37 protein-coding genes and 2 pseudogenes are annotated in these 43,019 nt (G+C 59.9%); 28 read left to right on the forward strand and 11 right to left on the reverse strand.

Annotated features, from left to right (window positions below; translation table 11 throughout):
- The 5 genes from AO277_RS16285 to AO277_RS16305 form a co-directional block, all read right to left on the reverse strand.
- On the reverse strand, positions 1–390 hold a 390-nt coding region (locus AO277_RS16285), incomplete at its 3' end, for a DNA topoisomerase IB-related protein (protein WP_503434370.1).
- A gap of 88 nt (positions 391–478) precedes the next feature.
- A complete protein-coding gene (gene modC, locus AO277_RS16290; protein ID WP_002553424.1) occupies positions 479–1,567 on the reverse strand; it encodes a molybdenum ABC transporter ATP-binding protein in 1,089 nt (362 codons plus the stop codon).
- A gap of 3 nt (positions 1,568–1,570) precedes the next feature.
- The gene (gene modB, locus AO277_RS16295; RefSeq protein WP_004665281.1) at positions 1,571–2,251 is read right to left on the reverse strand and encodes a molybdate ABC transporter permease subunit; all 681 of its coding nucleotides are present in this window, start codon (positions 2,249–2,251) and stop codon (positions 1,571–1,573) included.
- Complete coding sequence (modA, locus tag AO277_RS16300; protein ID WP_004667651.1) at positions 2,252–3,019, reverse strand: molybdate ABC transporter substrate-binding protein; 768 nt, start codon at positions 3,017–3,019, stop codon at positions 2,252–2,254. It abuts the gene before it with no gap.
- A 101-nt stretch (positions 3,020–3,120) separates the two neighbouring features.
- Positions 3,121–4,200 carry an NAD(P)H-dependent flavin oxidoreductase gene (locus AO277_RS16305; protein WP_044318334.1) on the reverse strand — a complete coding sequence of 360 codons (1,080 nt, stop codon included), beginning with the start codon at positions 4,198–4,200 and terminating at the stop codon, positions 3,121–3,123.
- A gap of 142 nt (positions 4,201–4,342) precedes the next feature.
- Between AO277_RS16305 and acuR the strand changes: the two genes are divergently transcribed.
- Together acuR and acuI are read left to right on the forward strand one after the other, a co-directional pair.
- A complete protein-coding gene (gene acuR, locus AO277_RS16310) occupies positions 4,343–4,978 on the forward strand; it encodes an acrylate utilization transcriptional regulator AcuR (RefSeq protein ID WP_044318335.1) in 636 nt (211 codons plus the stop codon).
- Between the two features lie 50 nt (positions 4,979–5,028).
- Positions 5,029–6,012: an acrylyl-CoA reductase (NADPH) gene (acuI, locus tag AO277_RS16315; RefSeq protein WP_044318336.1), complete on the forward strand. Its 984-nt coding sequence runs from the start codon at positions 5,029–5,031 to the stop codon at positions 6,010–6,012.
- Between the two features lie 5 nt (positions 6,013–6,017).
- On the opposite strand, the gene AO277_RS16320 is transcribed toward acuI, so the two are convergent.
- Positions 6,018–6,491, reverse strand: coding sequence for an Xre family toxin-antitoxin system antitoxin (locus tag AO277_RS16320; RefSeq protein ID WP_044318337.1), 474 nt, complete (start codon positions 6,489–6,491; stop codon positions 6,018–6,020).
- A 232-nt stretch (positions 6,492–6,723) separates the two neighbouring features.
- On the opposite strand from AO277_RS16320, the gene AO277_RS16325 reads away from it, so the two are divergent.
- From AO277_RS16325 to AO277_RS16375, 11 genes are all read left to right on the forward strand, one after another.
- Positions 6,724–7,689 carry a site-specific integrase gene (locus AO277_RS16325; protein WP_044318353.1) on the forward strand — a complete coding sequence of 322 codons (966 nt, stop codon included), beginning with the start codon at positions 6,724–6,726 and terminating at the stop codon, positions 7,687–7,689.
- A 334-nt stretch (positions 7,690–8,023) separates the two neighbouring features.
- A complete protein-coding gene (locus tag AO277_RS16330) occupies positions 8,024–8,416 on the forward strand; it encodes a cupin domain-containing protein (RefSeq protein WP_044318338.1) in 393 nt (130 codons plus the stop codon).
- Positions 8,409–9,908: a methionine--tRNA ligase gene (locus AO277_RS16335; protein WP_016981568.1), complete on the forward strand. Its 1,500-nt coding sequence runs from the start codon at positions 8,409–8,411 to the stop codon at positions 9,906–9,908. The genes AO277_RS16330 and AO277_RS16335 overlap by 8 nt, the downstream gene beginning before the upstream one ends.
- A gap of 13 nt (positions 9,909–9,921) precedes the next feature.
- Positions 9,922–11,067 (forward strand): NAD(P)/FAD-dependent oxidoreductase, encoded by a 1,146-nt coding sequence (locus AO277_RS16340; protein ID WP_099259076.1) that lies wholly within the window; start codon positions 9,922–9,924, stop codon positions 11,065–11,067.
- A complete protein-coding gene (locus tag AO277_RS16345) occupies positions 11,064–12,041 on the forward strand; it encodes an ABC transporter substrate-binding protein (protein WP_044318339.1) in 978 nt (325 codons plus the stop codon). The genes AO277_RS16340 and AO277_RS16345 overlap by 4 nt, the downstream gene beginning before the upstream one ends.
- 54 nt (positions 12,042–12,095) lie before the next feature.
- Complete coding sequence (locus AO277_RS16350; protein WP_044318340.1) at positions 12,096–13,415, forward strand: lysine N(6)-hydroxylase/L-ornithine N(5)-oxygenase family protein; 1,320 nt, start codon at positions 12,096–12,098, stop codon at positions 13,413–13,415.
- Positions 13,416–13,420: 5 nt separating this feature from the next.
- Positions 13,421–15,604: a 2,3-diaminopropionate biosynthesis protein SbnB gene (sbnB, locus tag AO277_RS16355; protein WP_080899208.1), complete on the forward strand. Its 2,184-nt coding sequence runs from the start codon at positions 13,421–13,423 to the stop codon at positions 15,602–15,604.
- Positions 15,604–17,352 (forward strand): FAD/NAD(P)-binding protein, encoded by a 1,749-nt coding sequence (locus AO277_RS16360; RefSeq protein ID WP_031596890.1) that lies wholly within the window; start codon positions 15,604–15,606, stop codon positions 17,350–17,352. The genes sbnB and AO277_RS16360 overlap by 1 nt, the downstream gene beginning before the upstream one ends.
- Positions 17,353–17,379: 27 nt before the next feature.
- Positions 17,380–18,024, forward strand: coding sequence for a LysE family transporter (locus AO277_RS16365; protein ID WP_002553440.1), 645 nt, complete (start codon positions 17,380–17,382; stop codon positions 18,022–18,024).
- A 24-nt stretch (positions 18,025–18,048) separates the two neighbouring features.
- Positions 18,049–19,203 (forward strand): iron-containing alcohol dehydrogenase, encoded by a 1,155-nt coding sequence (locus tag AO277_RS16370; protein ID WP_044318341.1) that lies wholly within the window; start codon positions 18,049–18,051, stop codon positions 19,201–19,203.
- Between the two features lie 3 nt (positions 19,204–19,206).
- Entirely contained in the window at positions 19,207–20,400 is a 1,194-nt protein-coding gene (locus AO277_RS16375) for a serine hydrolase domain-containing protein (RefSeq protein WP_044318342.1), read from the forward strand.
- Here AO277_RS16375 and ftrA read toward each other — a convergent pair.
- On the reverse strand, positions 20,360–21,313 hold the full coding sequence (gene ftrA / locus AO277_RS16380) for a transcriptional regulator FtrA (protein WP_002553443.1): 954 nt from the start codon (positions 21,311–21,313) through the stop codon (positions 20,360–20,362). The two genes, AO277_RS16375 and ftrA, sit on opposite strands and share 41 nt — an antisense overlap.
- Before the next feature lie 142 nt (positions 21,314–21,455).
- Between ftrA and AO277_RS16385 the strand changes: the two genes are divergently transcribed.
- The 4 genes from AO277_RS16385 to treS all read left to right on the forward strand — a co-directional run bounded on the left by AO277_RS16385 (position 21,456) and on the right by treS (position 25,378).
- Complete coding sequence (locus AO277_RS16385) at positions 21,456–22,061, forward strand: DJ-1/PfpI family protein (protein WP_005734627.1); 606 nt, start codon at positions 21,456–21,458, stop codon at positions 22,059–22,061.
- Positions 22,062–22,290: 229 nt separating this feature from the next.
- Positions 22,291–22,551, forward strand: coding sequence for a LysR family transcriptional regulator (locus AO277_RS16390; RefSeq protein WP_002553444.1), 261 nt, complete (start codon positions 22,291–22,293; stop codon positions 22,549–22,551).
- Between the two features lie 35 nt (positions 22,552–22,586).
- Positions 22,587–23,156, forward strand: coding sequence for a LysR substrate-binding domain-containing protein (locus AO277_RS16395; protein ID WP_230848522.1), 570 nt, complete (start codon positions 22,587–22,589; stop codon positions 23,154–23,156).
- Positions 23,157–23,314: 158 nt separating this feature from the next.
- Positions 23,315–25,378: a maltose alpha-D-glucosyltransferase gene (gene treS / locus AO277_RS16400; protein ID WP_044318343.1), complete on the forward strand. Its 2,064-nt coding sequence runs from the start codon at positions 23,315–23,317 to the stop codon at positions 25,376–25,378.
- Here the strand turns inward: treS and AO277_RS16405 are convergent.
- Positions 25,320–27,146 (reverse strand): annotated as a pseudogene (locus AO277_RS16405) (sigma 54-interacting transcriptional regulator). The gene treS and the pseudogene AO277_RS16405 sit on opposite strands and share 59 nt — an antisense overlap.
- 279 nt (positions 27,147–27,425) lie before the next feature.
- Here AO277_RS16405 and AO277_RS16410 point away from each other — a divergent pair.
- The 3 genes from AO277_RS16410 (at position 27,426) to AO277_RS16420 (ending at position 30,793) form a co-directional block, all read left to right on the forward strand.
- Positions 27,426–28,907: a benzaldehyde dehydrogenase gene (locus AO277_RS16410; RefSeq protein WP_044318344.1), complete on the forward strand. Its 1,482-nt coding sequence runs from the start codon at positions 27,426–27,428 to the stop codon at positions 28,905–28,907.
- A gap of 86 nt (positions 28,908–28,993) precedes the next feature.
- A complete protein-coding gene (locus tag AO277_RS16415; RefSeq protein ID WP_044318345.1) occupies positions 28,994–29,761 on the forward strand; it encodes a coniferyl-alcohol dehydrogenase in 768 nt (255 codons plus the stop codon).
- A gap of 84 nt (positions 29,762–29,845) precedes the next feature.
- Complete coding sequence (locus AO277_RS16420; protein ID WP_044318346.1) at positions 29,846–30,793, forward strand: SphA family protein; 948 nt, start codon at positions 29,846–29,848, stop codon at positions 30,791–30,793.
- Between the two features lie 363 nt (positions 30,794–31,156).
- On the opposite strand, the gene mhpT is transcribed toward AO277_RS16420, so the two are convergent.
- Positions 31,157–32,377, reverse strand: a complete 1,221-nt coding sequence (gene mhpT, locus AO277_RS16430) for a 3-(3-hydroxy-phenyl)propionate transporter MhpT (RefSeq protein WP_044318347.1) — start codon at positions 32,375–32,377, stop codon at positions 31,157–31,159.
- 326 nt (positions 32,378–32,703) lie between these two features.
- Here mhpT and AO277_RS16435 point away from each other — a divergent pair, with 326 nt between their 5' ends.
- Positions 32,704–34,026, forward strand: coding sequence for an OprD family porin (locus AO277_RS16435; RefSeq protein ID WP_044318348.1), 1,323 nt, complete (start codon positions 32,704–32,706; stop codon positions 34,024–34,026).
- Positions 34,027–34,070: 44 nt separating this feature from the next.
- On the opposite strand, the gene AO277_RS16440 is transcribed toward AO277_RS16435, so the two are convergent.
- The gene (locus AO277_RS16440) at positions 34,071–34,559 is read right to left on the reverse strand and encodes a MarR family winged helix-turn-helix transcriptional regulator (protein ID WP_002553453.1); all 489 of its coding nucleotides are present in this window, start codon (positions 34,557–34,559) and stop codon (positions 34,071–34,073) included.
- Between the two features lie 211 nt (positions 34,560–34,770).
- Here AO277_RS16440 and AO277_RS16445 point away from each other — a divergent pair, with 211 nt between their 5' ends.
- The 5 genes from AO277_RS16445 to AO277_RS16465 all read left to right on the forward strand — a co-directional run bounded on the left by AO277_RS16445 (position 34,771) and on the right by AO277_RS16465 (position 40,904).
- Positions 34,771–35,601, forward strand: coding sequence for a p-hydroxycinnamoyl CoA hydratase/lyase (locus AO277_RS16445; protein WP_002553454.1), 831 nt, complete (start codon positions 34,771–34,773; stop codon positions 35,599–35,601).
- A 90-nt stretch (positions 35,602–35,691) separates the two neighbouring features.
- Positions 35,692–37,140 carry an aldehyde dehydrogenase gene (locus AO277_RS16450; protein ID WP_044318357.1) on the forward strand — a complete coding sequence of 483 codons (1,449 nt, stop codon included), beginning with the start codon at positions 35,692–35,694 and terminating at the stop codon, positions 37,138–37,140.
- Between the two features lie 152 nt (positions 37,141–37,292).
- Positions 37,293–39,179, forward strand: coding sequence for a feruloyl-CoA synthase (locus tag AO277_RS16455; RefSeq protein WP_044318349.1), 1,887 nt, complete (start codon positions 37,293–37,295; stop codon positions 39,177–39,179).
- Complete coding sequence (locus tag AO277_RS16460) at positions 39,176–40,420, forward strand: thiolase family protein (protein WP_044318350.1); 1,245 nt, start codon at positions 39,176–39,178, stop codon at positions 40,418–40,420. The genes AO277_RS16455 and AO277_RS16460 overlap by 4 nt, the downstream gene beginning before the upstream one ends.
- 139 nt (positions 40,421–40,559) lie before the next feature.
- On the forward strand, positions 40,560–40,904 hold the full coding sequence (locus AO277_RS16465; protein ID WP_002553457.1) for a hypothetical protein: 345 nt from the start codon (positions 40,560–40,562) through the stop codon (positions 40,902–40,904).
- Between the two features lie 14 nt (positions 40,905–40,918).
- Here AO277_RS16465 and AO277_RS16470 read toward each other — a convergent pair whose 3' ends face one another.
- On the reverse strand, positions 40,919–41,323 hold the full coding sequence (locus tag AO277_RS16470; protein WP_044318351.1) for a RidA family protein: 405 nt from the start codon (positions 41,321–41,323) through the stop codon (positions 40,919–40,921).
- Positions 41,324–41,477: 154 nt separating this feature from the next.
- On the opposite strand from AO277_RS16470, the gene AO277_RS16475 reads away from it, so the two are divergent.
- Complete coding sequence (locus AO277_RS16475; RefSeq protein ID WP_002553459.1) at positions 41,478–42,413, forward strand: LysR family transcriptional regulator; 936 nt, start codon at positions 41,478–41,480, stop codon at positions 42,411–42,413.
- 154 nt (positions 42,414–42,567) lie between these two features.
- Positions 42,568–42,948: pseudogene (locus AO277_RS16480) on the forward strand (AAA family ATPase); the annotation flags it as partial.
- Between the last annotated feature and the right edge of the window lie 71 nt (positions 42,949–43,019).

The following is a 43,019-nucleotide window of genomic DNA, read 5'->3' on the forward strand; positions in this document are numbered from 1 at the left end:
TTCGGTAGTTTTTTCATCGCTCCATCCTCTCAAAGGTTGGAGTCTCCGAGAAACCCGGGGCGGTTCAAACTCTATCAGGCGCGAGTATTTGTCCTGGTCGCGTATCTCGCGCCAGCGCGGGTGGTAGCGGTATTGTTTGCGGCCGCGTGCGTCACGTCCGGTAGCCTGCAGGTGGCCCATCGGGTCGGCACAGATCCACACATCGGTGTAGGCGGGCGGGACTGCCAGCGCGTTGATGCGCTTGATCTCCGACTCGTCCTTGATGCGTTTACCCTCGATGTTGAAGTAGGCGAATTTGCCGCGCAGTACCTTGCGCGTAAGGCCCTGCTGAGTGTCGTCTACATAATGCAGGTCACTGGCGGGCTGGCTGATGGCAGTCGAGTCAGGCATGGCTAATTTCCAAAGTCAGTTAAAAACACTGACCTCGGTCTTTTACCGTGGTGCCGTTTATTTGCTGACTGACCGGTTTTTCAGGGCATCAGGCCAGTACGGCAACCGCCTTGATCTGCGCCCAGAGCGACTGGCCTCTGTGCAGGTTCAACTGGTCACTGGAGTAGCGCGTGATGCGCGCGAGCAAAGGCGTGCCCCCGGCGTCCAGTTTCACCAGCACATGTGCCGAGTTGTCAGCCAGCGCTTCCTCCATCACCGTGACCGGCAAGCGGTTCAGAATGCTGCTTTGATCGTCGGGTTGCAGATTCAGGCTGACATCCCGGGCCTGAACCTTGACGCGCAGAAGGGTGCCGATCTGCATTTCGGCGTGTGCGACGCGCATGCACAATGTGCTGTCGGGCAGCGTCACACTCAGTAACTGGTAATGACGATCATAGGCGCTGACCGTGCCTTCAATGACCACGCCCGCATCGCCGCCCATGGCCAGTGGCAGGTCCAGCCGCGCCAGTGTTTCGCGAATCGGGCCGCTGGCCAGTACGTTGCCGGCTTCAAGCAGCACCAGATGATCTGCCAGGCGTGCAACCTCATCCTGAGCGTGGCTGACATACAGCATGGGGATGTCCAGCTCTCGATGCAGGCGTTCGAGGTACGGCAGGATTTCACTTTTGCGCCTGGCGTCCAGCGCTGCCAGAGGTTCATCGAGCAGCATCAGGCGCGGGCTGGTCAACAGTGCGCGTGCAATGCCCACGCGCTGACGCTCCCCACCGGACAGCTTGTCAGGACTGCGCTCCAGCAGATGGTCGATGCCGAGCAGTTCAGTGGCCTGCGGCAATTGAATGTTGCGCTGCTGACGCGGGATGCGTTTCATGCCGAATTCCAGATTGGCCCGCACGGACAGGTGCGGGAACAGGCTGGCTTCCTGAAATACATAGCCGATCGCCCGTTTGTGCGGAGCGAGGAAAGCGCCTTTTTCAGTGTCTTGCCAGACTTCATCATGAACACGAATGAAGCCCTGGCCAGCTTTTTCCAGCCCGGCAATGCAGCGCAGGCAGGTGGTCTTGCCCGAGCCCGAAGGCCCGAACAGTGCTGTGATGCCCGACCCCGGCAGGGTCAGGTCGGTACGCACGGTGAAATCCGGGTAGGTCATGTGCAGGCGGACTTCTATCGGTGAGGCCATGACTCAGCTCCATCCTGATTTGGATTTACCGCTGGAATACAGCGCCAACAGCACCAGGAAGGAGAACACCAGCATCGCTCCGGCCAGCCAGTGTGCTTGCAGGTACTCCATGGACTCGACGTGATCGAAAATCTGCACCGACACCACGCGGGTTTTCTCGGGAATGTTGCCGCCAATCATCAGCACCACGCCGAACTCGCCGACCGTGTGCGCGAATCCCAGAATCGCCCCAGTGATAAAGCCAGGCTTTGCCAGCGGCAGAATCACGCGGAAGAACGTGTCCCATGGACCCGCTCTCAACGTGGCTGCCACCTCCAGCGGACGGGTGCCAATGGCTGCAAACGCGTTCTGTAGCGGCTGGACGACGAAAGGCATCGAGTACAGGACCGAGCCGATCACCAGTCCGGCAAAGCTGAAAGTCAGCGTGCCCAGTCCCAGGCTCTGGGTGAGCTGGCCCACAGCTCCGTTGGGGCCAAGCAACAGCAGCAGATAAAAGCCGATGACTGTCGGCGGCAAAACCAGGGGCAGGGCGACGACCGCGCCAATCGGCCCCTTGAGCCATGAATCAGTGCGCGCCAGCCACAGCGCGATGGGCGTGCCGATGATCAACAGGATGACGGTGGTCAATGACGCCAGCTTCAGTGTCAGCCAGATCGCCGCGATGTCGGCACTTCCCAGTGGCATTTATAGCTGGTATCCGAAGGACTTGATGATGGCGGCGGCTTTCGGCCCTTTCAGGTACTCGACCAGCGCCTTGGCAGCGGCGTTGTCCTTGCCCTTGTTGAGGATGACGGCGTCTTGCTTGATCGGGTCATGCAGGGCGTCCGGCACGATCCAGGCCGACCCGCTGGTCAGTTTGCCGTCCTTGTAGATCTGCGACAGGGCCACAAAGCCAAGTTCCGCATTGCCGGTGGAAACGAACTGGTAGGCCTGAGTAATGCTCTGGCCCTCCACGATCTTGGCTTTGGTTGCGTCGGTCAGACCCAGTTTGCTCAGCACTTGCGTCGCTGCCAGACCATAAGGGGCAGCTTTTGGGTTGGCGATGGACAAGTGTTGATACTGATTGGCCTTGAGCACTTCGCCCTTGCTGTCTACATAACCGTCCTTGGCCGACCACAGCGCCAGGGTGCCCACCGCATACGTGAAACGCGAGCCCTTGACGGTGTCGCCTTCCTGCTCAAGCTTTGCCGGGGTGGTGTCGTCGGCCGACAGGAACACCTCGAAAGGGGCACCATTCTTGATCTGTGTGTAGAACTGACCGGTAGCGCCAAACGCGGCAACAAGCTTGTGGCCGGTGTCCTTCTCAAAGTCAGTGGCAATCGCCTGAATGGGCGCTGTGAAATTGGCTGCGACGGCGACCTGCACCTCGTCGGCAAACGCGTTGGCTGTAACTGATACGGCGAAGGCCAGGGCAGAGAACTTGAGAATGGCGCGCAGCGTGGTCGTTCGCATGGAACAGCTCCTTGATGATGAAAACGCACGCCGTCGAAATAAAGGCGTTTCGCTATATAGTTAAATATATAGCGATAGCCTGTTGTTCTGAAAGCACTGTTTTACCGGGGTGAGAGAATTTTCAGCGCGTTTTTAGCCAGTTGCCGAGTCAGTTCGGTCGCACCCAACTGATGTTTGATACCAACTGCCTGACCTGCCCAGAGGTTGGTAAAGTCACTGCTGCCCTGTTTTTCCGCTTGTGCGCGCAACGGCATCAAGGCACCGCCTGCCAGAGGGAACGCAGGGGCGAGTGAGCTGACGGGGCCAGCTTCGCGCATGATCCGGTTGACGATGCCGCGCGCCGGACGCCCGGTGAAGAGGTTGGTCAGCGCAGTCTGGCTGTCCGTTGCAGTGTGCAGCGCCTGGCGATGCAGTGCACTGACGCTGGCTTCAGGGCAGAACAGATACGCCGTACCTACCTGTACCGCCGAGGCACCCAGAACAAACGCCGCCGCAACCCCGCGACCATCTGCTATACCACCCGCAGCGATGACCGGAATGCGCACGGCGTCCACTATTTGCGGCACCAGCGCCAGAGTGCCGACCTGAGTGTGCAGTTGATCGCTGAGGAACAGGCCCCGATGACCACCGGCTTCGTAGCCCATGGCGATTACCGCATCGCAGCCATGCTGCTCCAGCCAGACGGCTTCCTCGACCGTGGTCGCCGATGAAATGATCTTTGCCCCGGTGGCTATGACCCGTTCCAGTAGCGCTCGCTCGGGAAGGCCGAAGTGGAAGCTCACCACCTCCGGCTTCAGGCGCTCGACCAGAGCACAGGTGGCGCTGTCGAAAGGGGCACGGTTGGAGACGGGCGTCGGTGCATCGAAATCGGCCCCCAACTCTTCGTAATAGGGTTTAAGTGCCTGTTTCCAATGCTCGGCGCGTTCGGCATCGTAGGCCGGAGCCTGATGGCAGAAGAAGTTCAGGTTCAGGGGCAGATTGCCGGTGTGTTGCCGAAAGGTGGTGACTTCCTGTTCGATTTGCTCAGGGGTCAGCATTGCGCAGGGCAGCGATGCCAGCCCGCCAGCCTTCGCGACAGCAATGGCCATTTGTGATCCGGTGGCTCCGGCCATAGGCGCTTGCAGCACCGGCAGCTCTATAGTTAACAGGTCAATAATGCGGGTGTCCGGCCATTGGCTCATGTGTTTCTCCGGCTTGTATTCGGGCAGTCATGCACAGGGCATTGAGCGCGAGAATAGCGTGAATGGCAAACGGCATTTCCGGCGCAACACATAGACCGCGCGGCGAGGTTGACATAAAAAACGATCGGTCTAATATTACTGCATGACACAAATACCTGTAAAAACCAGACGCCCCGGGCGGCCACCGAAAGTGGACCGCGACAACCTCGAAACCCGCGAGGCACTGTTGCGCCGCGGTCTGGAAGTGCTCACCGAGCAAAGCTTCTCGGCCACCGGGCTGGATTACATCCTCAAGGAAATCGGCATTCCCAAAGGCTCGTTCTATCACTACTTCACCAGCAAGGAAGCCTTCGGCCGGGCGGTACTGGATGAATACGCTCGCTATTTTGCACAGCGGTTGGACCACTGGCTGCTGGACGAAGCGCTTTCGCCACTGGAGCGACTGATGGGCTTTGTCCAAAGCGCCAAGAGCGGCATGGCGCGGCATGATTATCGACGCGGTTGCATGGTCGGCAATCTGGGCCAGGAAGTCGGTCTGTTGCCGGAGGGGTTTCGTGCCGTACTGGAGCAGACGCTGCTGGACTGGCAGTCAAAGCTGGCCTGCTGCCTCAGGGCCGCGCAGGCGCATGGTGAGTTGGCTAGAAGTGCAGATTGCGATGAATTGGCCGCGTTTTTCTGGATCGGCTGGGAAGGGGCGGTGCTCCGCGCCCGGCTGGTCAAAAGCGACACACCGCTGAACACGTTCATTGCCGGTTATCTTCGTGGTTTGCCGCAATGACTTTTTCTTCAGGGCTATTTAAAGACGATCAGTCTAAATTGGAGGCGCACATGTTCAAGGGCATTTTTATCGACAAGGACGATGCAGGTTATCGCGTCAATCTGACCGATATCGACGAAGCAAAGTTGCCTGCAGGTGACGTGACGATAAACGTGTCGCACAGCACGCTGAACTATAAGGATGCGCTGGCAATCACCGGCCAAAGCCCTATTGTGCGCAGCTTTCCAATGGTGCCGGGTATTGATCTGGCGGGTGCGGTGCAAGCCAGCGATACGCCTGAGTACAAGGTGGGCGACAAGGTTCTGCTCAATGGCTGGGGTGTTGGCGAAGGACACTGGGGCGGTCTGGCACAGAAGGCGCGGCTCAAGAGCGAATGGCTCATTCCATTGCCGGATGCTTTCACGCCCGCGCAGGCGATGGCCATTGGCACGGCGGGCTATACCGCAATGCTCAGCGTGCTGGCCCTTGAGAAGCACGGTTTGACACCCGACCACGGTGATGTGCTGGTGACCGGTGCCAATGGGGGAGTCGGCAGTTTAGCCATCGCTATTCTTGCCAGGCTTGGCTATCGGGTGATTGCCTCCACCGGGCGTGTTTCGGAAAGCGAATATTTGCATCAACTCGGCGCAGCGCAGGTCGTCGACCGGGCGACCCTGTCGCAGCCGGGGCGACCTTTGGTCAAGGAGCAATGGGCGGCGGCAATCGACTCTGTAGGTAGTCATACGCTGGCCAATGTGTGCGCCGGTATTCGTTATCGCGGCGTAGTCGCGGCCTGCGGTCTGGCGCAGGGTATGGAGTTTCCGGGCTCGGTTGCACCGTTCATTCTGCGCGGCGTCACTCTGGCTGGTATCGACAGCGTTACTCGCCCGCGCGCTGACCGGCTGGAAGCCTGGTCCAGGCTGGCGAGCGACCTGGATTTGGCGCTGCTGCCGCTGATCAGTCGTGAAGTTGGCTTGAGTGAAGTGATCGACATCGCGCCGCAATTGATCGCGGGTCAGATCCGTGGCCGGGTTGTGGTGGACACCGGGCGCTGAGTCGGTCAAAAAACGCTGGGTTCGCCCTTGTCACCTGACTGCGCATGTTCAAGTGCGCGATGCATCCGGGCGGTGCCGAGCCCGGTTTCGCATAATTGCAACGGGATGCAACCGCCAAGTGCTGCGTTGGGTGCCACCAGCCAGCGACCGGCGCGCTCGGGTGTTTCAAGCACGCGAAGGATGTGACTGGCGATCATTGCGAGGCGGTCCAGACGCTCCGAAGCCACGGGGTCCAATGGCTGTTTCTGGCGCTGGCGACGTTCCAGCGTTGAAATTGATGCATTGAACAGCGCCTCCATTTGCCGCGGGCCAAGGGCCAGCGCGTCGCGTACCGCGCGGATCCAGCCATGCGCAAGGCCTGCCTGAATGTTCGCCAGGCGTTCGGCCTCGCTGCGCTGACTGACCTGATGGGCCAGCAACCAGAAATGCGCAGCCGCGTCGCGACGGCCATGTGCTTTGCTAACGAGGGGCGGAATCAAGATACGTGCTTGCCTTGAGGGCCGGAAAAGTCGGCCAAGGCTATCTCAGACAGCGCGTCGTTCAAGCTGCAGGGTGTTACCGATGATTGCCGGCTGGGCTGAAGCTGCTGAGCTGAACGAGCCGCGCCAGAGGTGTCGCACCAGGGCCCTCGTGCTAAAGTCGGCTGCCTGAATATGAATGAAGAGCGCCGCAGCTGTTCGCGCGCTTGCACCAGAAAAGGCGTCGTTCCACATGCCGCAAGACCCTTGTACCGATCAGGACTCACGCATTGTCAGCCAGCCTTCGCTGCCCGACGTCAACAAGCCGCTGCGCCTCTATCTCGACCGCCTGGCACCCTCAAGCCGCCTGACCATGACTTACGTTTTGCAGGACGCGGCAGATCGTCTGGGCATGGCTGACGTCGATATTCATGACATTCCCTGGCACACCCTGCAGCCTGGCCACGTGACCGCACTGGTCGCGACGCTGCGTGAAGACGACTACGCGCCCAACACCACTTCGCTGTATGTGAACGCTATTCGCGGTGTGATGAACGAGGCCTGGCGGCACGACCTGATCAGCCACGAGCAATTATTGAAGATTCGCTCGATCAAACCGGTCAGCGGTACGCGTCTGGCCAAGGGCCGTAATATCCGCCGCACGCTGATTCGTGAATTGATGGAGGCCTGCGCTGCGGACCCCAGGCCGCAAGGGCGTCGCGACGCCGCAATCATTGCGATTCTGTACGGCTCTGGAATGCGCAAGTCCGAGTCGGTCAAGCTGGACCTGTCACAGATCGATTTCGCCGAACGCAGCCTGCGGGTGCTGGGCAAAGGCAACAAGCAGTTGATCAAATATGCCCCCGAGTGGGCGTTCAAGGCGCTGAACGACTGGCTGGAACTGCGCCGCTCGTGCCTGCAGCCGGGGCAGGGCGATGACCCTTTCCTGTTCAACCGGATTCGCCGCGGCAGCCATATCACTCGCGACAGAATCACCAAACACGCTATTTACTTCATCGCCAAGCAACGCGGGCGGCAGGTGGGGGTGAACATCATGCCCCACGATTTTCTGCGGTCGTTCATAACCAGGGTGATCGAAGAGTTCGATCTGTCGATTGCCCAGAAACTTGCGCACCACACGCATATTTCGACCACCGCGAGCTACGACATGCGCAGCGAGAACGAGCGCCGCAATGTGGTGGACGGGTTTGATCTTTAGGCAAAAAAAAGCCACCTCGCACAAGCGGGGTGGCTTAAAAGATCTAACCAAAGGAGTGATGAAGCAGAGCAGAGATTCACTGGCCTCGCGACGCGGATTCGCGAGGCCGGGAGATATGTTCGTTCATCGCCGACAACGGTAACACCGCCGCCCCTGATTCAATTATCAGCGTTATTGATACCCGTCATTGCCAAAAAACATATGACCCACACGTGTTTGCGTGGCCAGCCATCTGCAAAATCGATTTCTCACCTCCGAGCTATCCGGCAATTGGATAGCCAACAATTGGCAACAATTTCATGCTTTACCGGACTTGAAACGTACGGGACTGAGCATGGAAAAGTTCGATATACACCGTAAAACCCGCTTCGACTCATTGGTACACGAGTACGGGCTCGATGGCAGTCGTCTGTTGCCTTGGGAAGGCTACCCGATGCCGTTCGCTGGCGGCTGGTGCGTGGTCCGTCCGGGCACCAGCAGCGAAGCGCATACCCAGATCGATCAGGAAATCTTCATTGCCATCAAGGGCAGCGCCCGTCTGGTGGTCGGCGAAAAACAGATGGATTTCGCCGTGGGCGATATCGCCGCGATTCCGAAACACACCAATCATTACGTCATCAATGATTCCGCCGAGGACTTCCACTTCTATGTGGTGTGGTGGGACATGAACTACGTGAATGCTTTCGTGGCTCAGCACAGCGAAACCACGGGGTGCCTCGATGAGTAAGTACATCGTGACCATCACGCCGCCCACCCCGAATGGCGATTTGCACATAGGTCATATCGCCGGCCCGTTTCTGGCCGCTGACGTGTTCACCCGGGTCCAGCGCCAGCGCGGTCACGACTGTGTGCTGGTGTCCTATTCCGACGATTACCAGTCCTACATGCTGCGCAAAGGACTGGAGCAGGGCGTTGATCCGGTCGAGCTGGCCGGGCGTAATTCCGACCGCATCGAAGCGTCGCTGGCGGCGATCAACATCAAGCCCGACAACTGGATGCGTCCGCACAACAACCCATGGTTTGCCGAGGCGGTTGGCGAGGTGTTCAACGCGTTGCGTGAAGCGGGCTCGATCGAATTTCGCGATTCCAGCGAGCCGTACTGCCCTGATTGCGATGTGTGGGGCTACGAGGCATTTGCCCGAGGCAACTGCAATTACTGTGGGGCCGAGTCTGATGCCAGCCAGTGCGAGAACTGCGCTCAGGCCCCTGACGCCGAGTTGATGACCGGTCTGCACTGCAAATTGTGCAGGCAGCCGTCGCAATGGAAAAAGGCCCATCGTGCATTTCTGAAGCTGGCTGATTTCAAGCCGCACTTGCGTGATCGTCTGTTGGGCCAGCAATGGCGCAAGCCGCTCGACAACTGGTTGCGCGATACGCTGGAGCACTTGCATGACTGGGGCGTAACCCGTCCGGGCGACGGCGGGCTTGACCTGCAGGCCGACGGTTCGTGCCGGGTCCACACCTGGTTCATGGGGCTGGCGGGCTATATGGCGGCATTTCGTGAATATGCCGACAGTGTCGGGCGTCCGGAGCTGTTCCGTCAGTACTGGCAGTCGGGACAGGGCACGCTGGTGCATTTTCTTGGTTTTGACTGCGTGTTCAGCCACGCCATCGTCTACCCGGCGCAGCTGTCGGCGCTGCGCGATATCAAAGTTCGCCAGCGCTTCATGCCCAATCAGTTTCTGAAACTGGACGGCCTGAACCTGTCGACCAGCCGCAATCATGCGATCTGGGTCGGCGATCTGGCCCGTGAAGCCTGTGCCGACAGTGCGCGCCTGTATCTGGCAAGCATCGCACCCGAGCAAAGCGAAGGCGATTTTCGTCTGACGCATTTCCGCGCATGGCGGGAGCAGATATTCGACGAATTTTTTCCCGCGTTGCTGGACGCTGGAAAGCATCGAGATGACAACTGGTGGAGCGGTATCTGTGGGGCCGATGCCGGGCTGTTGGAAGCGTTACGCCTGCAATGGAGCAGGGCTGCAGAGCCTGCGCAGTTCTCTATGAAGGGCATGGCTCAGGTGCTGCTCGACGTCATCGCCATTGCTCGCGCACGTCTGGCCGAAGGTCGGCCCGTCAGCCATCTGGCGGCGTTCATCGCAGTGGCTGGCAAGGCGCTGATTCCGGAAATGTCAGCGCAGATCATGACCGCATTCGGACTGCCCGAAGCCCGGGTCAACGCCACGCTCATGAACGGCTCGGCCGCTGAATACTCCATCTGAACGGATGCACCACATGTTCATCGATTACGAGATAGCGGTCATCGGCGCCGGGATTACCGGCGCCAGTATCGCGGCGAAGCTGTGCAGCGCAGGTGTGTCGGTCGCTCTGATCGATAAGGGCGCAGCCGGCAGTCTGGGGGCGAGCGGTTATTCCGGCGGACTGGTTCGCCTGTACGACAGCGATCCATTGCTGATGGAGCTTGCGGCGTGGTCCATCAGCCTGATAGACGACGGCATTTTCGCGACCACTTACGCAAGCGCACTGCGACGTACCGGGGTGATCTACCGGACCGCCATGGACCAGCTGGATAATCTGTGCCGGGCTATCGAGCAGCACGGTAGCGAGCGCTACCCGATGCGTCTGCTGGCGGGCCGTGAACTCGATGGCGGTCGCTATCCGCACTGCCCGGCAGTTGAGCGGGTCAACCTGTTCGAACCTCGTGCCTGCGTCGGCAATGTACGTCAGGCTGTCGCTGCGCTGTGCCACGTGGTTCGTCAGCAAGGCTTGCTGCTGGAGCATCGCGAGATCAAAGCCATCGACTGTCGTGCTGCGGACCTCGTACACATCGACATGGGGGACGCTACATTGCGTTGTCGGGCCGTAGTGGTGGCTGCGGGTGCCTGGAGTCAGCATCTGGTGCCGCAGGCGGGGCTGGAAGCCCGTTCTATTCCCTTTGCCCGGGTACTGACTGACAGCGATTGGTCAATGCCGGTGATCGATGCGGTTACTCAGAGCTACGCTATACCGCTGACCCGCCATATCGTGCAGACCGGCTGCGGCAGTCGCGATAACAGCCTCTGGCCAGAGCATCTGGCACAGCCTGATGCGCGGCATGCCGAAGACGCCTGCAAGCGCATTGCCCGGCTGTGCGGTTCGGCAACCCACCCACGTGTGCTGGATGTGCTGCCGGGTTTCGACAGTTACAGCGCCGACGGTCGTCCGCTGCTGGGTTTCTGCGCCGAGTACAGCCCGGTTTATCTGGCCGCAGGCATGTCGGGACTGGGGTTCAAGTTTGCTCCTGGTGTTGCCGGTATCGCTTTCGAGCAACTGCGCAGTCATCTGGCAGGAAAGGACCGGCCGAGCCTCGGCTGGTNCTGGTCGGCATTGTCGCCACGCCGACACATGCCCGCTGCCAGTCTGGCGGGGATACAGCCATGACACCGCTCGCGTCACCTGTGCCGGGGCTGCGGGTCGGGGTCAGCGCACTGTTCGACCCCCACGACACGCCGCACGCGCGGACCTTCATGAGGGCGCTGGCCGTGGCGCGCAATTGCGTACCGGGGCTTGCGCGGGTGCAATGGCACTTTCTCGACGACGGAGCCAACGCCGTTCGCGGGGCCGAAGTGGCGCGGCAAATGATCGACTGGAAAGCCGATCTGGTCATCGGCCATTTCTCTTCGGACGCAGCCGTCAGCGCCGCCGCGCTGTATCGGCAAGCCGGTATCGCGCTGCTGACACCGGCAGCAACGATAGATTGCCTGACGCTTGCGCATCCCAACGTCTTTCGCTTTTGCCCTTCGGACCGGCAACTGGCGGGGGACCTGGTGAACTGGCTGGCGAGCCGTCAATGGCACCGCGTGCATGTCCAGTCTGATGACAGCGCTCACGGTCAGGCCTTGTGCGTTGCTATCTGCGAAGCGCTGGTACGCGCCGGATTGCTGCGCGTCGAAGAGCCTGAGCACGCCGATGTCGAGGTATTTGCCGGCCGCCTCAAGCCCAGTCGTGAACACTGGCAGGCGCGACGACAGGCCGGGAGTAACCGCCCGCTGGTGCTGACTGACGACGCTGCCTCGCCGTATCTGGGCTGCGCAGAGGACCAGCGTGGCAAGACGTTCGTCATCGGTTTCGGGACTCCTGACCACCCAGGAAATGGCTGCCATGCCAGCGCGCTGCACCAAACGTTTTTCGCTGCCGAGCCACACACCTACTTTCGCGAAAGCCTGCTGATGCTTTACGTGCTGGCCGAACTGGCCAACGGCCGTCTTTACGCCGGGCAACTGCTGAATGCGTTGCAGCACACCACCTTCAACACACCGCTGGGCGCAGTCAGCTTTGATCGGGGCGAGCTGCCAGGCGCGATGACCTGCGTCTGGACCCCGGGCCCCACAGGACTGACCCCCGTCACCCGATAGCCGCAAGAAAAACCAAGAACATCGCTTCACGCCAACTCTAAGGACAGGAACTTCATGGGTAACTCGACACCACACACGTTGCACTCGGACGCCGTCTGTATCGGCTTTGGTCCAGCCGGCATCGCGCTGGCCTGTGCTTTTGAAGACGCACGGGAGGCCAATGAACCGCTCGGCGCGCTGTCCATCCGCTATCTGGAAGCTGCGCAAGACAGCCAATGGCACCGCGAACTGTTGCTGGCCGGGACTGACATCAACCATCACGTATTTCGCGACCTGGTGACGCCGCGCAACCCGCGCAGCCGCTTTTCCTTCGCCATGTACCTCAAGGAACAGGGGCGGATGTTCGATTTCGGCCTGCTGGGCCGTCCCGCCAGTCGCCATGAATGGTCGGATTATCTGGCCTGGGTTTCCAGGCAAGTGGACAGCCAGACCTGCTTCAACACGCCGGTCACCGGGATTGACCCTGTGCTGCGCAACGGTCGTTTGCACGAAGTACGGGTCTGCACGCCGCAAACCTGCTTCACGACGCGCAATGTCGTGCTGTCCAGCGGCAGCGCACCGCGCATTCCACACGCGTTCGAGGCGCTGCTTGGCCCGACGCTGTTTCACACGTCGCAGTTTCTGACCCGCCTGCAAGCCTTTGGCGAACACTTGCCCAAGCGCTGGCTGGTGCTGGGCTCGGGGCAGAGCGCCAGTGAGTCGGTGCTGGAACTGGTCAGCCGCGATCCTGCTATCGAAGTGCAGTCAGTGCATCGCTCTGCCGGTTTCAAGCTCACTCAACTGGGGCAGTTCCCCAACCGGGTGTTTGCCCCGGATCACGTTGATTACTTCCATAGCCTGAGCTCCGCAGCGCGGCAGCGCTTTCTCAACTGGAGCCGTTCGACCAACTACGCCGGGATCGACCCGGATGAAAGTCAGAAGCTGTTTTCGCTGATCTACGAGGACTCCATCGCCGGACGCAAGCGTCTGCAGACCCATGCCTACAGCCTGATCAGTGCCATCGAGCACAGCGCCGAGGGCTACCGGATCGAGTTGACCGACACCTTCAGCCAGCGCACCCAGGTGCTGGAAGTCGATGCCGTTGTGCTCGGCACCGGTTATCAGCAGTACCTGATACCGCCGTTATTGAGTGGTTTGCAGCCATGGCTCAAGGCCGATCTGGATGGCGGCCTGCTGATTGATCGGGATTACCGCGTCGCCATGCAGGGCGAGTGCGACGTGAATATCTGGGTCAACGGTCTTTCCGAACGCAGTCACGGAATCAGCGACAGCCAGTCGTTCTCGCTGATGGCGCTACGCGCCGAGCGTATCGCCAATGCGCTTGAGCGGGCGGTAGAACCGGCAGCCGAACCTTTGCTGGCACAGTGGAAGTGACCCTTATGTACGACTCTATTTGCGACATCGTTCACGATCAGACCTTCCTCAAGGTGTCTGGCCTGGGCGCAGACTTTTTCCTGAAAATGGAATCACTCAACCCGGCTGGCTCGATCAAGCTCAAAACCGCCGTAGGCCTGATCAATGACCTTCAGAGTCGGGGTTTGCTGGGCCCTGACACGATTCTGATCGAATCTTCGTCGGGCAACCTTGGCGTGGCGCTGGCGATGATCTGCGCTGAGCGGGCGATACCCTTTACCTGCGTGGTTGACCCCAACAGCTCCAGCCATAACGTCCGCATGATGCGCAGCTATGGCGCCGAGGTGATTCAGGTTCAGGCCCCGGACGCCAACGGCGGGTTTCTGGGAACACGCATTGCGCTGATCCGGGAAAAGCTCGCCAGCGACCCGCGATACGTCTGGCTCAATCAATACGAGAATGCGGCCAACCCGCGTGCTCACGCCCGGACTACGGCACGCTCGATCAGCCAGCACTTTGGTCATGTCGACTATCTGTTCGTCGGTGCCGGGACCACCGGCACGCTGATGGGTTGTGTCCAGCATTTTCAGCGGCATCACCCGAGCACCAGAATCATTGCCGTCGACAGCGTCGGTTCGGTGACCTTTGGCACTCCGGCCAGCCGTCGCTTCATACCGGGGCTGGGTACCAGCCAGCATCCGCCGATCTTCAAGGCTGATGGTATTTACGCGCTGGAGATGGTTCCGGAATCCCGTACCGTCGCCATGTGTCGCATTCTGGCGCGCAGCAAGGGCTTGCTGGTTGGCGGGTCCACCGCGACGGTGATCGCCGCGGTACATGCCTGGCGCGAGCGCATCGAGCCGGGTTCGGTGGTCGTGGCATTGTCGCCAGACTGGGGCGAGCGCTATCTGGACACCCTCTACGATGACCAGTGGGTCGAGCAGCGTTTTGGCCGTGAAGTGCTGAACATGACCCTGGCGGATCTTTCCTCACCAGAGGCTGCAACATTTCCGGGAAGCGTGAAAACGCCTTCGCGAGCAAGCTCGCTCCCACAGGATGTGTGTGAATCTGTTGTATGCACGTGCGCAAGCCCTTGTGGGAGCGAGCTTGCTCGCGAAAGCGGTGGGTCGGCGACAGCGCCTTCGGGTGCAGGTGCGCTTGCGCAGGAGCAGTGTTCAACCTTCTGGCTGGCTGCCGAGCGCCTGAAGCAGGCGGCGTTTCATGTGGTCGATGGCGAAGTGGTCGCGCGCCTGCTGGCGGCTGATCCGCTGGCTTGCATCGAGGATGTGCAGGCAGCTTATCTGGCCCACGAGGCCGGGCGCACGATCAACCCCGACAGTTACTTTCTGCGTTTTCCCGAGGCACCGGCCAATCGGATCATTGCCTTGCCCGCCAGCCTGTCCGGCGAGCAGGCAGTCAGTGGCATCAAATGGATATCCAGTTTTCCGGGCAATATCGAAATGGGCCTGCAACGCGCCTCGGCTGTGCTGATCCTCAATGACCCGCTCACCGGCTATGCGTTTGCCTGTCTGGAAGCCTCACGCATCAGCGCCATGCGCACGGCGGCCTCGGCGGTGCTCGGTGCGCGCTGGATGAACCGCCATCAGCGCCACGTCGGACGAATGGCGTTCATCGGTGCCGGTTTCATCGCCCGAACCATCCTCGACATGTTCGTCAGCGATGGCTGGACGATGGACGCAATAACCGTCTTCGATCAACACGACGACTCGGCATTGGCGTTGGTCCGGCATGCCGCCAGTCGACATCAGTTGAACAGCCAGCCCAGCGACTTGCCGACCGCCTTGCAGGCTGATGTGGTGGTGTTCGCTACCACCGCGCCGCGCCCTTATGTGCTGGAACCACTGCTTCGGCCAGGGCAACTGCTGCTGAACATTTCGTTGCGTGACCTGGGCCCGGACGTCATTGCGCAGGCCAATAACATTCTTGATGACGTTGAGCACTGCCTCAAGGCTCAGACTTCTCCTGATCTCGCCGTGCAGCAGTATCAGGACCGATCGTTCATCACCGGGACGCTGGCGCAACTGATGACCGGGCAGGTGGAACTGAGCCCGGATCGAGCCTCGATCTTCTCGCCATTCGGTCTCGGCGTACTGGACCTTGCCGTAGGCCAGCGCGTGTATCGCCAGGCAGTAGCCGAAGGCAGTGCGTTGCCGGTGCCGACGTTCTTCTTTGAGTCGAAGCGCTGGTGATGGCCATGCAGACACATACCGTCGCGATTATCGGCCTGGGCTCGCGTGGTTTGAGCGTTCTGGAGCAGCTGATCGGCCTGAGTCGCCATGCCGGTCGGCCGTCGCTGAATATCGAAGTGTTCGACCCGCAACCGCCCGGCAGCGGGCTGCACCATGCGCAGCAGGCGGATTACCTGATGCTCAACACCATGGCCGGCCAGTTATCCGCGTTTTCTTCCGCATTCCCGGCGTGTGCGCCGCCGGGTCCGACCTTTCTGCAATGGTGCCTCAGCCAGGATGTGCGCCTTGACGAGCGCGGCCATGTCAGCACGGACGGGCAGGGCAGAGCGGTGGCGTTTGGCGACTTTTTGCCGCGTGCATTGCTCGGGCGCTACTTGCAGGACAGCTATCGCCTGCTCCTGCAGTGCTGCCCGGCGCATGTGCAGGTGCGCTATCACGCCGAGCAGGTCATGACCTGTGGGCCGCTATTGGAAGCCCCCGGCTTCAGGTTGCACACCCGAAGTCAGGAGATGGATGTCGATGCCGTGTTCCTCACCAGCGGGCATGCCTTTAAAACCGGCGTGCAACTGGAGGTCGGCGATACGGTGGCCATTGAGGGACTGGGACTGACCGCGATGGACACACTGGCCCGCCTGACTCAAGGGCGCGGCGGGCGCTACGTGCGGGATGGAGGCTTTGCAGGTTGGAGATATCTGCCGTCCGGCCGCGAGCCCAAGGTGTTCCTGTACTCGCGCACAGGGCTGCCGTTTCATGCACGGCCGCAATGGAATGCCTGCAGCCAGCCCCCCTTGCCGAGGCTGTTCTTCACCGCTGCCGCCATAGCCCGTTTGCGCGAGCAAAAGGAGGGCGGGCAACTCGACTTTCGGGCCGATGTGCTGCCGCTGATCAAGGATGAAATGCGCGCCGTATTTTATCAGGCCAGGGTCCGGCTCGATGCGCCAGCGCAGTTGGCATCGGTGCAGCGTCTGCTGAGCGAGTCAACCGCCACACCGGCAGCGTTTGAGCGGCTGGCCGAGCTGTGGGGTGAATTTGACCCTGAGCAATGGCTGTTGACCCAACGCTGGTCGGGTGCGCAAGGCGCGTATGGCCAATGGTTCGTCGACTGGATCAAACGGGACCTGGCGCTGAGTCGCCTGGGCACGGCAGGCAGTCCGATCTGCCAGGCACTGGAGGTCTGGCGAGATTATCGCGACCTGTTGCGCCTGATCGCAGATCGCAACGGCCTGACTGAATCGTCGACCCTGGAGTTTTATGGCACATGGGCCGGGTTGAGCAACCGGCTGGTCGGCGGGCCGCAAAAGGAGCGCCAGGAAGATCTGCTGGCGCTGATCGAGGCTGGCGTCGTGACGATCCTGCCGCCGATGGACGATGTGCAAAGGGCCGATTTTCGCCCCGACAGCATGATTGGCGCGCGGGTCGCCCACGGCGGTCTGTCGGGCAATGGCCCGGGGCTGATCAGTGATTTGTACGAGCAAGGGCTGATTCGCGCTGCGCACGCCTGGCCTGCCGACGGTATTGAAACCGATGAGTCTGCTCGTGCCATTGGCCGCGATGGTTCTGTGCAGCAGCGGCTCTGGGTTCTGGGGCCGGCCGTAGAAGGCTGCACCTTTTACAACCACTACGTGCCCACGCCTGACCCGACCTGCCATGCACTGATCGAAGCGCGCAGGGCGGTCGAGTCATGCCTGGAGACGCTGGGAAAGCACACTTCAAGTAGCATCACATTCAAGTTTAATAAAGCTGTTTAACTTATTAATTAAAAAGGAATTACTGATATGTATGAAGTCACTTTACTGACCGCGCTGGCGGGGGCGTTCATCGTGCTGATCATCAGTCCCGGCCCGAACTTCCTGGTAATCACCCAGCTCTCGTTCAGCCAGTCACGGCAGCAGGGCATTTGTGCCGGGCTGGGGGTCGCCTCGGGCAGCATTCTCTGGGCCTTGCTGGCAGCCACCGGGTTAGGGCTTGTGTTTCAGCAGTTGCCGTGGCTGCAGCCGGCGTTGCAATTGCTGGGCGGCGCTTACCTGACATGGCTCGGCGCCAAGAGCCTGCGCAGTGCTGGCAGCCAGCCCAAACCGAGGGACATCGGTGCGCTGGGCATCGGTAGCCTGAGCCGCGCCTATCGGTTTGGCCTGCTGACTAACCTGACCAATCCCAAGGCGTTGGCGTTCTACACCAGCGTGTTCACCACCGTGACCACGCCGGGCATGCCGATGTGGGTGCGCACTGCGGGTGTATCGATCATCGCGGTGCTGGCAATTTCCTGGTTCGTGCTGCTGGCCACGTTGTTTTCGATCCCTGCCGTGCAGGTGCGCTATCAACGGATGAAAAAGGCCATCGATATCGTCACCGGTCTTTTCATGATCGCCTTCGGTCTGCGCCTGCTGATCGGTTTGCTGCCCGCCAACTTCTTTTACTGAAATAACCTGCAAGGGACTACGTACATGCACAGCAACGACTGGCACTACCCGACTTCAATCCGTGCAGGCGCTGGACGCGTCAATGAACTGGTCGACGCCTGCCGGAAGACCGGCATAAAACGGCCGTTACTGATTACCGACAGCTTTCTCGGCAGCACCGATATGATCGCCAGCGCCGTGGAGGATTGCCGCAGCCAATTAGGCCATTGCGGCCTGTTTGACCGAGTCAAGGGTAACCCCACCGGCACCAACGTCGCCGAGGGCCTGCACGCCTACAGAACCGGTGGCTACGACGGCGTCATCGCGTTTGGCGGCGGCTCGGCGCTGGACGCTGCCAAAGCGGTGGCGCTGATGTCAGGCCAGACCCGCCCGTTGTGGGATTTCGAAGACATCGGCCAGAACCACCTGCGCGCCGATCCAGACGGTATTGCGCCAGTAGTTGCGCTGCCGACGACGGCTGGCACCGGCTCTGAAGTGGGGCGTGCGTCGGTGATTACCGATGAACAGGCACAGGTCAAGCGCACCATCCTGCACATTCGCATGATGCCGCGCATCGCGATTCTGGATGCCACGCTGCCCCTGAACCTGCCAACGCACCTGACTGCCGCGACGGGTGCGGACGCCTTGACTCACTGCATGGAATCCTGGTGTTCACCGGCCTGGCACCCGATGGCCGAAGCGGTGTCGGTCAAGGGCATGCAGATGATCAAGGGATATTTGCCTCGGGTTGTTGCTGATGGTCAGGACCTGGAGGCGCGGCAGCAGATGCTGGTGGCCTCCAGCCTGGGTGCCGCCGCGTTTCAGCGCGGTCTGGGCGGCGTACACGCGATTGCTCAGAGCCTTGGGGCGCTCTACGACCAGCATCATGGCTTACTGAACGCGATTCTGCTGCCCTACGTGCTGGAGGCCAATCGCTCGGTGCTGCTGAAGCAAATGGATGATCTGGCGGTTTACCTGCGGTTGCCCACGCCCGGTTTTACCGGGGTAATGGACTGGTTACTGGCGCTACGCGAGCAGATCGGCATTGCGCATACGCTGGGCGAAATAGGTATCGACGATCGCGACGCCGAGCGGGTCGGACGCATGGCATTTGCCGACGGCTGCTCGCACACCAATCCGATTCGTCATTCGGCCGAGGCGTATGCGCAGATCTTCAGCCGTGCAGTGAAGGGCCTGTGAGCGATGATTGCCTTGAATGAGCCCGCCGTGCAGCGTGTCGATAAGGTCTGGCAACGCTTCATCGACCAGCGTCGGATCGTTGGCGGGGTGCTGTTGCTGGCCCGGCAGGGACGCCTGGTTTACGCCAGCGCACTCGGCTGGGCAGATCGCGAGCAACAGATTCCGGTCACTCGCAGTACGCGCTTTCGTCTGGCGTCACTGACCAAGCTGTTGACCTCGGTGCTGGTGTTGCGGCTCTGCGAACTGGGCACCCTGAACCTGCAAGCCTCGGTAACGGACTGGCTGCCAGCCTTTCGCCCACGGCTGGTCAGCGGCCGTGAGCCTGTCATCACACTGCAGCATTTGCTGTCGCACACTTGCGGCTTGAGCTACGGCTTCGAACAAACGCCCGGTAATGCCTATGAGCGGGCAGGGGTGTCGGACGGGCTGGATTGGGTGCCGTTCGATCTACCGGAAAACCTGACCCGGTTGGCGCGCCTGCCACTGTTGTTTGAGCCGGGTAGCGCCTGGGGTTACTCGTTGGGCACTGATGTGCTGGGCGCAGTGATTGAACAGGCCACCGGCATGCCGTTGTCAGAGGCTGTTGCCAAGTGGGTCACCCTGCCTTTACGCATGGATGCGACTTCCTTCAGGCACGACCAGCAACTAACGCTGGCCAGCGCCTACAAGGACAGTGTCAACGGCCCGCAGCGTATCGGTGCCAATGATGTGTTGTTGCTCGACAGCGGACAGGCGCTGTTGTCGTCGGCTCGGGCTCGCGACGCTGGCGCATATGAATCTGGCGGGGCAGGCATGCTGGGCACGGCTGATGACTATCTTCGGCTGCTTGAGTGCCTGCGTCTGGGGGGCGCGCCGTTATTGAGCGCCGTCAGTACCGAGCGCTTGCTGAATAACGCGATTGGAAGCATAACCATTGCCAGTCGGGGGCCTGGCTGGAAGTTCGGCCTGGGGCCGATGATCCTTGCCGATCCCGCTGCGGTGCGGGGGCAGCAACAGGGTGTCGGGACCTGGTCGTGGTGCGGCTTGTATGGCAGTCATTACTGGGTTGATCCGGTTTCTGCGCTCAGCATGGTCGTCCTGACCAACACGGCTGTTGCGGGCGCGTGGGGTGAGTTTGCCGATACGCTTGTCGATGCGGTCTACGCCAGGCCCGAGGTCACGCCCGGGCAAACTGCTTGCGATAGCTGCTCGGGCTGATGCCCACCAGATTGCGGAAGTGTCGGCGAAAAGACTCTTCGGAGCCGAAACCGGCGCGGTCCACCACTTCGTTGAGACGCAGCTTCGAGGATTCCAGCAATTCCTTGGCGTAGGCAATGCGCTCGCCGAGCAGCCAGTCGTAAGGCGTAAGGCCGGTACTTTCCATAAAGCTGCGGTGCAAGGTGCGGGTACTGAGCGCCGCCCTTGAGGCCATTTCCTTGATGGTGTGAGGGCGCTGCAGATCGCTGCGGATCCAGTCCATCAGGTTGGAAATCGGCCCGTCGCTGGCCGACACCAGTTGCCGGGACGCATATTGCGATTGCCCGCCTTCGCGATGAGGCGGGATGACCATGCGCTGCGCCACCATGTTGGCAACGCGCGAGCCGTGATCGTTGCGCACCAGGTGCAGCATCATGTCCAGCCCTGCGGCCGAGCCCGCAGCTGTCACGATAGTGCCTTGGTCCACATACAGTTCGTTGGGTTGAATGGTCAGGCCCGGATACATGGTTGCCAGCAGGTCGGTGTAGCGCCAGTGGGTGGTGACCTTGTGCCCGTCGAGCAAACCGGCCGCGGCCAGAACGAAAGCGCCTGTACAGATCGAGCAGATCCGCGCGCCGCGTGCATGAGCAGCCTGGAGCTGTTCGATGAGCCGCTGCGGAACTGCGGACTCCACTCCGCGCCAGCCTGGCACGATGATTGTATCGGCATTCTCCAGCAGCACTTCGCCAGGCGTTGGCACGATGGTAATGCCCCCGGCGGCGGTGATCGGCCCATCGTCGACCGGGAAGGTCGCGAATTCGTACCAGTTGACCCCCAGTTCAGGTCTTTTCAGCGCAAATACTTCGACCGTGCAGCCAAATTCGAAGGTGCACAACTGGTTGTAGATGAGTGCGACAACGAGATGATTTTTCATGGCGCGATGTTACCGGATATTGGCATTTCAGCCAGTAGTTTGGCGTGATGCTACTGGGTAATCTGCACCCTGTCACCGCTTGAAACTGCTTAAACCTTAATATGATGCAAGTGGTCTGCCATGCAGGCCCTGGAGCCAACTCGTGCCACTCAATATCGGTATCTACGTTTATGACGACGTCGAGGTTCTCGACTTCGCTGGCCCCTACGAAGTGTTCACCACCGCAACACGCATGCATGCTCGCAACAGCCGCGATGACCGGCAGTTGTTCAATGTGTTCACCATCGGGCGCAGCACTGCACCAGTGCGTGCCCGCGCCGGGCTCAAGGTCGATCCGGACTTTTCGATCAACGACCATCCGGCCATCGACTGCCTGATCGTCCCGGGCGGGGTCGTGACTGCCGAACTGGAAAAACCCGACGTGATTCACTGGATCAGCGATCAGTCAGAACCCGGGCGCGTTGTGGCTGCCGTGTGCACCGGTGCTTTTCTGTTGGCCAGGACCGGCAAGCTGGCAGGCAAGCAAGTAACCACGCACTGGGAAGACATTGACGACCTCAAGGAAATGTTCCCTTCGGTAGACGTGCTCAGCACCCTGCGCTGGGTCGACGAGGGCTCATTTGTGACATCGGCAGGTATCTCCGCCGGTATCGACATGAGTCTTCACCTGGTAGAGCGCCTGCACAGTCGTGAATTGGCCGAACGCACGGCGCTGCAAATGGATTTCGACTGGACCGAGAACGACTGAGCCACTCAGTTCCGCTGCGGATACCCCTGAAGACGCCGTGCACCCGAAATGTGCATAGCCACGCCTTCAACCTGATAGCCAGCGTTCGCTTTACCCCCGCTTGAGACATTTATTCGAACGGCCGATATCCCGGCCAGTTCGGTGTTTCAGCGGGGGTTTCCTGTATTCCCGAGCCTTCGGCTCAGCGGCAGGGCCGCACCCACCTTTGCAAAACCAGAGTGCAGGACACATGAAAACCCATTTCTTCAAAGTCGTTCAAACCGTTGCCCAGCACGGTTCGTTCTCGGAGGCCGCAGCCATTCTGGGCTGCAGCCAGTCGAACATCAGCTATGCCATCAAGGAAGTCGAAGACTTCTTTGAAAAACGCCTGTTCATTCGCAGCCGTACGGGCTGCACCCTCACCCCTGAAGGCAAGGTCATCAACCAGACCCTCGGAAACATCATGGCCACACTCGAACAACTAAAAAAAATGGGGTCAGCGGCAGCGTAACCATTCATTACCACTCGCATATCCTCGAGACCAGCCTGAGCGCCTCGCTGGACTTTCTCGCCCATCACTACCCCGATATTCACTTGAACGTGCTGCACCGCTCCGAACAAAACCCATCGCTGGACGCGTTGATAAAGGAAGTAGCCGACATCCTCATCCTGCCCGGTACTGTCCTGAATGAGCATTATCTCGAGCATCATTGCTGGTCGGACCATTACGTGCTGGTGGCGGCGCGCAGCAAACAGGCAACGCCGCAAAGCTTCGCCGAGCTTTCGCAGGTGTCACGTTACGTGGCCTGGCGGCATCCCGGGGTCGAGCGTTTGCACCAGCAGCTGGCATCGGCGCAGGTGCGGCTCAGTCAACGCGGCGAACTGACCTGTCTGGACACACTTCTGGATCTGGTCGCCAAGCGCCATTGCATTTCGATTCTGCCCAGGGCGTTGTTGAACGGGCGCTTCCGTGAGCTGGAGTCGATTCCGCTGCCGCTGACCGTGATGCGGCACATCAGTGTGGTGGCGCGGCCGGCCTCGCTGCTTTCCAATGCCGCCAATGCGGTGATTCAGGCACTGAAAAAGCCTCCTGTTGCCATCCCTCAACCTTATTGATGCCGCAAAACTTCGTCATAGCACGGTCGGCGAGCGTCAGACCGCGACATGAATGCAACGAATCGGGCCCTTTGGGCTCATATCCGTAAGCAATACATTCAGGGCGCTCCGCCTGCGGAGCGTCTCAGGTCGCCGATTCGAGAGGAAGACTGGACGCTATGACGATACCGGACAAGCAGTACGTGGACTGGCTGGTCGAGCAATCGATGCTTAATGCCGCAAGACAGCGCGCCAAGACCTATTCGGGGCAGGGCAGGCTCTGGCAGCGTCCTTTCGCCCTTGCACGTCCCAGAGATGCATCCGCCATTGCGTCAGTCTGGTTCACCGCCTATCCGGCTTCTATCGTCACTCGCGAAGGTGGGTCGGTGCTGGAAGCGCTGGGTGATGAAACCCTGTGGCACGCGCTGTCGGAGATCGGCATTCAGGGCATTCACAACGGCCCGCTGAAGCTGTCCGGCGGGCTGAAAGGCCGCGAGCGGACTCCGAGTATCGATGGCAACTTCGACCGCATCAGTTTCGGCATCGACCCTGATCTGGGCACCGAAGCACAACTGTTGAGCCTGTCGCGCATCGCTGCAGCGCACAACGCGGTGATCATCGATGACATCATCCCGTCGCACACCGGCAAGGGCGCAGACTTCCGTCTTGCCGAGCTGGCGTACGAGGATTACCCAGGCCTGTTCCACATGGTCGAGATCCGTGAGGAAGACTGGCCGCTGTTACCTGAAGTGCCGACCGGTCGCGACGCCGTCAACCTGATGCCCGATGTGGTCGATCAGTTACGCGACAAGCATTACATCGTCGGTCAGTTGCAACGGGTGATTTTCTTCGAGCCTGGCGTCAAGGAAACCGACTGGAGCGCCACCGACGTGGTGCATGGCGTCGATGGCAAGGCTCGCCGCTGGGTCTATCTGCATTATTTCAAGGACGGTCAGCCTTCATTGAACTGGCTGGACCCAAGTTTTGCCGCGCAGCAGATGATCATCGGTGACGCGCTGCATGCCATTGATGTGATGGGCGCGCGGGTACTGCGTCTGGACGCCAACGGCTTCCTTGGCGTGGAGCGTCGCGCCGAAGGCACTGCCTGGTCGGAAAGCCATCCGCTGTCGATCACCGGCAACCAGCTACTGGCCGGTGCGATCCGCAAGGCAGGCGGTTTCAGCTTCCAGGAACTCAACCTGACCATCGATGACATCGCGTCCATGGGGCAGGGCGGCGCTGACCTGTCCTACGACTTCCTCACGCGACCGGCCTATCAGCATGCACTGTTGACCGGCACCACCGAGTTCCTGCGCTTGATGCTGCGCCAGGTGCATGCGTACGGCATTGATCCGGCATCGCTGATCCATGCCTTGCAGAATCACGATGAGCTGACTCTGGAGCTGGTGCATTTCTGGACGCTGCACGCCCATGACACCTTCCATTACCAGGGGCAGACGTTCCCGGGTAATATCCTGCGCGAGCACATCCGTGAAGAGATGTACGAGAAGTTGTCCGGTGAACACGCGCCGTATAACCTCAAGTTCGTCACCAATGGTGTCTCCTGCACAACGGCCAGCATCATCACCGCCGCGCTGGGCATTCGCGACCTGAGCACGATCAGCGATGCAGACATTCAGCAGATCCAGCACATCCACCTGCTGCTGGTGATGTACAACGCCATGCAGCCTGGCGTGTTTGCCTTGTCGGGCTGGGACCTGGTCGGCGCCTTGACGTTACCGGCAGAGCAGGTCGACCACCTGATGCAGGACGGTGACACGCGCTGGATTCATCGGGGTGCCTACGATCTGGTGGATCTGGACCCGGAAGCTGAATTTTCTGCTGGTGACATGCCGCGTCCGAAGACGCTGTATGGCAGCCTGGTCAGTCAGCTCCAGCGACCTGACTCGTTTGCCTCGCAGCTCAAGAAAATTCTTGCTGTGCGCCGCGCCTACGACATTGCAGCAAGCCGCCAGATTCTGATTCCCGACGTCGAGCATCCAGGGCTGTTGGTCATGGTGCACGAGTTGCCTGCCGGCAAGGGCACGCAGATCACCGCGCTCAACTTCAGCTCAGAGACTATTGTCGAAACGCTGCACCTGCCTGGCATCGCGCCGGGTCCGGTGGTCGATATCATCAACGAGCGGGTCGAGGGCGATCTGACCGATCAGGGCGAGTTCACCATCACGCTGGATGCCTACGAAGGGCTTGCCCTGCGTGTGGTGAGCACCTTGCCGATCTAGGCGCCCCCTGGCTGCGTTTTTTCAGGCGATAGGCAAGCTGGGCGCGACTCAGGCCCAGTAAACGCGAGGCGGCCGCCAGGTTGCCTTCGCTCTCGTCCAGCGCTTCGTGGATCAGGCGCTGTTCGAGGTCGTCGATGGAGAATGCCTGGCCTGACTGCCCCAAAGTGTCCAGCAGTCTGGCAGTCGATGCCTGCCGGGTTTCTGAAACAGAAGTCTGCCGCAACGTGCCCTCGGGGTTCAACGAGTAGGAGTCCTCCGGTAACGACTCGTTGCGGAAGATATGCACCAGATCAATCGCCTGGCCCTCGTCGCTGGCAATCAGCCCACGCTCGATCAGGTTCTGCAGCTCGCGCACATTCCCGGCGAAGTCATAACGCAGCAACGTCTTCAATGCTCGCATGGTCAAGCCGGCCGGCGTCCTGCCGTACTCCTGACAGAATCTTTTGAGAAAAGCGTTGATCAGCAACGGAATGTCATCGCGGCGTTCGCGCAATGGGGGCAGGGTGATCGGGTAAACATTCAGGCGGTAGAACAGGTCCTCGCGGAACTCGCCATCGGCCACCGCCTTGCGCAAGTCGACGTTGGTCGCCGCCACCACCCGAACATCGACCTTGATGCCGTGGCCGCCCCCGACGCGTTCGATCTCCCGCTCCTGCAGGGCACGCAGCAGTTTGCTTTGCCCGGCCAGGCTCAGGGAGGTAATTTCATCCAGAAACAGCGTGCCGCCATTGGCGCGCTCGAAACGCCCGGGCCTTGAGTGCGTCGCCCCGGTGTATGCCCCACGCTCGACACCGAACAGCTCGGCCTCGATCAGGTTATCGGGAATGGCTGCGCAGTTGAGCGCCACGAACGGGCCTTCGCGGTTGCGGCTGAGCTGGTGCAACTGGCGGGCGAACATTTCCTTGCCGACGCCGGATTCACCGCTGATCAATACCGTTGCCGGGGTCATTGCCACACGCTGCAGTGCCTGGGTGGCGGCGTTGAATGCGGCGCTGGCACCAATCAGCGGCTGCTCGGTGCCGGTGGGCGGACTTGCGTCATGGTTCGCTTTTGCCAGTGAAGGAGTTTGTTCAGGGGCAGGTGGTTTGACCACGTTCAGGTAGCCCAGGTCGCGCTCGACGTCGCCCCATTGTTCCGCGGTCTTGCCAACGACCCGGCAGTTCGCGTGGCCCATGCCGCGGCACTCCACTTAGCGGAAGACCACCATCTGCCCGAACAGGCCGCTGACAAAACCGATGGCGTAGCCGATTTCGGTCCAGCACACCGAATCCTGCCCGATGCTATATGCCGCAACATGCTCGTCGGCTTCGCAGGAGTGGTGCCACAGAAACTCCCCTTCGTAGAACCCGGACTCGGCGTCGAACTTGAAGTGCAACGGCTCGACCTTGGTCATGCCTTCCAGCGTGTGCAAGTGCGTACCGGCACGAAACGCCGATGTTGCATCAGCCAGTGGCCAGCGTTCGCGAATCAGCCGGGCGTCGCGCGCGCCAGACAGATAACCGGCACGGGTGAACATTCCGCGTGCCTGCTCCTGCCCCAGACGCTCGATGATCTCGCGGCGCAAGGTGCCGAACGATGAGGTGTGCAGCAGCAAAATGCGCTGATCGTTGAGCCAGATGCGCCCATCGTCAGGCGAGAAGAACAGGCAACCGGTCAATTCCTCGGCGGTCGGTGAGCCACTGGCGTCTGGCTGACTACTGTCGCCCCGAGGCAGGAAGTGCTCAGTGGAGACGCTGTGGTCGGGAAGCTCGCAGTGAGGAATTCTCATTCTTGTACCTCGGCCCGGCATTGGTCTAAATGATCAATTCATGACTTGGTTAATAAACATAACTTTATCAAATGAACAAGCTCGGCCGCGCAGTATTTCCGGTCCTTGATGTTTGCTCCGTTAATGAGGTTGCCGAAAAGTCTTGTTCCAGAGCGGTTGAGCGGCTATATGACAACCTGATTGCAATCCCGGCACAGGCTTTGCTCAGGCCTGTTTACGGCGCGTGCTGTCCATTGGAGTGGAGCAGGCGATTACAACCATAAAAGCCGGAGTCTGAATATGTCAGCGTCTGATGGCACCCCCCTGTTGCACCGCGCGATTGAAGCCGAATGTGTATTCAATGGCGACTGGATTCCTTCCTCATCCCCGTTATTGCCCGTCATCGAGCCTGCGACCGGCGAGCTGTTGATGAACACTGCCATGGCTGACGCGGCGGATATCGCCGTTGCCTGCCGGGAAGCTGCGCTTGCCCAGCCTGCCTGGGCGGCGCTGGGGCCTCGTGAAAAGGCTGAAATATTTTTGCTGGCCGCCGATCACGCGGTCTGTGCGTTCGATGAACTGGCTTTGTACGTGGCTCGGGAGAGCGGCGGCAGTCTGCACAAGGGCCAGCACGAAGTGAATGAGGCCATTGTGTTGCTGCGCCAGGCCGCGGGTATGCTTTCGCAGGCTCATGGTCACGGTCTGATGCTGCCCAGCGCTGCCGGTCGCCTGTCTTATGCACGGCGCGTCGCACACGGTGTGGTGGGGGTGATTTCGCCGTTCAACTTTCCGTTGGTGCTGTCCATGCGCTCGGTTGCTCCTGCGCTTGCCGCTGGCAATGCCGTGGTGCTCAAGCCTGACCCGCAGACGCCGATCAGTGGCGGTTTTCTGATTGCCAGGCTGTTCGAGGAAGCAGGGCTGCCCAAAGGGCTGTTGCATGTGTTGCCGGGGGCGGCGGATGCGGGCGAAGCGCTGTGCCGCGACACCAATGTACAGATGATCACGTTTACCGGATCAACTGCGGCCGGACGCAAAGTTGCCGAGGCTGCCGGGCGCAATCTGAAGAAAGTGTCGCTGGAATTGGGAGGCAAGAACCCCCTGATCATTCTCGAAGACGCCGACCTTGATCTGGCTGCCAGCAATGCAGCGTTTGGAGCCTGGCTCCATCAGGGGCAGATCTGCATGGCCACCGGCCTGATTCTGGTTCACGAATCGATTGTCGCCGACCTGACCCGCAAGCTGGCAGGCAAGGCACGGGCGTTGACGGTCGGTAATGCGGCACGCGGTGAAGCTGCGTTGGGGCCGCTGATCAACAAACGCCAGTTGCAGCACGTACACCAGGTGGTCAGCGACAGCCTGCAAGCTGGTGCGCAGCTGGAAAACGGTGGTGAATACGAGGGCCTGTTCTATCGCCCTACAGTGCTCAGCGGCGTGAAGCCCGGTATGCGTGCATTCGAGGAGGAGATTTTTGGCCCGGTGGCCGTAGTGGTCAGTTTTTCCACCGATGAGGAAGCCATTGAACTGGCCAATCGCTCTGAATATGGCCTGGCCGCTGCCGTTATTTCCCCGAATGTGGGCCGCGCGACGGCGATTGGCGATCGACTGCGGTGCGGCATGCTGCACATCAATGACCAGACCGTGGCCGATGAGTGCATCAACTCGTTCGGCGGGCGCGGAGCGTCGGGCAACGGCTGCAGCGCAGGCAGCCCTTCAGACTGGGAGGAGTACAGCCAGTGGCAGTGGGTGACCGTGAAGAATCAGGCTCCGACCTACCCATTCTGAGGGTGCCTGGGCTTCCATGCTTTATTGCAAGTAGTGATGTGATGCAACGACAAAACGTGATCCAACAACAATAAGAGCGCGTGACTATGAACCTGAATAATAAAACACTGATCATTACGGGTGTGTCCTCCGGAATTGGCGCTGAGCTGGCGAGGGTGGCGCGCTTTCAAGGTGCCAGAGTGATTGGCATCGATCTTCATGAACCGCAACTGACCGTGGACGGATTCTTCCAGGCGGACCTGGCTGATCCTGACAGTATCAATGCGCTGGTCGAGCGCTTGCCCAGACAGATCGACGCCCTGTGCAACATCGCCGGCGTGCCCGGCACTGCGCCGGTTCAGGCGGTCGCCCGAGTCAATTACCTGGGGCTGCGCCATCTGACCCAGTGTTTGCTGCCGCGCATGGCCCCAGGCGGCAGTATCGTCAACGTATCGTCGATACTCGGTGACCAATGGGTTAAACGGCTGGAGTTGCACAAGGCGCTGGCCGCCACTGAAAGCTACAGCGAAGGGCAGGCGTGGCTGGCAGCCAATCCGGTCGCTCAGGAGACCTGCTACCAGTACTTCAAGGAGGCGCTGATTGTCTGGAGCTTTCAGCAGTCGCAAGAGTGGTTTCGCGAGCAGTCGTTGCGTGTCAACTGCGTCGCGCCGGGCCCGGTGTTCACACCTATTCTGGGGGATTTTGTCAGCATGGTCGGCCAGGAGCGGGTCACCCGTGACGGCTTGCACATGAAGCGTCCTGCGCTGGCTGATGAGGTGGCCGAGGTGATTGCGTTTCTGTGTTCCGACGCATCGCGCTGGATCAACGGTGTCAACTTGCCGGTAGACGGAGGGCTGGCAGCTTCTTACGTGTAATGGCTGCAAGCGGTGCAACCCCGATGGCACGCTCGTGGCGTCGGGGATATTGAAAACAACAACAATAAGTACAGGAATCACAAGATGCCCAAGTCTATCTTGCGTACCGTTGCGACCGTATCAATCATCGGCCTTTCATCGACCGCCTATGCCTATGACTTGCCCGGCCTTAATCTGGGCAACACCAGCTTCTACGACGGATCGCCAGCCCCGGCAGGGCCAGGCTGGTATCTGGAGGAGTACCTGAACTACGCCAGGGCCGATCGCTTCAATGACGTGAATGGCGACAAACTGCAACTTTCCAAACAGGATGTGGATGTACTGGCCGTGACCACGCAGCTCATTTACGTCGGCCAGCCTTTGGCCAATGGCGCGATGCCGGGTATTACCGCAATCAACACGTCGCTGGCGCATGTCGACGTGGACGATGGTCTGGATAACACCGTGCTGAGTTCGCGCGCAGGGTTTGGCGATGTGATCATCGGCCCGTTTCTTCAGTTACCGACGATAACTCGTGCTGACGGTAGCCCACTGTTGACCCAGCGTATCGAGACGGATATTGCGATCCCGGTTGGTGCCTACAATCGCAATCGTTCGATCAACCCCGGCAGCAACTTCTGGTCGTTCAACCCATACTACGCAGCGACTTACTGGTTTTCCCCGAAATGGTCGGCCAGCGGGCGTTTCATGTACTTGTGGAACGGCAAGAATGACGACCCGCAAGCCGGGTTCGGCAATGTCTCCGACACTCAGGCGGGCCAGGCGCTGCATGCCAACCTGACCGTGCAATACGCAGTGACCGAACAGCTTTCGCTGGGGCTCAACGGCTACTGGCTCAAGCAGTTCACGGACACCCAGGTGGATGGCCATGATGTCAGTGGCCGCAAGGAAAAAGTCTGGGCCATCGGCCCCGGCTTCCTGTACGCCTTTAGCAAGGAGAACGTCCTGACGGTCAACAGCTACTTCGAGCAGGGTGCGGAAAACCGCACCGAAGGCAACAAGCTGGTGCTGAATTTTCTGCACAAGCTGTAAGGCATTACTCGTCGTATAGCGATCGGCCAATGCGTAGCGTGCAGTTCGCGGCGCTACGCGGAGTGCTCGGCGTTACACATGAGTCCAGCTGACTATCGTGCCAATGCTCCGCGTTGGCATGCATTGGGTGACGCTCCGCGTCACAAATCTGCAGCCTTGCGCGGTATCAAGGGCGAAGCAGTCTCAGGCTTTGGTGCTGCCTGTATCTCGGGCCGAATTGAATGATGCGTCACGGCTGCAATGTGACGCAGAGCGTCACGAAATGCATTACCACGCGGAGCGTGGGAGCGAGAAGTATCGGGATTTCAGCTATGTTTTCGGGCTCTTCAAGACTTGTGCATGACGATGGACATAGCGACCTGATCACCTCGACTCTGCAACCTTGAGTTCACGCTTCTCGAGGGCGACCGACCTGGACAGCACCGTGATCGCCGCCAGTGCGGCAATCACCAGGCCGGGTGAGGTGGCCAACAGTACGCCAGCGGTTCCCGCACCGGCTCCGAGCAGATGCCCGGCAGCCAAAGGGCCGGCCACAGAGCCGAGGCGGCCGATGGCTACCGCAGCGCCGACACCGGTGGCACGTACCGAAGTCGGGTACGAAGGAGGGGCCAGCGCATACAGCACCAGTTGCGCGGCCATGACAAATACCCCGGCAGCAAACCCGGCAATTGCCATCGGCACGATGCCGACCGACACGCCCACGCCCGCCAACGCAGCCAGCAAACCGGCGTAGACGAACAGCACGACCTTGGTGCCGTTGCAGCGATCCAGCAACAGCCCGCCCAGTAGCGAGCCCAGCGCGCCGCCAATATTGAACAGCATCTGCACCAGGCCCGCCTGAGGTTTGCTGAAACCCTGGCCGATCAACAGCGACGGCAGCCAGTTGAGCAGCATGTACATGACGGTCAGGGTAAAAAAGTAGCCGACCCACAAGGCCAGTGTCGTGCGAGCGCTGCCTTCGCCGAACAGTGCGCTGGCGCTTGAATGCCGGGCAGCGCTGGCAGTCGTCTGCTGTTTAAAGGCACTGGATTCGGGCAGTAACAGGATCATCAACGGGACCACCAGCAGTGGCACCAGACCACCGATGATGAAAGTTGTCTGCCAGTGCTCGCTGGTAAACATCGCGACCACCGCAGCCAGGGCTCCGCCCAGCGGAACGCCTGCATACATGACGCTGATGGCGAGCCCGCGATGGCGTTCGCCGACAGCTTCGGCGCACAAGGCGATCAGGTTGGGCAGCGCAGCCCCCAGCCCCAGGCCGGTCATGAAGCGCACCAGCAACAGGGCAGAAAAGCTTTCGACATAAGCAGTGCTCAGCGAGAAGACCCCGAACAGCAGTACTGCGCTTACCAGAATCTTCTTGCGGCCGATGCTATCCGCAATCCAGCCGCCAAAAAAAGCGCCCGGCAGCAGCCCGATGATCCCTGCGCTGAATACCCAGCCCATCATTTTCGGGTCAAGGGCAAAGCTTTGACGAAGTCCCGCCGCCGCCGTCCCGGCAGCCTGCAGGTCGAAACCTTCGATGAGTGCGACGATAAAACACAAGATGATGGTCAGCGTCGAACGACGCAACGAACTGTTCATGGCAAGCCTCATTGTTGTTTTTGTTGTGGAGAAAAGCCTGTTCCCGAGCGCCGACGAGGCGTTGTGACAGGTGCTGATCAAGGTAACAAAAATAACTAAAAAATGAATCCGGACCAAGAATTCAATAAAAGCACGAATTAGTCTTTTTAAAACATTTAGTTAGGGAGGTATTTAAAGAGTGGTAGTCAAGTAGTTAACATTATTAATGTTCGATTATCGGTCACTCTGGATTGACGTCGATACGAAATCCTCCAATTCTCCTTCCACGGACCTGCGGCCAGCGCCGGACCGAATCCAAAAACAACAACAATAAGTGGACATCCAACATGCCAACGCTCACTCGTGGTGCAGCAAAAGCTGTGTCAACTCTCTTTTTCCGTGGAAAAAATTGCGGTCTCGCGCTGGGCCTGCTGGGCGTCAGCGCTGTACCTGACCTCGCACAGGCTCAGGGGTTTCTGAAGGACAGCCACGGCACCTTGACGCTGCGCAATTATTATATGGACCGTGATTACAAGGACGATGGTGCCAAAACAGCCACGCGGGAGTGGGCGCAGGGGTTCATTATCAACGCCGAATCCGGCTTCACAGAAGGACCGGTGGGCTTCGGTCTTGATGCGCGAACGCTGGTGGGTGTAAAGCTTGATTCTTCGCCAGACCGCAGCGGTACCGAGCTATTGCCGATATCGGCCAGTGACGGACGGGCTGCTGACGAGTATTCCCGACTGGCGCTGACCGGCAAGCTTAAATTCCGCGAAACCACAATCAAGACTGGCGACGTGTCGATTTTTCTGCCGTTTGCTTTCGCCAGCCCCTCACGCCTGTTGCCGCAGACTTTTCGGGGCACGACGCTGACCTCAAAGGACATCGACGGCTTGACCTTCAATGCCGGCTATATTGATCGGGTCAACAAGCGCGATTCCAGCAACTATCAGGCAATGACCATCGCTTCGCCGAACCGGCGCTTCAATGGTGCAGCAACGTCATCGCACATGGCCTATGCCGGGGGCGACTATCAGGTCAACAAGGAGCTCAGCATACGCGCGTATCACGCTGAAGTGGCTGATCTTTATACTCAGAACACGCTCGCGCTACTACACAAACTGGCAATCGGCGATGGCGTGCTTACCACTGATCTGCGCAGCTTTTTCAGTAGCGACACGGGCAGCGCGAAAGCCGGAGACGTGGATAACCAGAACCTGTCGGCGCTGTTGGGTTACAAGTGGGGAGGGCACAGCGTCAGCCTTGGTTATATGCATTCGAGCGGCGATACCGCTACACCCTATGTATCGGGCACCGAACTGATGGGTTTGAGCGAGATGACCATGAGTTCTGACTTTCTCAATGCCAGGGAGCGTACCTGGCAAGCCATTTACGACTATGACTTCACTGCCGTGGGGCTTGTCGGGTTACGCAGTCGCCTGCGTTATGTGCGCGGCGACAACATCGAACTGGCCGCTTTCAATGCCGATAATCGCAAGGAGCGTGAGTTTCAGATGGAGCTGGGCTACGTCGTTCAGAGCGGCCCGCTGAAGAATATCGGCCTGCTGGCGCGCAAGTCGATCTATCGCAACGACTTCCCCGCAGGCGCCGCCTTTCGCGATGAAAACCAGACGCGCTTTATTGTTCAGTACAGCTTGCCACTCTGGTAATCAGCCCGTCATCGACGGCAAAAATCGCCGTTGATGACGGATTTTTACGAATGGTAGACCTTTTTCAACAGCCTGAGCAGGTCCTGACGTTCCTGGTTATCCAGCGCCGAAGTGGAATCGAGGTCACTGTCGGCGGCGATCTGTTTCAGTTCGCGCAGCAATGTCTCGCCGCTCTTGCTGAGGAAGATGCCATACGAGCGTTTGTCTGGCTTGCAGCGAACCCGCACGGCCAGTGCACGTTCTTCGAGCTTGTTCAGCAACGGTACGACCTGGGGCGGTTCGATAGCCAGCGCCTTGGCCAGGTCTGCCTGCATAAGGCCCGGGTTTTGCTCGATGATCGCCAGCGCCGAAAACTGCGCCGGACGCAGGTCGTGGGCGGAAAGACGTCCGATCAGGTTCTGGAACAGCTTGAGCTGTGCCCGGCGCATGGCATAACCGATCAGATCATCCAGCGCAGAATCCGTTGGCAAAGCTGCTTCGGCAACCTGTGCGGAGGCCTGGCAAATGTCGGCAATGTCGGATGGCTTGGCCATTGAAAGTGCAGTCCTTTTGATGGGGTGGGTCAATCAGCCGATCAGTTTGCCGAGGTTAGCGAACGATAGCTATGGGGTATACGTCACTGTGACCAGCCTGTGCAGGCAGAGTGCCGACTTTTTGATTAATAAATATAACAGTTAATTGACATAACTATATTTGCCGTTTAGCTTTGAGCTATCGTCAAGCCAAGAGCAAGAGAGTATCGCCATGAGCAAGTACGAAGGTCGCTGGGCAACCGTCAAGGTCGAAATTGAGCAAGGCATCGCGTGGGTCATACTCAATCGGCCTGAAAAGCGCAATGCCATGAGCCCGACCCTGAACCGTGAAATGATCGATGTGCTGGAAACACTCGAGCAGGATCCCGACGCAGGTGTTCTGGTGTTGACCGGTGCGGGCGAGGCCTGGACTGCCGGCATGGACCTCAAGGAGTACTTTCGTGAGGTGGACGCCGGACCGGAGATTCTTCAGGAAAAAATCCGTCGCGAGGCCTCCCAGTGGCAATGGAAGATGTTGCGCATGTACGCCAAACCGACCATCGCAATGGTCAACGGCTGGTGTTTCGGCGGGGGCTTCAGCCCGCTGGTGGCATGTGACCTGGCGATCTGCGCCGATGAAGCGACCTTCGGGCTGTCGGAAATCAACTGGGGCATTCCGCCTGGCAACCTGGTGAGCAAGGCTATGGCCGATACCGTGGGTCATCGCCAGTCGCTTTACTACATCATGACCGGCAAGACCTTCGATGGTAAGAAAGCCGCTGAAATGGGGCTCGTCAATGAGAGCGTGCCGCTGGCACAACTGCGTCAGGTGACCATCGACCTGGCCCTCAACCTGCTGGAAAAGAACCCGGTGGTACTGCGCGCCGCCAAGCACGGCTTCAAGCGCTGCCGCGAACTGACCTGGGAGCAGAACGAAGACTACCTGTATGCCAAACTCGATCAGTCACGACTGCTGGACAAGGAAGGCGGGCGCGAGCAAGGCATGAAGCAATTCCTCGACGACAAGAGCATCAAACCAGGGTTGGAAGCTTATAAGCGGTAGATGGCAGCTGCACGCGTAAGGCTTTGACTTGAGGCTTGCATTGCAAGGTTCGAGGCAGCCCTTGAACAACAATAACAAAGAGGAATGATCATGCTGGACGTGCCCCTGCTGATCGGCGGCCAGTCGTGCCCCGCCCATGATGGACGTACATTTGAACGCTGTAACCCGGTGACTGGCGAAGTGGTTTCGCGTGTGGCCGCAGCGACCCTGGAAGATGCCGATGCAGCAGTCGCGGCTGCTCAGGCTGCGTTCCCTGCCTGGGCGGCGCTGGCACCCGGCGAGCGCCGAGCGCGCCTGCTCAAGGCTGCCGAGCAGTTGCAGGCGCGCAGTGGCGAATTTATCGCTGCCGCTGGCGAAACCGGGGCGATGGCCAACTGGTATGGCTTCAACGTACAACTGGCCGCCAGCATGCTGCGCGAAGCTGCGTCGATGACCACGCAGATTACCGGTGAAGTCATTCCCTCCAATGTGCCCGGCAGCTTTGCCATGGCGCTGCGCCAACCCTGCGGCGTGGTGCTCGGCATCGCACCGTGGAATGCGCCGGTGATTCTTGCTACCCGCGCCATCGCCATGCCGCTTGCCTGCGGTAACACCGTGGTGCTCAAGGCATCGGAGCTCAGCCCTGCAGTGCATCGGCTGATCGGTCAGGTATTGCAGGATGCCGGGCTGGGCGACGGTGTCGTCAACGTGATCAGCAATGCGCCTGCCGATGCTGCGGCGATTGTCGAGCGTCTGATCGCCAACCCGGCCGTGCGTCGAGTCAATTTCACCGGTTCGACCCATGTGGGGCGTATCGTCGGTGAGCTCTCGGCACGCCATCTGAAACCGGCACTGCTTGAACTGGGCGGCAAGGCACCGTTTCTGGTGCTGGACGACGCTGATCTGGACGCGGCGGTGGAAGCGGCCGCATTTGGTGCCTATTTCAATCAGGGCCAGATCTGCATGTCCACCGAACGGTTGATCATTGATCGGAAGGTGGCGGATGCCTTTGTTGCAAAACTGAGCGCCAAGATCGAAACGTTGCGTGCCGGCAACCCGGATGACAGTGAATCGGTGCTGGGGTCGCTGGTAGACGTCGGGGCTGGCACGCGCATCAAGGCGTTGATCGATGACGCTGTGGATCTGGGCGCAACGCTGGTGATTGGCGGGCAGTTACAGGGCAGCATTCTGCAACCGACGTTGCTCGATGGCGTGACTGACACCATGCGCCTGTACCGCGAAGATTCCTTCGGGCCGGTGGCTGTGGTGATCCGTGGCGAAGGTGACGAGGCGTTATTGCGGCTGGCCAATGATTCGGAATTCGGCCTCTCGGCGGCAATTTTCAGTCGCGACACCAGCCGCGCTCTGGCGCTTGCGCAGCGGGTCGAGTCGGGTATCTGCCACATCAACGGACCGACTGTGCACGACGAGGCGCAAATGCCCTTTGGCGGGGTCAAGTCCAGCGGGTATGGCAGTTTCGGTGGCAAGGCTTCTGTCGAGCATTTTACTCAGTTGCGCTGGGTGACCTTGCAAAACGGGCCGCGGCACTACCCGATCTGAATCCTCCGGCGCTGGCGTCACCGATGTTGCAAAAGACCGTGTCGCCAGCAAGTCAGGCATAACAATAACAAGGCTGCAGCCTGTGCTGCTACGCCCCGCCCGAACCGCTGCAAGCCGTTGGGTGTCTGCGTACCTTGATGGAGAGAACGCACGTGAGTTCCGATATCAGATCATCAACGCTGCACAGTGAAGATAGCTCACCACGCTATCGCCAGGTCTCCATCGGTCATCCGCCCATCGAGGTGCGGGAAGAGCAGGGCATTTTGCATATGCGCGCTCTGGAACCACTGGCGCAATTGCCCGATCGCTTGCTCGACCGATTGGTGTACTGGGCCAGCATCCGTCCGCAGCAAACCTTTATTGCCGCCCGCGACAGCCGTGGTGGCTGGCGCAAGGTCAGTTACGCCGACATGCTCACAGACGTGCGCGCCATCGCGCAGAGCCTTCTGGCGTATGGCCTCTCCGCCGAGCGGCCGTTGGCGCTGCTCTCGGGTAACGACATCGAGCATTTGCAGCTTGCATTGGGTGCCATGTACGCGGGGATTCCCTATTGCCCGGTATCGCCAGCGTATTCAGTCATGTCCCAGGATTTCGCCAAGCTGCGGCATGTTTGCGAAGTGGTGCAGCCAGGGCTGGTGTTTGTCAGCGAAGCCGCGCCGTTTCAGCGCGCCATTGATGCGGTCATTCCAGCGGATACGCCGATCATCACTGTACGCGGCCAACTCGCTGGCAGGCGTCCACTGAGCTTCGCCAGCCTGTTCGATCAGCCTGGCGGCCGTGAAGCCGAGGCGGCTTTTCTGGCCAGTGGTCCGGACAGTATCGCCAAGTTCCTGTTCACCTCGGGCTCGACCAAACTGCCCAAGGCCGTAGTGACCACGCAGCGCATGCTGTGTGCCAATCAGCAGATGCTGCTGCAGACATTTCCGGTGTTCGGCGAAGAGCCGCCCGTGCTGGTCGACTGGCTACCGTGGAATCACACCTTCGGCGGCAGCCATAACCTCGGTATCGTGTTGTACAACGGTGGCACGTTCTATCTGGACAACGGCAAACCGACCGTCCAGGGTTTTGCCGAAACCCTACGCAACCTTAAGGAAATCTCGCCGACGGCCTACCTGACCGTGCCCAAGGGCTGGGAAGAGCTGGTCAACGCGCTGGAGCAGGACGCCGAACTGCGTGAGCGATTCTTCTCGCGCATGAAACTGTTCTTCTTCGCCGCAGCCGGCCTGTCGCAAAGTATCTGGGATCGCCTTGACCGTGTCGCCGAGCAGCATTGTGGCGAACGGATTCGCATGATGGCGGGGTTGGGCATGACCGAGGCTGCGCCTTCCTGCACGTTCACCACCGGACCGCTGTCGATGGCTGGCTATATCGGCTTGCCTGCGCCCGGTTGCGAAGTGTGTCTGGTGCCGGTGGACGGCAAGCTGGAAGGCCGTTTCCGCGGTCCGCACATCATGCCCGGCTACTGGCGCTCGCCGCAGCAGACTGCCGACGTGTTCGACGAAAACGGTTTTTATTGCTCCGGCGATGCGATCAAGCTCGCCGATCCTGCGGCGCCCGAGCTGGGCCTGATGTTCGACGGGCGTCTTGCCGAGGACTTCAAACTGTCGTCCGGCGTGTTTGTAAGTGTCGGCCCCATGCGCAACCGCGCCGTGCTGGAAGGCTCGCCGTACGTGCAGGATGTGGTCATCACCCAGCCTGATCGTGAATGCCTGGGTGCGCTGGTGTTTCCAAGGTTGCATGAATGTCGCCAATTGGCCGGGCTGGATGCGCAGGCCTCTGATGCGCAGGTGTTGGCCAGTGCGCCGGTACGTGCGTGGTTTGGCGAATGGCTGACCCGCCTGAATCAAGGTGCGAATGGCAATGCCAGCCGTCTGGAGTGGATCGTGCTGCTTGACGAACCCGCGTCTATTGATCGTGGCGAAATCACCGATAAGGGGTCTATCAACCAGCGTGCGGTGCTGCAGTGGCGGGCAGAAATAGTCGAAGCGCTTTATCGTGATCAGTCCCCGGACAAAATCAGTGCCGAGCCGACGGCATGAGCAGCGGCGGGCAATATCTGGCGTTCAGCGACGTGGCCATTGTCGACGCAGTGCGCACGCCGTGGGTCGATCTGGGCGGCGCTCTGGGGCATATTTCACCCATCGATCTGGGTATAAAGGTCGGTCGTGAGGTTCTGGCGCGTGCTGCCATTCAGCCTGATCAGGTTGACAGTGTACTGGCTGGCTCAATGGCGCAAGCCAGTTTCGATGCGTACCTGCTGCCCCGGCATATCGGCCTCTACAGCGGCGTCGCGCAAAGCGTTCCGGCGCTGGGCGTGCAACGCATCTGCGCCACAGGTCTTGAACTGTTGCGTCAGGCCGCTCAGCATGCGAGCGAAGGCGGGCAGATGGCGCTGTGCGTTGCTGCCGAATCGATGTCGCGCAACCCGATTGCGGCCTATACCCATCGTGACGGTTTCCCGCTGGGCGGTGCCGTGCAGTCCAAGGACTTTCTCTGGGAAGCGTTGTACGACCCGGCACCGGCAATGGACATGATCGCTACGGCGGACAATCTTGCAAAACGTTACGGCTTGAGCCGTGAAGCCGTCGACGGTTATGCATTGCTCAGCCATCAGCGCGCACTGCAATCGCAGCTTGGCGGCCAATGGGCTGGCGAAATTGTGCCGGTCAACAGCCAGCGCTTTGAGCTGGAGGGGTATCAGCCGCGCGGCATCGAGTTGCCGCGAGGGGTTGAAACGGTCACACAGGACAGCCATCCGCGAGCAACCACCCTGGCGGCTTTATCCCGTTTGCGTGCTATTCATGCTGATGGTGTGCAGACTGCAGGCAACAGCTGTGCGGTGGTCGATGGTGCGGCAGCGGCGTTGGTGGGCAGCGCTTCGCAGTCACAAAGGCCGGTACTGGCGCACCTGCTGGCCAGTGCTGTGATTGGCGTCGCTCCGGAGTTCATGGGCATTGGCCCGACGCCTGCCATCCAGCTGTTATTGCAGCGCAGCGGGCTGGCGCTGAGCGACATTGGCCGGCTGGAAATAAACGAAGCGCAGGCGGCCCAGATGCTGGCGGTGACACAAACGCTGGAACTGGACAACGAACGACTCAACTGTCTGGGCGGTTCACTGGGCCTGGGCCACCCGCTGGCTGCCACCGGATTGCGTCTGGTCATGACTCTGGCGCGGCAATTGCGCGAAAAAAACCTGCGCTACGGGATTGCCGCCGCCTGCGTAGGCGGCGGGCAGGGTATGGCGCTGCTGATCGAGAATCCGGCATTCATTGCCCGCTGAGCCTGCCCCCCTTATCCATGACTCGAAAGCGACACTCAGCCATTTCAAGCGCTGCACTTGACGCAGGTCATCCTTTAGCGCTTGACCGAATTGAAGTGAACAGTGACTCTCGCGTCTCTCAACACTACGGAACCCGTCTATGCGTGCCCTCGCTGAGCTTTCTTTCGATTTCGTCTGGCATTTGATGTTCACGGATGACGATCAGCTCGACCAGGATTTGGCGGTGCGCTCGCTGGAAAATCTGTCTGACTACTTTTCGGCGATGTCCGACGAAGAGAAAAGAGCGTTCATCGCTGTGGCGCATGAACGCAAGGCTCGTCTTTTTGCAGTGCCCGATGCCGATGGCTACTCGCCGATGCTGCACGCCACTGAAGACCAGGCACAGTTTCTTGATCATGTGGTGTCCGGAAAATTCTTCCAGCAGTTTGAAGAGCCCGCGGCTGTTTATGCCAGCGACCGCGTGGTACCGATTCGCAGCAACTGAGCTGCCGGCTGCGGCTAGCCGCGTGCAGTTTCCGGCAACCTGGCAATCACCTTGATTTCAAAATCAAAGCCATAAAGCCAGGTGACGCCGACGCCCGTCAGGGGCGGGTGCGGCGCGTTGCCCCAGAATTCCGGGACCACCTTCCATATACGCTCGAACTTCGCTTCGGGGTCGACAATGAACACCGTCACGTCGACCACATCATCGAACGTGCAGCCAGCGGCCAGCAGAATGGCGTTGAGGTTGGTGAACGCCAGGCGCACCTGCTTTTCGAGATCCGGCTCCGGTGAGCCATCTTGGCGACTGCCCACTTGTCCAGAAACAAACAGAAAACCATTGGAACGTACCGCGGGCGAATAGCGATTGCGCTCGTAAAGCGCCTGACGACCAGCGGGGAAAACGACGTCACGGTGTGGCATGGGTGCCTCCATCAAAGGGTCGAGTGACCTGAAATCAGTGGTGAAGCCACTGTAGGGACTTGCGCCGAACCGATAAACGAGCAACCGTACTCAGCACTGTTTGGAGAACCCAAACAATCCGGCAGGCCAGCGTGACGAGACAGGCAGGGCGAGAATGGACCGTTTTGACGCGATGCAAGCGTTTGCCCGAGTGGTGGAAACAGGCAGCTTCACCAAAGCTGCCGCCACGCTGCACATGAGCAAGACCAGCGTGACGCAGCTGGTGCAGCAACTGGAGGCACGCCTGCGGGTCAGGCTGCTCAACCGCACCACACGCAAGGTCAACGTGACTGCCGACGGCGCAGCCTATTACGAGCGCGTGGTCAGGCTGCTGGCCGACATGGATGACGCGGAGACCAGCCTTTCCGACGCGACGTCGCTGCCCAGAGGTCGATTGCGCGTGGACGTGCCGAGCCCGTTTGCCAGCATGCTGTTGATGCCTGCGCTGCCTGGTTTCCATGCCCGCTATCCGGACATCCAGATCGACATGGGTGTCAGCGACCGTATTGTCGACATGATTGGCGAAAATGTTGACTGCGTCGTGCGCGGTGGTGAAATAACCGATCAGTCACTGATCGCGCGGCGGGTGGGCGACCTGCAACTGGGTGTGTACGCCGCGCCGTATTATCTAACGCGAATGGGCACGCCTGTTCACCCGCGCGAACTTGAAGATTCTGCCCATCGTATCGTTGGCTACCTGTGGGCGCGCACCAGCAAGGCGCTGCCATACGCAATGCACCGCGACGGTGAAAAGGTCCATGTGCAGGGCCGCTATGCGCTGGCGGTGGATGATGGCAATGCCTACATTGCCGCAGGTCTGGCCGGAATGGGCATTCTCTGGCTACCGGACTACATGGCCAGGCAGCATCAGGTGCGCGGCGACCTGATACCGCTGTTCAAAGACTGGCAGCTGGACAGCATGCCTATGTACGTGGCATTCCCGCCGAACCGGCATATCAGCATCAAGGTGCGTGTGTTCATTGACTGGATTACCGAGCTGATGGCCGAGCATGCGCCTGTCAGTCAGCGTCACGGAGCCGAGCAATCGTAATCTGCGCTCGCAGCATTGGCGACTTGCCATGTCAGGAATAGTTTTAAATTCTTGACCTGAGTATGAAAAGCTCAAGGCGGCGGGGATTCCATGCACTTGGGCAACATCGATTATTGGAGAACGACTTGATGACGCGTGTGCGAGTTTCGAAAGCATGTTGATTTCGATTGAACTGAAAAACTTCAAGAGTTACGAGAGTGCAAGTCTTCCGCTGGCAGCCATGACCTTTTTAATCGGTGCCAACGCTTCGGGCAAGAGCAACGTCCTTGAAGCCATTCGCTTGCTCAACTGGCTGGCCAAAGGCAGCCGTCTTGAAGACATCACACGATCAATTCAGAGTGGCGATGCGGTTGTTCGTGGGCAGGCAAATGATTTGCTGCGCGATCCTCTTGCGAGTTTCAGTTTGGGGGGCAGGTTTGAGGGCATGCCAAAGGGGTGGGGGCATTTTGAAATATCGATTGGCCTGGTAGCCGATCAGTTGGTCGTCACAGCGGAAAGCGTAGTGAAACCGGGCGAAGCGGTTCCTCTGTACCGGGAGTATCAGTTTTTTTGTGTTCGGGCTGGTTAGGGCCTGCCGTCAGGCAGGCCCTTGTTTTACCAGCTCGG

Source organism: Pseudomonas amygdali, assembly GCF_002699855.1.
GTDB classification, from domain to species: Bacteria; Pseudomonadota; Gammaproteobacteria; order Pseudomonadales; family Pseudomonadaceae; genus Aquipseudomonas; species Aquipseudomonas amygdali.

Excerpts from the sequence above, each read along its gene's own strand:
- modC (WP_002553424.1), bottom strand. The coding sequence starts at position 1,567 with ATGGCCTCACCGATAGAAGTCCGCCTGCACATGACCTACCCGGATTTC.
- modB (WP_004665281.1), bottom strand. The coding sequence starts at position 2,251 with ATGCCACTGGGAAGTGCCGACATCGCGGCGATCTGGCTGACACTGAAG.
- modA (WP_004667651.1), bottom strand. The coding sequence starts at position 3,019 with ATGCGAACGACCACGCTGCGCGCCATTCTCAAGTTCTCTGCCCTGGCC.
- AO277_RS16305 (WP_044318334.1), bottom strand. The coding sequence starts at position 4,200 with ATGAGCCAATGGCCGGACACCCGCATTATTGACCTGTTAACTATAGAG.
- acuR (WP_044318335.1), top strand. The coding sequence starts at position 4,343 with ATGACACAAATACCTGTAAAAACCAGACGCCCCGGGCGGCCACCGAAA.
- acuI (WP_044318336.1), top strand. The coding sequence starts at position 5,029 with ATGTTCAAGGGCATTTTTATCGACAAGGACGATGCAGGTTATCGCGTC.
- AO277_RS16325 (WP_044318353.1), top strand. The coding sequence starts at position 6,724 with ATGCCGCAAGACCCTTGTACCGATCAGGACTCACGCATTGTCAGCCAG.
- AO277_RS16330 (WP_044318338.1), top strand. The coding sequence starts at position 8,024 with ATGGAAAAGTTCGATATACACCGTAAAACCCGCTTCGACTCATTGGTA.
- AO277_RS16335 (WP_016981568.1), top strand. The coding sequence starts at position 8,409 with ATGAGTAAGTACATCGTGACCATCACGCCGCCCACCCCGAATGGCGAT.
- AO277_RS16345 (WP_044318339.1), top strand. The coding sequence starts at position 11,064 with ATGACACCGCTCGCGTCACCTGTGCCGGGGCTGCGGGTCGGGGTCAGC.
- AO277_RS16350 (WP_044318340.1), top strand. The coding sequence starts at position 12,096 with ATGGGTAACTCGACACCACACACGTTGCACTCGGACGCCGTCTGTATC.
- sbnB (WP_080899208.1), top strand. The coding sequence starts at position 13,421 with ATGTACGACTCTATTTGCGACATCGTTCACGATCAGACCTTCCTCAAG.
- AO277_RS16360 (WP_031596890.1), top strand. The coding sequence starts at position 15,604 with ATGGCCATGCAGACACATACCGTCGCGATTATCGGCCTGGGCTCGCGT.
- AO277_RS16365 (WP_002553440.1), top strand. The coding sequence starts at position 17,380 with ATGTATGAAGTCACTTTACTGACCGCGCTGGCGGGGGCGTTCATCGTG.
- AO277_RS16370 (WP_044318341.1), top strand. The coding sequence starts at position 18,049 with ATGCACAGCAACGACTGGCACTACCCGACTTCAATCCGTGCAGGCGCT.
- AO277_RS16375 (WP_044318342.1), top strand. The coding sequence starts at position 19,207 with ATGATTGCCTTGAATGAGCCCGCCGTGCAGCGTGTCGATAAGGTCTGG.
- ftrA (WP_002553443.1), bottom strand. The coding sequence starts at position 21,313 with ATGAAAAATCATCTCGTTGTCGCACTCATCTACAACCAGTTGTGCACC.
- AO277_RS16390 (WP_002553444.1), top strand. The coding sequence starts at position 22,291 with ATGAAAACCCATTTCTTCAAAGTCGTTCAAACCGTTGCCCAGCACGGT.
- treS (WP_044318343.1), top strand. The coding sequence starts at position 23,315 with ATGACGATACCGGACAAGCAGTACGTGGACTGGCTGGTCGAGCAATCG.
- AO277_RS16410 (WP_044318344.1), top strand. The coding sequence starts at position 27,426 with ATGTCAGCGTCTGATGGCACCCCCCTGTTGCACCGCGCGATTGAAGCC.
- AO277_RS16415 (WP_044318345.1), top strand. The coding sequence starts at position 28,994 with ATGAACCTGAATAATAAAACACTGATCATTACGGGTGTGTCCTCCGGA.
- AO277_RS16420 (WP_044318346.1), top strand. The coding sequence starts at position 29,846 with ATGCCCAAGTCTATCTTGCGTACCGTTGCGACCGTATCAATCATCGGC.
- mhpT (WP_044318347.1), bottom strand. The coding sequence starts at position 32,377 with ATGAACAGTTCGTTGCGTCGTTCGACGCTGACCATCATCTTGTGTTTT.
- AO277_RS16435 (WP_044318348.1), top strand. The coding sequence starts at position 32,704 with ATGCCAACGCTCACTCGTGGTGCAGCAAAAGCTGTGTCAACTCTCTTT.
- AO277_RS16440 (WP_002553453.1), bottom strand. The coding sequence starts at position 34,559 with ATGGCCAAGCCATCCGACATTGCCGACATTTGCCAGGCCTCCGCACAG.
- AO277_RS16445 (WP_002553454.1), top strand. The coding sequence starts at position 34,771 with ATGAGCAAGTACGAAGGTCGCTGGGCAACCGTCAAGGTCGAAATTGAG.
- AO277_RS16450 (WP_044318357.1), top strand. The coding sequence starts at position 35,692 with ATGCTGGACGTGCCCCTGCTGATCGGCGGCCAGTCGTGCCCCGCCCAT.
- AO277_RS16460 (WP_044318350.1), top strand. The coding sequence starts at position 39,176 with ATGAGCAGCGGCGGGCAATATCTGGCGTTCAGCGACGTGGCCATTGTC.
- AO277_RS16465 (WP_002553457.1), top strand. The coding sequence starts at position 40,560 with ATGCGTGCCCTCGCTGAGCTTTCTTTCGATTTCGTCTGGCATTTGATG.
- AO277_RS16470 (WP_044318351.1), bottom strand. The coding sequence starts at position 41,323 with ATGCCACACCGTGACGTCGTTTTCCCCGCTGGTCGTCAGGCGCTTTAC.
- AO277_RS16475 (WP_002553459.1), top strand. The coding sequence starts at position 41,478 with ATGGACCGTTTTGACGCGATGCAAGCGTTTGCCCGAGTGGTGGAAACA.